Consider the following 55,843-nt stretch of genomic DNA (forward strand, 5'->3'; position numbering starts at 1 on the left):
TCCGGGTGGTCGACGGCCATCCCCGCTACCACCTCGCCTCCTGCGCGTACCTGGTCGGCCGGGACCACGAGCCGCTACCGGTCTCCGAGGCGGTGGCGCTGGGCTTCACCCCGTGCGGACGGTGCGCCCCGGACACCGCCCTGCTCGCCGACGTCTTCCCCGACTGAACCGGTGCCGATGTCCACCGACGAGACGCTCACCGTCGCGGTACGGGTCAAGCCCGGCGCGTCCCGGGCCCGGGTCGGCGGTCGCTTCGACGGCCCGCACGGTCCCGCCCTGGTGATCGCGGTGAACGCGCCGGCCGTCGACGGGCGGGCCACCGAGGCCGCCCGGCGGGCCCTGGCCGGCGCGCTGGGCGTCCGCCCGGCCGCCGTGTCGCTGCGCACCGGCGCGGCCAGTCGGGACAAGCTCTTCCTGGTCGACCACCCCACCTCGGACCTGGCCGACGTGCTCCGCCGGCTGCGCGACGGATCGGCCGGGTGACGGCGCACCGGGTCGGGCGCCCGTGACCCCCGGGCTGGACGTCGCGCTGCTGCTCGGCGCCGCCGTCCTGCTGGTCGCGGTCGGCGCGGTCCGCTTCTCCACCCGGCTCGGCGTGCCGAGCCTCCTGGTCTACCTCGCGCTCGGGGTGGCGATCGGCGAGGCCGGGCTCGGCATCCGCTTCGACGACGCCGAGCTGACCCGGGTGCTGGGCTTCTGCGCGCTGATCGTGATCATCGCCGAGGGCGGGCTGACCGCCCGGTGGAGCACGCTGCGCCCGGTGCTCGGGCTGGCCGCCGCGCTCTCCACGGCCGGCGTGCTGGTCAGCATCCTCGTCGTCGGCCTGGTCGTGCACCTGCTGCTGGGGCTGGACTGGCGGCTGGCCCTGCTCTACGGCGCGGTGCTCTCGTCCACCGACGCCGCCGCGGTCTTCGCCACGCTGCGCCGGCTGCGGCTGCCGCCCCGGCTGGTGGCCACCCTGGAGGCCGAGTCGGGCATGAACGACGCCCCGGTGGTGATCCTGGTGGTGCTGCTCTCCCGCGCCGCCCCGGCCGCCCACCCGTGGTGGTACGAGGCGCTGCTGGTCGGCTACGAGCTGGGGGTCGGGGCGGCGGTGGGGCTGGCGGCCGGGATCACCGGCCGCTTCGCGCTGCGCCGGGCCGCCCTGCCCTCGGCCGGGCTCTACCCGATCGCGGCGGTCGGTTTCACGGTGCTGGCGTACGCCGCCGGGGCGGTGCTGCACGCCTCCGGCTTCCTCGCCGTCTACGTCGCCGGGGTGCTGCTCGGCAACGCCCGGCTGCCGCACCGGCAGGCCATCCTCGGCTTCGCCGACGGGCTGGCCTGGCTGGCCCAGATCGGGCTGTTCGTGCTGCTCGGGCTCCTCGCCACGCCGGGCCGGCTGGGTGCGGCGGTGCTGCCGGCGGTGGTCACCGGGCTGGCCCTGCTGCTGGTCGCCCGACCGCTGTCGGTGGCGCTCTCCGCGCTGCCGTTCCGGGTGTCGCTGCGCGAGCAGGCCTTCCTGTCCTGGGCCGGGCTGCGCGGGGCGGTGCCGATCGTGCTGGCCACCATCCCGCTCTCCGAGCGGGTACCGGGGGCGGACCGGCTCTTCGACGCGGTCTTCGTGCTGGTGGTCATCTTCACCCTGCTCCAGGCCGGCACGCTGGCCCCGGCGGCCCGCCGGCTGGGCGTCACCGCGCCCGCCGAGCTGGCGGAGATCCGGGTGGAGACGGCGCCGCTGGAGCGGATGCGGGCGGACCTGCTCCAGCTGGAGGTGCCGCCGGGTTCCCGGTTGGCCGGTGTGCACGTGGACGAGCTGCGGCTGCCGGTGGGTGCCTCGGTGACCCTGGTGCTGCGCGACGGCGCCGGTTTCGTGCCGGGCCCGGACACCCGACTCAAGGCGGGCGACAGCCTGCTGATCGTGGCGACCGCCGGGGTGCGGGACGAGGCGGAGCGGCGGCTGCGGGCGGTCAGCCGACGGGGTCGACTGGCCAGGTGGTTTGGCGAGTACGGCGAGGATCGGGAGGGGTGATCTGCTAGCGTTCTTTTTGCCCTAATTAGGGCTTACTAGGGGCTGAATAGCGGTACGACGGTGCGCCACGTTGTCGGACGCCTGTACGTTCCGTATTCTTGCCAACCTCCGGAGTGCGCGGCCCTCATTGCCGTGCGCCCGTTTTGTTACGTGGGGGCGCCAGGCCGGTGGCCCCTGTCCGGGAACCGCCGACCGCCGCGCTACGCGGCTGAGGGAGCTGACGATGGCGAAGCCAGCCGACACCAGGACCGCCGGCCGGAAGCCGGTGGCGAAGGCCACCCGCAGCGCGGCGGAGACCGAGAAGATCCGGGCCGCCCTGGCGGCCCGACGGGACGAGCTGCGCGCCGAGTACGATCAGACGCTGAGCGAGATCACCGAGCTGCAGCGCGACCGGCTGACCGACTCGGCCGGGGACGACCAGGCCGACACCGGCACCAAGACGTTCGAGCGTGAGCAGGAGATCTCCCTCGCGAACAGCATCCGGGAACGGATCACGCAGGTCGAGCGGGCACTGGAGCGGCTCGACGAGGGTGGCTACGGGTGGTGCGAGCGGTGCGGGAACCCGATCCCGGTCGAGCGGCTCGCCGCCTTCCCGTCGGCGACCCTCTGCGTGACCTGCAAGCAGCTGGAGGAGCGGCGCTGACGTCCGCTTCCCGGCGACCGCGTGAGACGGCGAACCATCGCCGTCCGGACAGTCGATGGGGAGTCGATGACCACAGCACCGACCGGATCCGGCACCGCTGAGCCGGGCGGCGGCACGCCCCGCCGCGGAGCGGTCGTGGTCCTCGGCGGCATCGCCCTGGTGGCCCTGCTCGCCGACCTGCTCACCAAGCACCTGGCGCTGGCCGCCCTCGACGACCGGGAGCCCGTCCGGCTGCTCGGCGGCGCGGTCTACCTCACCCTGACCCGCAACAGCGGGGCGGCCTGGAGCATCGGGTCCGACCACACCTGGATCTTCCCGCTGATCACCATCGGCGTGGTCGGCTGGATCGTCTGGATGGCGGTACGGCTGCGTTCCCTGCCGTGGGCGATCTCGCTCGGGCTGGTGCTCGGCGGCGCGCTGGGCAACCTCGTCGACCGGATCTTCCGCGCCCCCGGTCACTTCGTCGGGCACGTGGTGGACATGGTCAGCCTCTTCGACCCGTACGGGCAGGTCTGGCCGGTGTTCAACCTGGCCGACAGCTGCCTGGTCTCCGGCGTGCTGCTCGCCGTGCTGCTGGAGCTGACCGGCCGGCAGCGCGACGGCAGCCGGATCGGCAAGGGCGGCGACGACACCGCGGCGGCGTCGGCCGGCGCCACCTCCGAGCAGCGGGAGCCGGCATGACCTCGGCCTTCGCCGGCGGCGGCGACCACCGTTCCCTCCCCGTCCCCGACGGGCTCGACGGGATGCGCCTGGACCAGGCGGTGTCCCGGCTCTTCGGCCTGTCCCGCACCGCCGCCGCGGCGCTGGTCGACGCCGGCGACGCACTGGTCGACGGGGTCGCCCGGCAGAACTCGCACAAGGTCAAGGCCGGCTCCTGGCTGGAGGTGACGCTGCCCGCCCCGGTCGCCCCGCCGACCGTGGTGCCGCAGGCGGTGCCCGGGCTCACCGTGGTCTACGCCGACGACGACATCGTGGTGGTGGACAAGCCGGTCGGGGTGGCCGCCCACCCCAGCCCCGGCTGGACCGGGCCGACCGTGATCGGCGGCCTCGCCGCGATCGGGCACCGCATCTCGACCAGCGGCGCGGCCGAGCGGCAGGGCGTGGTGCACCGGCTCGACGTCGGCACCACCGGCATCATGGCGGTGGCCAAGAGCGAGCAGGCGTACACCGCGTTGAAGCGGGCGTTCAAGTACCGCGAGGTGGAGAAGCGCTACCACGCCGTGGTGCAGGGCCACCCCGACCCGTCGCGCGGCACCATCGACGCGCCGATCGACCGGCACCCGCACCACGACTACCGCTGGGCGGTCGTCTCCGGCGGCAAGCCGAGCATCACCCACTACGACACCATCGAGGCGTTCCCGGCGGCGAGCCTGCTCGACGTTCGGTTGGAGACCGGCCGGACGCACCAGATCCGGGTGCACTTCTCCACCCTGCGGCATCCCTGTGTGGGCGACATCACCTACGGCGCGGATCCGACCCTCTCGGCCCGGCTGGGGCTGAGCCGGCAGTGGCTGCACGCCCGCTCGCTGAGCTTCGCGCACCCGCGCACGGGCGACGAGGTGACCTTCGTCAGCGAGTACCCCGACGACCTGGCGCAGGCGCTGGCGGTCCTGCGCGACTGACGGCACCGATCCTGTGACGACGAGGGGGCCCGCGCCGGAGGGCGCCGCCGGTCCGCCGCCGGGCGACCGGGGGCCGCTCGCCGACGCCCGCCGCCGGTCCGGCTGGCTCGGCTGGGCCGCGGCCCTCTCCGTCGGCGCGGTGCTGCTCGCCGCCGGCTGGACGGACCGGCGGGACGAACCGGTCGGGGACCGCACGGTGGGCGAGGTCACCCGGGTCGGGGTGGGTCCCGGCGACGCGATCCCGGCCTACCTGCGCGCCGCCGCCACGGAGCTCGCCGCGCTGCCCCCGGCCGACGCGTCGGCCGGGACGTACGCGCTGGTCTCCTTCGACGCCTACCTGCGGCCGGACGCGCTGCCGGTGATGCTCGCCGACGTGCCGGTCGTCGAGGTGGTGGCGCGGGTGCCGCTGCCCGACCGGCAGACCGAGGTGGTCCACCTGGCGGCGCAGCGGACGCCGCAGGACGTGCTGGCCGGGATGTCGGGGGTCGCCGACCGCAAGGACCGGGAGGCCGCCGACCAGCGCGACCGGGCGGCGACGGCCACGGAGCCGCTGCTGCGCCGGACGTACTCCACCGGGGCGGAGGTGGCCGCCCGGGAGGCCCGGGCCTACCGGGCCGGCTGCGGCTGCGTGTACGCCGCCGTGGTGCGGGCCGCGCCGGACGCGCTGCGGGAGCTGGCCACCCGGCCGGGGGTCCGGGGGGTCGACCCGGCCCCGGAGGTACGCCGGCTGGACCGCACGGTCTTCCTCCCGCCCCTGCCCGAGCAGCGGGACGTGGTGCGCCCGCCGGCCGACACCGCGCTGACGCCCGAGGTGGGCGATTCGTCGGAAGCGGCACCGGATGTGACGGGTTCCTCACCGGACCGTGCGCCCGCCGGTACCGCCCACCGGCCGCCCACCACCGCCCCGACCTCCCCGGACGTCGGTGCCGGACGGTCGTCGCCACCGTCGCGCTGAGTATGGCCGCCGGGGGATGTGCGCGGACAGGTGTGGTCCGCATAGGGTTTCGTTCGTAGCCTGTCAGGCGGAGATCGATGTGGTGCGGGGAGGGCGAGCCTTGGACGGCACCGAGACCGGCTGGGGTCGGTCGGCCGAACCGGCCCCGCGATGGCGGGCGCTGCTCGACCGCGCCCGTCTGGGCGGTCGCGCCGGCGAGCAGCCGGAGACCGACCGTCGGGCCGAGGAGCCGCCGGCGCCGGACCCGCTGCCCCGGCGCGGATCCGGCAACGGCTGGTCCGGGCGGGCCGCGGCGGCCGTGCCGCCGCCGGTCGAGCCGCCGTACGGCACGGACCCCGGGTACCGGGCCGAGGCGACCTACCGGGTCGACCCGGCCTACCGGCTGGAGCCGTCGTACCGGCCCGAGCCGTCCTACCAGCCCGAGCCGTCGTACCGGCCCGAGCCCGCCCCGCGCCCCGAGCCGGCCTACCGGCCGGAGCCGTCGGCGGAGTCGCGGTACGCGCTGCTGGACAACGGCTACCGGCACGAGCCGCCGGTCGAGTCCCGGTACGCCGCGCTCGACGGCGGTTACGGCGGGCAGCCCGGGTACGCCCCCGCCGAGCCGGTGTACCCGGCGCAGCCGACGTACCAGCCCGACCCGATCGCGTACCCGGCGCAGCCGACGTACCAGCCGGAGCCGACGGCCTACCAGCCGGACCGGACGTACCAGCCGGAGCCTCCGCGCCGCGCGGAGCCGGCCTACCCGGCCGAGCCGGCGTACCCGGCGGCGGTGACCGCCGACCGGGGCTACCCGGCGCGGATCGAGCCGGCCCGGATCGAGTGGCGCGCGCAGACCCCGCAGGACGAGCACGAGCGGGCCGCCGCGGTCCTCCGCCGCGACCTGGGCACCCCCCGGGTGCTCGCCTTCGCCAACCCCAAGGGCGGGGTGCACAAGACCACCGCGACCGTGCTCGCCGCCGCCACCGTCGGCAGCGTGCGCGGCCGGGGGGTGCTCGCCTGGGACGACAACGAGCTGCGCGGCACCCTCGGCCTGCGGGCCGGCAGCGCCCGGCACGCCCGGACCATCCGGCACCTGATCGGCGACCTGGCGCACATCGAGATCCGCGAGGGCGCCGAGCTGCTGGAGTCCCTGGACGACTACCTGCGGCACGCCTCCGACGGGTCGTACGACGTGCTGGCCGGTGAGGAGAGCCCCCGGTTCGCCCAGCGGCTGGACCAGTTCACCGTCAAGCGGGTGCTGGAGCTGCTGCGCCGCACCCACGACGTGATCTGCGTGGACACCGGCAACAACGTGGAGAGCGCCAACTGGCGGACGGTCATGCACGCCGCCGACCAGCTGGTGGTGACCACGGTGCCGCGCGAGGACGCGGCGTTCAGCGCCGACTGGATGCTGGACCTGCTGCACGAGGAGGGGATGGGGGAGCTGGCCGACAACGCGGTCACCCTGATCTCCTGCCCGACCCCGGGCCGCTCGTCGCTCCAGGACGACCTGGAGCGGCACTTCGCCACCCGCACCCGCGGAGTCGCCGTGGTGCCGTACGACCCGGCGCTGGAGACCGGCTCGTCGATCGAGTACCACCAGCTCCAGCCGGAGACCCGGCAGGCGTGGCTGCGGGCGGCCTCGATGATGCTGGAGCCGTTCGCCCGCTGAGCGGTTCGGCCTCCGCCGCCCCGTCGCACAGCTTCGCCTGAGAAGATCGTCCAGTGAGCCCGGACACCCCCGATCCGCACCGGCCCGTCGAACCTACCGACGAGCCGGGTCGTGCCGCTCCCGCGCCCGCCGGCCCCGTGCCGTCCGGGACCGGATCGCCGTCGTCGGCCGTCCCCGGCGGGGGTGCCGGCGGTGACCCGCGACCGGCCGGGCCGGCCGACGCCGGGCCGGCGCCGGTGGGCACCTGGCCACCGGCGTACGCCGGCCGCCCGGCCGAGCCCGGGGAGCGGACGCGCCCCGCCCCGGCGCTGGCGGTGGCGACGGTGCTCGCGCTCACCGCGCTGGGGGCGCCGCTCGGCCTGCTCTGGGCGGCCGTGGCCCCCGAGACCCCGGTGCTGAAGACCGCCCAGGGCGCGGTCTACGCCCAGCCACAGCCGGAGCAGCCGATCGCCGCGGACGGCTGGTTCAGCCTGCTCGGGCTCGGCTTCGGGGTGCTCGCCGCGGTCGGGCTCTGGGTGCTGCTGCGCCGCCGCCGCGGCCCGGGGGGCCTGCTCGTGGTCACCCTCGGCGGGCTCGGCGCCGCACTGGTCGCCTGGCAGGTGGGCCGCCGGATCGGACTCTCCGACTTCGAGCGGCTGCTGGCCTCCGCACCCGAGGGGACGGCGTTCGCCAAGCCGGCCGACCTGCGCGCCGGCGGCGTCGAGTGGTTGCTGGGCGTGATCCCGCTGCCCTTCGGCAACGTGCTGCTGCCGGCGTTCGCGGCGGCCGTGACGTACACCCTGCTGGCCGGCTGGTCGCGCTGGTCCTCGCTTCGCCCGGAGCCGGAGCCCGACTGGGCCGGCGGGCCCGGCGCGCTCAGTTGGGGGCCGGGGGCGATGCCAGCTCCGACAGCGGCACCGGAACCGCCCGCACCTGACGCAGCAGAGCCGCCTCGCGGTTGAGCAGCCGCAGCTCGGCCCGGAGCCGGGCCGCGGTGTCGTCGATGGCGAGCAGCCGCTGCCGGTCGGCGACGGTCAGCGCGGCGGTGGCGGCCACCAGGTGGGACAGCACCGTCGGGTCCTCCGGCAGCTGCTCGGAGATCTCCTCCGGGTCGGGCCGGATCAGCCCGAGGTACTGCCGGAAGACCGAGATCACCCGGGCGGCGAGCAGGTCGGCGACCTCGTCGGTGCCGCTCGGCTCCGGCAGCCACTCCACCCGGGCGGTCAGGTACGGCAGCGAGTTGTCGTCGACCTCGGCGATGCGGAACCGGCGGCGGCCGACGGTGACGATGTCGAAGCCCCCGTCGTCCAGCTCGGTCACCTGCCGCAGCTCGGCGGTGCAGCCCACCTCGTGCAGGGTCACCTCGCCGCTGCCGCTTGCGGTGGCCCGGCCGGGGCCCGGGGCCACCTCCCAGCCGGCCCGGATCGCCACCACGCCGAACTCGCGGGGCGCTCCCTCGGGCAGCCCGACCAGGTGCCGGACCAGGGCCCGGTAGCGCTCCTCGAAGATGTGCAGCGGCAGCACCAGCCCGGGGAAGAGCACCATCCCGAGCGGAAACACCGGCAGCCGTGCGGTCACGGGACCGAGCCTAGCCGCCCCGGGCCCGTCCGGCGTGGCCTGGCTCACGCCCACGCGGTCCCGGGCGGCGCGGTCCCACCCGGGCCGGGCCGCCTAGACTCGAAGGGTGTTGAATCGGATCGACCTGCGCGGTGCCGTCCGTGACCCCCGCCGCCTGCTGCCTCGTGCCCAGCTCGACGTCTCCGTGGCGGTCGAGAAGATCCGCCCGCTCGTCGAGGCGGTCCGGGAGCATGGCTATCCGGCGATCCGTGAGGCCAGCGAGCGCTTCGACGGGATCTCCCCGGAGGTGCTGCGGGTGCCCGCCGAGGCGATCGCCGAGGCCGAGGGGACGCTCGACCCGCAGGTGCGGGCCGCGCTGCTGGAGTCGATCAGCCGGGCCCGCAAGGTCCACGCCGACCAGCGCCGCACCGACCACACCACCCAGGTCGTCCCGGGTGGCACCGTCACCGAGCGCTGGGTGCCGGTCGACCGGGTCGGCCTCTACGTCCCCGGCGGCCTGGCGATGTACCCGTCGACCGTGGTGATGAACGTCGTGCCGGCCCAGGCGGCCGGGGTCCGCTCGCTGGTGGTGGTCAGCCCGCCGCAGCGGGACAACGGCGGCCTGCCCGACGCCCGGGTGCTCGCCGCCTGCGCGCTGCTCGGCGTCGACGAGGTGTACGCCGTCGGCGGCGCCCAGGCGGTGGCCATGCTGGCGTACGGTGCCGCGGTGGACGCCGAGGGCCGCGCGCACTGCGACCCGGTCGACATGATCACCGGTCCGGGCAACATCTGGGTCACCGCCGCCAAGCGGCTGCTGCGCGGCGTGGTCGGCATCGACGCCGAGGCCGGCCCGACCGAGATCGCCATCCTGGCCGACGACACCGCCGACCCGGCGCACGTCGCCGCCGACCTGATCAGCCAGGCCGAGCACGACCCGCTCGCGGCGAGCGTGCTCGTCACCCCCTCGGTGGAGCTGGCCGACGCGGTGGAGCGGGAGCTGGCCCGGCAGGTGCCGGCCACCAAGCACGTCGAGCGGGTCACCACCGCGCTCAGCGGCGAGCAGAGCGGCGTCGTCCTCGTCGACGACCTCGAGGCCGGGCTGCGGGTGGTCGACGCGTACGCGGCCGAGCACCTGGAGATCCAGACCGTCGACGCGCGCGAGTGGGCGCTGCGGGTGCGCAACGCCGGGGCGATCTTCGTCGGCGCGTGGTCGCCGGTGTCGCTCGGCGACTACTGCGCCGGCTCCAACCACGTGCTGCCCACCGGCGGCTGCGCCCGGCACTCCTCCGGGCTGTCGGTGCAGTCCTTCCTGCGCGGTGTGCACCTGGTGGAGTACACCCGCGACGCGCTGCGCGAGGTCGCCGGGCACGTGGTCACCCTGGCCAACGTGGAGGACCTGCCGGCGCACGGCCAGGCGGTCGCCGCGCGCTTCGCCGGGACGGACTCGTGACGACCCTCGACGACCTGCCGATCCGCGAGGATCTGCGGGGCCTGACGCCGTACGGGGCGCCGCAGCTGGACGTCGCGGTGCGGCTGAACACCAACGAGAACTCCTATCCGGTGCCCGAGCCGGTGGTGGCGGCGATCGCCGAGGCCCTCGCGGCCGAGCTGCGCGACCTCAACCGCTACCCGGACCGGGACGCCGTGGCGCTCCGCGCCGACCTGGCGGCGTACCTTGGCCACGGCCTCACCGTCGACCAGGTGTGGGCGGCCAACGGCTCCAACGAGGTCCAGCAGCAGCTGCTCCAGGTGTTCGGCGGTCCCGGGCGCACCGCGCTGGGCTTCACCCCGGCGTACTCGATGCATCCGCTGCTGGCGCTGGGCACCGGCACCCGGTGGGTGCCGGCGGCCCGGGGCGTCGACTTCGGGCTGTCCGCCGCCGACGCGGTGGCCCAGGTCCGCCAGCACCGCCCGGACGTGGTCTTCCTCTGCTCGCCGAACAACCCCACCGGCACCGCGCTGGACCCGGCGGTGGTCGCCGCGGTGCTCGACGTCGCGCCCGGCGTGGTGGTGGTCGACGAGGCGTACGCCGAGTTCGCCCGGCCCGGGACGGTCAGCGCCCTGGCGGTGCTCCCCGGCCACCCGCGGCTGGTGGTGACCCGGACGATGAGCAAGGCCTTCGGCTTCGCCGGCGGCCGGCTCGGCTACCTGGCCGCGGACCCGGCGGTGGTGGCGGCGGTGCAGCTGGTCCGGCTGCCGTACCACCTCTCCGCGCTCACCCAGGCCGCCGCCCGCGCGGCGCTGGCGCACCGCGACGCTCTGCTCGCCACGGTCGACGCGATCAAGACGCAGCGGGACCGGATCGTGACCGAGCTGCGCGCCGGGGGCCACCGGGTGGCCGACAGCGACGCCAACTTCGTGCTCTTCGAGGTCGGCGGCGACCAGGCCGCGGCCTGGCGCACCCTGCTCGACGCGGGCGTCCTGGTCCGCGACGTCGGGCTGCCCGGCTGGCTGCGGGTCACCGCCGGCACCCCCGCCGAGACCGACGCCTTCCTCGCCGCGATGGAAAAGGTCGTGGGCGCGAGGAGTGAGCCGTTCCTGCGAGCCCCGCAGTCGCGAACGAAAGGTTGCCCAGCATGAGCCGGACCGCCCGGGTGGAGCGGATCACCAAGGAGACCGAGGTCCTCGTCGAGATCGACCTCGACGGCACCGGCCGGGCCGAGATCGGCACCGGGGTCGGCTTCTACGACCACATGCTGAACCAGATCGCCCGGCACGGCGGCTTCGACCTCACCGTGCGGACCGCCGGCGACCTGGAGATCGACGCCCACCACACCATGGAGGACACCGCGCTCGCCCTGGGCGCTGCCTTCGACCAGGCGCTGGGCGACAAGGCCGGCATCCGGCGGTACGGCTCGGCCACCGTCCCCATGGACGAGGTGCTGGTCCGGGCGGCGGTGGACCTCTCCGGCCGCCCGTACGTGGTGCACGACGAGCCGGTGCTGGCCCCGTACATCGGGCCGGTCTACCCGACCAGCATGACCCGGCACATCTGGGAGTCCTTCGGCCAGGCCGCCCGGATCACCCTGCACGTCGACGTGCTGCGCGCGGCCCGCCCCGGCGGCCACCCGGACGCCCACCACGTGGTGGAGGCGCAGTTCAAGGCGGTCTCCCGGGCGCTGCGCGAGGCCACCGCGATCGACCCGCGGGCGCAGGGCGCGATCCCCAGCACCAAGGGAGCGCTCTGATGAGCGCGAGGAGTGCAGCGCAGCGGAGCCCCGCAGTCGCGAATGAGGGAGGGCTCTGATGGGGGCGGTGCTGCCGACCCTGCTGCTGATCCTGGCCGGGGTGCTGGTCGGCGGGACCTGGTCGTTGTACCGGCAGGGCGCGCCGCGCGGCACCGTGGTGATCACCGCGCTGCTCGCCGCGCTGGCCACCGTCGGCGGGGTGCTCTGGCTGCTACCCGGGGAGGGTTGATGACGAAGCGGATCGTGGTGCTGGACTACGGCTCGGGCAACCTCCGCTCGGCCGAGCGCGCGCTGGAGCACGCCGGCGCGGACGTGACCGTCACCGACGACCTGACCGCCGCCGCCGAGGCGGACGGCCTGGTGGTGCCGGGGGTCGGGGCGTTCGCCGCCTGCATGGCGGGGATCGAGGAGCTCGGCGCGGGTCCGGTGATCGCCGAGCGGGTCGCCGCCGGCCGGCCGGTGCTCGGCATCTGCGTGGGCATGCAGGTCCTCTTCGAGCACGGTGACGAGCACGGCGTGGTCACCAAGGGGCTGGGGCTGCTGCCCGGCGGGGTGACGCAGCTGGCCGCGCGGCGGCTGCCGCACATGGGCTGGAACACCGTCCGGCCGCCGGAGGGTTCGGTGCTCTTCGCCGGCCTGCCCGCCGACAGCCGGTTCTACTTCGTCCACTCCTACGGGGTCGCCGATGCCGGCGCGCTGGCCGCGACCGGTGCCCGGGTCACCACCGCGCACCACGGGACGGACTTCGTCGCGGCGGTGGAGCGGGGCCCGCTCTCCGCCGCGCAGTTCCACCCGGAGAAGTCCGCCGACACCGGCGCCGCTCTGCTGCGGAACTGGCTCGCCACGCTGCGGCCCGGTGACTGAGCCCGTCGACGCCGGCCGACCGGCGGCCCGCCGGGCCGCGGCCGGGCGTCGTCGCGTCGCCGGTGGGCCCGCCGGGCCGGTCGGGCGCGCGGTCGGCCGCCGTTCGGGTCCGCGGTGAGCAAGGAGCGGGCGCGCCGGCGCGCGGTCCGGGAGGCCGAGGCCGCCCGGGACCGGCTGGTGCGGCAGCGGAAGTTGGCCCGGCGGCATCGCCGGCGTGCGCTGGTACGCCGGTTGAACCCGCAGTGGCGACGCGGGCGTACCGGCCGGCTGGGCCGGCGCAGCCGGGGGGAGCGGGCCGCCATCGTGGGGCTGAGCCTGGCGACGCTGGGGCTGATCTGGACGTTCGTCGACGACCTGGCGCTGCGGCTGGCGTTGACCGTGTTACTGCTGCTGGTCCTGCCGGCGATCGTCGTGATCGCGCTGGACCGTCGGATCTGACCGAGGAGAAGAAGAGTTGAGCCTCACCCTGTTGCCCGCCGTGGACGTCGCCGACGGCCAGGCCGTCCGGCTCGTGCAGGGCGCCGCCGGCAGCGAGACCGCCTACGGCGACCCGCTGGAGGCCGCGCTGGCCTGGCAGTCCGACGGCGCCGAGTGGATCCACCTGGTCGACCTCGACGCCGCGTTCGGTCGGGGTTCCAACGCGCACCTGCTCGCCGAGGTGGTCCGGCAGCTCGACGTGAAGGTCGAACTCTCCGGCGGCATCCGGGACGACGAGTCGCTGCACGCCGCGCTGGGCACCGGCGCGGCGCGGGTCAACATCGGCACCGCCGCCCTGGAGGACCCGGTCTGGTGCGACCGGGTCTGCGGCGAGTACGGCGACCGGGTGGCGATCGGGCTCGACGTGCGGGGTCGTACCCTCTCGGCCCGCGGCTGGACCCGCGACGGCGGTGACCTCTGGGAGGTGCTGGAGCGGCTCGACAAGGCGGGCGCCACCCGGTACGTCGTGACCGACATCACCAAGGACGGCACCATGCGCGGGCCGAACCTCGACCTGCTCCGTGAGGTCTGCGCCCGCACGGACGCGCCGGTGATCGCCTCGGGCGGCGTCTCGACCCTCGACGACCTGCGCGCGCTGGCCACCCTCGAACCGCTCGGGGTGGAGGGTGTGATCGCCGGCAAGGCGCTCTACGCGGGCGCGTTCACGGTGGCGCAGGCCCTGGAAACGCTGGCCCGCGCGTGACCGTCACCCGGCTGGGTTCGGGCGGCCCGTGGGAGGCCGTCTACGGCTACGCGCGGGTGGTGCGCGCCGGTGACCTGGCCTGGACGGCCGGCTGCACGGCGATGGTGGACGGCCGGGTGGCGCACGTGGGGGACGCGGCGGCGCAGACCGCGCAGGCGTTGCGGATCGGCCTGGACGCCCTCGCCGAGGTGGGGGCGGAGCCGGCCGACGTGGTCCGGACCCGGATGTACGTGACCGACCGGATCCACGCCGACGAGGTGGGTCGGGCGCACAACGCGGTCCTCGGCGCGGTGCGGCCGGTGGCGACGATGGTCGTGGTGGCGGGTCTGATCGACCCGGACCTGCTGGTCGAGGTCGAGTTGGAGGCCTGGCTCGGCGACCGGTGACCCCGGGGCCGCCCCGCGCATCCTGGGGGCGGTCACGCCACACCCCGATCGGTTGTGCACAACTTAATTGCGGGCTAGGGTTCTCGGGTGACCGATGATCTGGTGCTGCGCCGTCAGGTGTGCTTCGCGCTCTATGCCGCGTCGCGCGCCGTGACCGACGTCTACCGGCCCATCCTCGACGAGTTCGACCTGACCTACCCGCAGTACCTGGTGCTGCTGGTGCTCTGGGAGCGCGGCGACGACGCCCCCACGGTCTCCGAGCTCGGCGCCGCGCTGCGGCTGGACTCCGGCACGCTCTCCCCGCTGCTCAAGCGGATGGAGGCCGCGGGTCTGGTGGTCCGCAGCCGCGCGGCGCGCGACGAACGGCGGGTGGAGGTGGGCCTGACCGCCGACGGTCGGGCCCTGCGACAGCGGATGGACGAGGTGCCGGCACGGATCGCCTGCGCCACCGGCCTCTCCGAGGCCGACCTGATCGCCCTGCGCGACACCCTCACCCGGGTCACCGAGACGATCCACCGACAGAAGGAGCAGTGATCCCCGTGCAGGTCCTCTACACCGCCTCCGCCCAGGCCACCGGCGACGGCCGGGACGGCCACGTCCGCACCTCCGACGCCACCCTCGACCTGGACCTGGCGATCCCGAAGGAGATGGGCGGCGCCGGCGGCGCGGCCAACCCGGAGCAGCTCTTCGCCGCCGGCTACGCGGCCTGCTTCCACTCGGCGCTGCGCCTGGTCGCCCGCAAGGCCAAGGCCGACGTCTCCGGTTCGGTCGTCGAGGCCGAGGTCGGCATCGGCCCGAACGGCAGCGGCGGCTTCGGCCTGACCGTCGCCCTCGTGGTCGACCTGCCCGCCGTGGAGCGCGCCGCCGCCGAGCAGCTGGTCGAGGCCGCCCACCAGGTCTGCCCGTACTCCAACGCCACCCGCGGCAACGTCGAGGTCGCCCTGACCGTGCGCGAGGCCGCGGCGGCCTGATCCCGCCCCCGCCCCTGCCTCACGTACGGAAGGACGACAGCGCATGAGCACCAACCGTGAGATCCACCTGGCCTCCCGCCCGCAGGGCTGGCCGACCGCCGAGAACTTCCGCCTGGTCTCCACCGAGGTGCCCACCCCGGGCCCGGGTCAGATCGTGGTCCGCAACCAGTTCATGTCGGTCGACCCGTACATGCGGGGCCGGATGAACGATGTGAAGTCGTACGTGCCGCCGTTCGCGCTCGACGCGCCGCTCGACGGCGGCGCGGTCGGCGAGGTGGTGGCCGGCGAGGCCGACGGGATCAAGGTCGGCGACACCGTGCTGCACGGCCTCGGCTGGCGCGAGTACGCGCTGGTCGACGCGCGGGCGGCCCGGCGGGTCGACCCGACGCTCGCCCCGGTCAGCGCCTACCTGGGCGCGCTCGGCATGACCGGCCTCACCGCGTACGCGGGGCTGCTCGACGTGGCCGCGATGAAGCCGGGGGAGACCGTCTTCGTCTCCGGCGCGGCCGGCGCGGTCGGCAGCATGGTGGGCCAGATCGCCAAGCTCAAGGGCGCCGGGCACGTGGTCGGCAGCGCGGGCTCGGCGGCCAAGGTCGAGCGGCTCAAGGCGCTCGGCTTCGACGCCGCCTTCGACTACCACGACGGTCCGGTGCGCGACTCGCTGAAGGCGGCCGCCCCCGACGGCGTCGACGTCTACTTCGACAACGTCGGTGGCGACCACCTGGAAGCCGCGATCTCGGCGATGAACCTGCACGGCCGGGCCGCCATCTGCGGCATGATCGCGCAGTACAACGCCACCGAGGCGCCGGCCGCGCCGCGCAACCTGGCGCTGGTCATCGGCAAGCGGCTCACCCTGCGCGGCTTCCTGGTCGGCGACCACGGCGGCCTCCGGGACCAGTTCGTCGCCGACGTGGCCGGCTGGCTGCGCGACGGCAGGCTGTCGTACGACGAGACGGTCGTCGACGGCATCGAGAACGCCCCGGCGGCCTTCCTCGGCCTGCTCCGCGGCGAGAACCTGGGCAAGATGCTCGTCCGGGTGTGAGTCCCGACGCGCGGCGGTGGCCGGCCTCACAGGTCGGCCGCCGCCGCGTGCCCGTTGGATAGGCTCGTGACATGACGGTGGCGGTACGGGTGATCCCGTGTCTGGACGTGGACGCCGGGCGGGTGGTCAAGGGGGTCAACTTCCTCGACCTGCGCGACGCCGGGGACCCGGTGGAACTGGCCGCGGCGTACGACCGGGCCGGCGCGGACGAGCTGACCTTCCTCGACGTCACCGCCTCCTCCAGCGACCGGGGCACCATGCTCGACGTGGTCCGCCGCACCGCCGAGTCGGTCTTCATCCCGCTGACCGTGGGCGGTGGCGTGCGGCAGGTCGCCGACGTCGACACCCTGCTGCGCGCCGGTGCGGACAAGGTCGGCGTGAACACCGCGGCGATCGCCCGTCCGGAACTGATCGCCGAGATCGCCGACCGGTTCGGCCGGCAGGTGCTGGTGCTCTCGCTGGACGTGCGCCGGGCGGCCACGGGCACCACCCCCAGCGGGTTCGAGGTGACCACCCACGGCGGTCGCCGGGGCACCGGGATCGACGCCGTCGAGTGGGCCCGCCGCGGCGCCGAGCTGGGGGCGGGGGAACTCCTGCTCAACTCGATGGACGCCGACGGCACCAAGGCCGGCTTCGACCTGGCGCTGATCGAGGCGGTCCGCGCGGTGGTGGACGTGCCGGTGGTGGCCAGTGGCGGCGCCGGCGAGGTGGCGCACTTCCCGCCGGCGATCGGCGCGGGCGCCGACGCGGTGCTCGCCGCGAGCGTCTTCCACTTCGGCGAGCTGACCGTCGGCGAGGTCAAGGCCGCGCTGCGCATCGCGGGTCACCCCACCCGCTGAGCCGCCCCGGGTCGGGGCCGTCCCGCTGGGCGGTCAGCGTCCGGTCCGGCCCTCCGGGGAGCGGCGCGGCGCCGGGATGGACCGGACCAGGTACTCCTGCACCGCCGCGGCGTGCTCCTCCTCGGCCAGGTGCCACTCCGCGCTGCCGGGGCTGTGCCGCCGGACCAGCACCCCCTGCACCGTGTCCACGGTGGTCCCCACGCCGGCGCGCGGCCGGGTGCGCCAGAGCCGCTCACCGTCCGAGGTGATCCGGAACCAGCCGTCGGTGACGCTGACCAACCCGGCGCCGGCCAACCGGCGGACCGCCGCCTCCACGTCGTGCCGTTCCGGGATCGCCTGGTTGAGGTGGTCCGCCGTGGAGATGACGTCGGCCAGTCGGACGCCTTCGGGTCGCCGGGTGTCCGCCGCGCGGCGGTGCCGTCCGGCGCCGCTCGCGATCACCAGTGACACGAAGATCCAGGCGTCCGTCCAGTGCCATCCGCTCTCCCCCATGCACGAATGATGCCCGTAGGTGTCGACGGAGAAAACACCCAGTTTTTCGCGGTCGCGGTCAGCGCAGCTCAGGCACGGTTTCCCGGGCACCGTCCGGAGTGGACGCCGGGGCCGGGACGGCGAAGATCGGGGCGAAGAACTGCGCCAGCGGCCCGATGGCGAGGGCGTAGCCGACCGTGCCGAGCCCGACCGTGCCGCCCAGGAGCCAGCCCAGCGCCAGCACGACGACCTCGATGACGGTGCGGACCAGCCGTACCGAGCGGCCGGGGCGCCGGGCGGCGAAGCCGGTCATCAGCCCGTCGCGGGGGCCGGGACCGAGGTCGGCGCCGAGGTAGAGGCCGGTCGCGGCGCCGTTGGCGACGATCCCGGTGACCAGCAGGCCGATCCGGGCGGGCAGCGGCAGGTCGCCGGGGAGCAGGGCGACGGTGGCGTCCACGGCCAGGCCGATCACCACGACGTTGCTCACCGTGCCGAGCCCCGGTCGCTGCCGCAGCGGGATCCAGAGCAGCAGCACCACCGCGCCGACCAGGATGCTCGCCGTGCCCACCGAGATGCCGGTCTGCCGGGACAGCCCCTGGTGGAAGACGTCCCACGGGTTCAGCCCGAGCCCGGAGCGGATCATCAGGGCCATGCTGACGCCGTAGAGCACGAGCCCGGCGTAGAGCTGGGTGAGCCGGCGGGCCGGCCGGTGCCGGACATTGCCAATCACTGCCATGCATGCCACTCTAGGAGCCAATCTGAGGCGGAGAAGAGCCAATTTGCGAGGGGTGGCCATGACGAGTCAGGTCAGGGGAGCCCAATTGGCTCGGCTGTTGGGGCAGTGGCACGCGCTGCCGGGCCGCCGCCGCAGCCCGGACTACGCTGCGCTCGCCGCCGCGGTCCGCGGCCTGCTCGCCGACGGCCGGCTACCCCTGGGGGTACGCCTGCCGGCCGAGCGGGAGCTGGCCGAGGCACTGCGGATCAGCCGCACCACGGTCACCGCCGCGTACCGGCAGCTGCGGGAGACCGGCCACCTGGCCAGCCGCCGCGGCGCGGGGAGCTGGACCCGGCTGCCCGGCACCCACCGGGTGGCCAGCACGGGCCTGTGGACCCCGCTCGACGACCGCGACATGATCGACCTCGGGGTCGCCGCGCTGGCCGCCCCGCCGCAGCTCGTGCCGGCCGCCCGGGCCGCCACCGAGGACCTGCCCCGCTACCTGGCCGGCGCCGGCTACCACCCGACCGGCATCATCGAGCTGCGGGAGGCGATCGCCCGGTCGTACACGGCGCGGGGGCTGCCCACCAGCGCCGAGCAGATCATGGTCACCAATGGCACCCAGCACGCCCTGGACCTGGTGCTGCGGCTCGCGCTGGCGCCCGGCGGCAACGTGCTGGTCGAGTCGCCGACCTATCCGAACGCGCTGGCCGCGCTCGCCGCCCGCCGGGCCCGGATCGCCACCCACGGGCTGGCCGTGGACGGCGCCGGCTGGGACGCCGACCTGCTGCTCGGCACGATCCGCCAGACCCGCCCCAAGCTGGCGTACCTGATCCCGGAGTTCCAGAACCCGACCGGCCACCTGATGCCCACCGCGCTGCGCGAGCGGCTCGTCGCCGCCGCGCACGCCGCCGGCACCGACCTGGTCGTGGACGAGTCCTTCGTGGACCTGCCGCTGGACGATGCCGAACCGCCCCCGCCGGTCGCCGCCTTCGACCGGCACTCCCGGGTGATCAGCATCGGCGGGATGAGCAAGCCGTACTGGGGCGGGCTGCGGATCGGCTGGGTGCGGGCCGCGACCCCGCAGGTGCAGCGGCTGGCCGCCGCCCGGGTCGGAGTGGACATGGCCAGCCCGGTGCTGGACCAGTTGGTCGCCGTGCACCTGCTCGCCGAGGCCCCGGCCATCGTCGCCGCCCGCCGGGCCCAGCTGGCCGGGCAGCGCGACGCCCTGCTCGCCGCGCTCGCCGAGCGGCTGCCCGACTGGCGGGTCACCCCGCCGCGCGGCGGAGTGACGCTCTGGGCGGAGCTGGACGGACCGATCTCCAGCGCGCTGGCCCGCGCCGCCGAGGAGGTCGGCGTACGACTGGCGCCCGGCCCCCGGTTCGGCCTGGACGGGACGCTGGAACGCTTCCTGCGGCTGCCCTTCACGCTGCCCGCCGCGGACCTGGTCGAGGCGGTCGGCCGACTCGCCGCGGTCCGCTACGACCTGGACCGGGCCAGCCGGCCGCGCTGGCGGGAGCCGTCGGTGATCGCCTGACCCGGCGGGGGAGCTTCGCCCGATCGGGCTCGCCGGCCGTTCGCCGGCTGGAACACTGCGAGGGTGGGTACGACGGCCCGGTCCGGGCTGGTCAGCTGGGGTGGACCGGGGACCCGGGTGACCCGCCTGGAACTCTTCTACGACCTGGTCTTCGTCTTCGCGTTCTTCAACGTGACCACGCTGACCTCGGCGGACCTGAGCGCGCGCCGGTTGGTCGAGGCGCTGCTGGTGCTGGCCCTGCTCTGGTGGTGCTGGACCGGGTTCGCCGCGGTCGGCAACAGCCTCCGCGCCGACCAGGGCATCATGCCGGTGGTCGGCTTCCTGATCATGGCGGCGGTCTTCGTGCTCGCGCTGACCACCGGCGTCGCCTTCCGGGACGAGCCCGGCGGGCTGTACGGGCCGGGGGTCTTCGCCCTGGCCTACCTGTCGATCTGGATGGTCAAGGGGATCGCGCTCTGGACCACCCTCGGAGCGGCCACGACCCCGCGGGCCCGCTCGCTGCTGCTGGGCGCGCCGACCATCGCCGGCGCCGCGATCATCCTGATCGCCGCGACCGTGCCGCAGCGGGTGGTGGCCGAGTCGATGGTGCTGGACGTCCGGATCGGACTCTGGGTCGTCGCGCTGCTGCTGGAGTACGCAGCGGGGCTGGCCGTGCCCCGGACGGGCTGGGAGCTGCGCTCGGTGGGGCACTGGGCGGAGCGGCACGCCCTGATCGTGCTGGTCGCCCTGGGCGAGTCGGTGATCGCCCTCGGGATCGGCACCACCTACCGGGCCGGCCGGCCGATCACGGTCACCATCATCGTCGCGGCGGTGCTCGGCATCGCCGTCATCGCCGCGCTGTGGTGGCTCTACTTCGACGTCCTCGCCTTCGCCGTCGAACAGGTCCTGCACGGCGTGCGGGGGCGGGAGCGGATCCCGCTGGCCCGGGACGTCTACACCTACCTGCACCTGCCGCTGATCGTCGGCGTCACGCTCGTCGCCCTCGGGCTCAAGGAGGTGCTGGCCGGGGTCACCAGGGCGCCGTCCTCGGCCGTCCACGCGGCGCTCGGCGGGCTGGCCGTGCCGGTGCTCTACGCCGGGGTGGTCCTCTACCTGGCGGCCCTGGTGGCGGTCCAGCTGCGGGTGTTCGGCCGGCTGGACCGGGTCCTCACGGTGGCCGCCGTCCTGCTCCTGGCGTGCCTGCCGGTGGCCGACGACCTGCCGGCGCTGGTCGCGCTGCCCCTGCTCGCCGTGGGCGTGGTGGCCCTGGTGCTGATCCAGCTACGGGCCACCCGGGAGGGTCGCCGTCGGGTCCGCGAGACCGCGCTCGACGAACAGTCCGCGCTGGAGGCGGAGGCGAACGTCTGGCGCCGCCACCACTTCTGACCCGGTCGGTGGCCGCGCCCGCTCCGACGGGCGCGGGCACGGCCACCGGGGGCCGGTCAGATCTCGGCCAGGGTGCCCTCGTACATGCTGTCGATCTCGCTGGCGAAGTTGGTCTCCACGCCACGCCGCTTGATCTTGAGAGACGGGGTCATCTCGCCGTGCTCGATGGTCAGGTCACGCGGCAGGATGGTGACCTTCTTGATCGTCTCCCACCGGTTGAGCTTGGCGTTGAGCGTGGCGACGTACTCCTCGACCATGGCCTTCGCCTCGGCGGAGGTGACAATCTCGTGGTAGGAACGCCCCTCCAACGGCCCGCCGGCCGCCCAGCCGACGATCGCGTCCGGGTCCAGGCTGACCAGCATGGTGCAGTAGTTGCGGGCCTGGCCGATCACGACGGCCTGCGAGGTGTACGGGCAGATGGCCTTGAACATGCCCTCGATGTGCGACGGGGCGATGTACTTGCCACCGGAGGTCTTGACCAGGTCCTTCTTGCGATCGGTGATGCGCAGGTAGCCGTCGGAGTCGAGAGTGCCGATGTCACCGGTGCGGAAGAAGCCGTCCTCGGTGAACGCCGCCTTCGTCTCCTCAGGCAGGTTGTGGTAGCCGCGCATCACCGGCCGGCCCCGCACCAGGATCTCCCCGTCGGTGTCGATCCGGCACTCCAGGTCACCCATCGCCTTGCCGACGGTGCCGATCCGCAGCCCCTCCGGCGGGTTGACGAAGTTGCCGGCGCTGGTCTCGGTCAGGCCGTACCCCTCGGAGATGGGCAGGTTCGCGGCGGCGAAGAAGGTGGCGATCTCCTTGCTCAGCGGGGCGGCGCCGGAGACCAGCACCCGGATCCGCCCGCCCAGGCGGGCCTGGAGCTTGCTGAAGACCAGCTTCTCGGCGAGCGCGTACTTCAGTCTCAGCCCGGTCGGGACCGGCTGGCCGGCCTGCTCCAGCGCGACCTTCTCCTTGCCGGTCCGCACCCCCCAGGCGAAGATCTTCGCCTTGGCGCCGCCCGCGCCCTGGGCGGTGGTGACCGCCTTGTTGTAGACCTTCTCGTAGACCCGCGGCGCGCCGCACATCAGCGTCGGCTTGATCACCGCCAGCATCTCGACCAGCTTGTCCACCCGGCCGTCGACGTAGGTCGGCAGGCCGACGTGGGTCGACCCGCAGAGCAGGGTCTTGCCGAACGAGTGGGACAGCGGCAGCCAGAGGTAGTGCACGTCGTCGGAGCGGAGCAGGCTCGTCTCGGCCTGCACGACCGCCTCCCAGCACCAGCCGCCGTGCAGCAGCTCGACGCCCTTGGGCCGGCCGGTGGTGCCGGAGGTGTAGATCAGGGTGGCCAGGTGGTCCGGGCCGACCGGGGCGACCATGCGCTCGATCAGGTCCGGCTCGGCGGCCAGGGCGCGAGCGCCCTGCTCCTCCAGCTCGGCGAGGGTCAGCTGGGGTACGGCCGCGGCCGGGTCGGCGGCCCCGTCGAAGAGCACCACGTGGGTCAGCGCGGGCAGCTCGGCCCCCGCGATCTTGGCCGCCTGCGCCGGGTTCTCCGCGAAGAGCACCCGCGACCCGGAGTCGGCGATGATGTAGGTCGCGTCCTCGGGCTCGGTGGTGGGGTAGACGGTGGTGGTCGCGCCGCCGGCGCACATGATGCCGAAGTCGGCGATCACCCAGTCGAGCCGGGTGTTGGCCAGGATCGCCACCGGATCCTCCAGGCCGACGCCGAGCCCGTGCAGCCCGGCGGCGACCGCCTTGGCACGGTGTCCGACCTGCTCCCACGTCAGCCAGTCCGGCCCGGAGTCGTCGGGTGCCGGGCGGGCGAACGCCGGCCGCTCAGGGGTGGCGGCGACGCGCTTGAGGAACATGTCGGGGATGGAACGGTACGGTACATCGAGAGCCATCGCGGTAGCCGCCTTCAGAGGTGGATGACGTGACCGGGGTCACGCCGGTCTGCGGTTACCGAAGGGTATTGCCTGCACCCGGCCATCGGCTAGCCCCGGTTCCGGTCGGCCCGCCGCGTCTCGCGAGGTGGAACCGCTCAGGCGTAGCGGTCCGCGCGCAGCGACCAGTCGTAGGTGGCCCGGATCCAGGCCCGGCGGGCGGCCAGGAACGGCCCGAGCGCGGGATCCCCCGCCAGCGCCGCCTCGAGGACCAGCCAGCGCTCCAACCCGTCGTTGTACCGCCCGGCCGCCGCCCGGAAGGCGGCGTCGGGGTCCTGCCCGGTCCGCGCCGCGATCACCGTGACGAGGTTGGGCGCGTCCGGTGCCGCGTGGCGTTCCTTGTGGTGGGAGAAGAGGTCGTTGCACCAGCAGACCAGGTCGGCGGTGAGGTCGTCGAGGGCGGCCACCGCCGGGTCCGCCCGCCGGCCGGATCCGGGCAGGCCGCCGTACGCCAGGTCGGTGAGGGTGAGGCTGGGGCGCACCCCGCCGGTGTGCCGGCGCATCTGGAGGTACTCGGTCAGCTCGGGCACCCGGCGCCGCTCCCGGTTGGCCGCCTCCCACAGCAGCGCCAGCAGGTACTCGCGAAGCTGGCTGACCAGTCGCAGCAGCAGGGGCGGGCGGCGGTGCTCCCGGACCCGCCGGCAGATGTCGGCCAGCGCGACGCCGAGCGGCCCGGCGGCCGGCGCGTCGGTCGACGCGCCGTGTCGGTCCAGCACGTCGAGCAGCGCCGAGACGGTCGGCGCGAGCCGGACCGGCGCCGCGCCGAGGCCGTCCTCGTCGCAGTTGTCGTCCATCACGAACAGCCAGCTGATCAGGTCGGTGAGCAGTCGCAGGCGGTCGACCGGCACCCGGGGGCAGGCCCGGCCGGCCAGCTCGGCGGCGTGCGCCGCGCGCAGCCGACGCCACCGGCGGCCGTCGTCGACCAGTCCGAGGTGGCGGGCCCAGTCGAGACTCTCCCCGGCCACCTGGTCGACGGCGGCGTGCCGCCCACCGGTGAAGGGGGGTTCGTGCAGTCCCGAGCCGGCGATGCCGCGCATGCTGCCCCCCCTGTCCGGCCACCCGCTCCGGGTCGGCGCGCAAGAGACTACGACAGCCGCGCATCAACGTCGATCGTTGGGCACCCTCCACTCCGCCCACCCCGCCGACTCTTGCTGATCAAGAAGTTCGCGTCCGGTTTCGGGGCCGCCGTGACCAGAACTCCTTGATCACCGCGGCGCGGCGGGTGCCGTGGGCCGGCGGGCGCGGTGGGGGTCAGAGGCCGAGGGGGGCGGTGCGGAGGCGGTCGGCGAGGGGTGGGGGGCCGTCGATCTGCACCCGGGTGACCCGCTGCCGGCCGGAGAGGAAGAGGGCCAGCTCGCCCGGGGCGCCGACCAGCCGCAGCCGCTCGCCGCCCCGGCCCACCGACAGCTCGCCGTACCCGGGGGCCTGGATGAGCAGATCGGCCGGGAACCGGCGCAGGGCGACCCGGGCCAGCAGCCCCGCCGGCTTCCAGAGCCGGGCCTGGAGTCCCGCCGGCAGGTCCCGGGGCGACCAGCCCGGGCGGGCCCGCCGCACGTCCTCGTGGTGGACGAAGAACTCCATGGTGTTGGCGAGCTCGTCGGTGAGCGGGTTGCCCAGCGGGCTCCACACCGGCGGGCGGCGTACCTGGCCGACCAGCTGCGGCCACGGGCGCGCGGCGGTCCGGCGGCGCACCCGCTCCGCGTACCCGCGCAGCGGCGGCAGCACGATGCCGCCGGCGGCGTCCGGGCGGCGCTCCCGCACCACCAGGTGGGCGGCGAGGTCGCGGGTCGTCCACCCCTCGTTGATCGTCGGAGCGTCCGGTCCCAGCTCGAGCATCAGATCGGCGAGCGCCTCGCGCTCCGATCGGGCGTACCGCGGCATGAGCCCGATCGTAGAGCCGCGCGCCGCCGCCGGCGCGCCCTGCGCCCGCCGGCGGTGGTGGGCAGGCGTGGCGGTACACGTGACGGCGGACATACGGGCCGGGGTCGGCGTAGCTGGCCGCGACCGGTAAGGATGAGGGGGAACGATACGGCTTACGGCGGGGGACAGCGTGGCGAGCGGGACGAGTCGGGACGTGCTCGGCCGGGGACTCTCCGTCCTCGGGGTGGCCATCCGGGAGCAGCCGCGCATCTTCGCGGTCGCGGTGGCCGGCAGTGTGCTCTTCGGTGCGATGGTGATCGCCAGCGCGTTCGTCGTGGGCGCGGTGGTCGGCGACGTGGTGGTGCCGGCGATCGCCCGGGGGGCGGTCGGCGCGGGCGCGCTGGCCCTGGCCGCGACCGCGCTGTTCGGGATCAGCGTGCTGCGGGTGGTGGGCATCTTCGGCCGCCGGCTGGGCGCCGGGTACATGCAGTACCGCCTCCAGGCCGCCTACCGGCGCCGGGTGACCCGCCGCTACCTGGACCTGCCGCTGGCCTGGCACCACCGCAACGCCACCGGCACCCTGCTCTCCAACGCCAACTCCGACGTCGAGGCGGCCTGGCACCCGATCGCCCCGCTGCCCTTCGCCGTCGGCACGCTGGTGATGCTGGTCGGCGCGATCGTCTCGCTCTTCCTCACCGACTGGGCGCTCGCCCTGGTCGGACTGGCGGTATTCCCGGCGCTGTTCGCGCTCAACGTGGTCTACTCCCGCCGGATGGCGCCCCGGCAGGCCCGCGCCCAGCGGCTGCGCGCCGAGGTCAGCGGCATCGCCCACGAGAGCTTCGACGGCGCCCTGGTGGTCAAGACCATGGGCCGGGAAGCCCAGGAGACCGCCCGGTTCGCCGCCCGCGCCGGCGAGCTGCGCGACGCGTTGATCTCCGTCGGCCGGCTGCGGGGCATCTTCGACCCGCTGCTGGAGACGCTGCCCAGCCTCGGCACCCTGGCCGTGCTGGTGGTCGGGGCGGTCCGGCTGGGGCAGGGCGCGATCAGCGTGGCCGAGCTGGTCAGCGTCGCCTTCCTCTTCACCGTGCTGGCCTTCCCGGTGCGGGCCATCGGCTGGGTGCTCGCCGAGCTGCCGCGCAGCGTCGCCGGCTGGGACCGGGTCCGCCGGGTGCTCGACGCCACCGGCGAGATGCCGTACGGACAGCGGGTGCTCGACCCGGCCGATCCGACGCCGGCCACGCTCGCCTTCGCCGACGTGCACTTCGGGTACGAGCCCGCCGAGGCGCACCTGCCCGGCACCGAGGTGCTCGGCGAGGTGAGCTTCACCGTGCCGGCCGGGAAGACGGTCGCCCTGGTCGGGCCCACCGGCGCCGGCAAGTCCACCGTCGCCTCCCTGGCGGTACGCCTGGTCGACCCGCGCTCCGGCGCGGTCACCCTGGACGGCGTCGACGTCCGCGACCTCACCGCCGCCTCGCTCGCCGCGACGGTCGCGCTGGTCGCCCAGGTGCCGTTCGTCTTCGACGACACCGTCCGGGCAAACATCTCCCTGGACCGGCCCGGCATCACCGACGCCGACGTCTGGGCGGCGCTGCGGCTGGCCGAGGCGGACGGCTTCGTCGCCGCGCTGCCCGAGGGGCTGGACACCATGGTCGGCGAGCGCGGCACCTCGCTCTCCGGCGGGCAGCGGCAGCGGCTCACCCTCGCCCGGGCGCTCGCCGGCCGGCCCCGGCTACTGGTGCTGGACGACGCGACCAGCGCCGTCGACCCCCGGGTGGAGGCGGCCATCCTGGCCGGGCTGCGCGCCCCGGCCGACGGCGGGGGCGCCGCCGCGTCGATCCTGGTGGTGGCGTACCGCCGGGCCACCATCGCGCTGGCCGACGAGGTGATCTACCTGGAGCAGGGGCGGGTGATCGCCCGCGGCACCCACCCGGAGCTGCTGGCCACCGTGCCCGGCTACGCGGACCTGGTGACCGCGTACGAGCAGGCCGAGCACGAGCGCGAGCAGACCCGCACGTACGAGGAGGTCACCCCGCTGACCTCCGGCCTGGAGGTGGACCGGTGAGCGCGACGGTGGAGGCCGAACGGCCGGCGGCGCGGGAGACGACCTGGAGCACGCTGCGGCGGGGGCTGTCGCTCTCCCCGGAGCTGCGGATCGGGCTCGCCGGGACGGTGGCCCTGGCCCTGATCTACATGGTCGGCCGGGTGGCGGTGCCGGTCGCCGTGCAGCGCGGCATCGACAACGGCATCGTCGGCGGCCCCGACCTCGACGTGATCGGCGGGGTCGTCGCCGTCACCGCGGCCGTGCTGGTGGTCACCACCACTTGCGGCTACCTGATGACCCGCCGGCTCTTCACGGTCAGCGAGACCGCGCTGGCCAACGTCCGCACCCGGGCGTTCCGGCACGTCCACGACCTGTCGATGCTGCACCAGCAGTCCGAGCGGCGCGGCTCGCTGGTCTCCCGGGTGACCAGCGACGTCGACCAGATCACCCAGTTCCTCCAGTGGGGCGGGGTGATCCTGCTGGTCAACCTGGGTCAGCTGGCGGTCACCACGGCCGTGATGTTCGCGTACTCCTGGCAGTTGACCCTGGTGGTGTTCGCCGCCTTCGCGCCGGCGGTGCTGGTGATCCGGCTGCTGCAACGCCGGCTCGGCACGGCCTACGGGGTGGTCCGGCAGCGGACCGGCACCCTGCTCGGCACCATCGGCGAGAGCGTCGTGGGGGCGCCGGTGATCCGGGCGTACGGCATCGCCGGGCGCACCGCCCGGCGGCTGGACGACGCGATCGACGCGCAGCGGCAGGCCCAGCAGCGGGCCATCCGGATCAGCATCCTGGGCAGCTCGGTCGGGGAGCTGGCCGCCGGCCTGGCCCTGGCGGGCGTGGTCGTCGTCGGGGTCAGCCTCGGCGTGGACCGGACGCTCTCCATCGGCCAGCTCACCGCCTTCCTGTTCCTGGTGACGCTCTTCATCCAGCCGGTGCAGATCGCCACCGAGGTGCTCAACGAGGCGCAGAACGCGATCGCCGGGTGGCGGCGGGTGCTCGACGTCCTCGACGTCGCCCCCGACGTCGCCGACCCGGGCGAGCAGGGCCGGGACCTGCCGGCGGGCCCGCTGGACATCCGGTTCGCCGGGGTGACCTTCGGCTATCCCGGCGGCCCGCCGGTGCTGCACGACGTGACGCTGGACATCCCGGCGAAGAGCCGGGTCGCGGTGGTCGGGGAGACCGGCAGCGGCAAGACCACCTTCGCCAAGCTGCTCACCCGGCTGATGGACCCGACGGCCGGTCAGGTGCTGCTCTCCGGGGTGCCGCTGGACGAGGTGCGCTTCTCCTCGCTGCGCTCGCGGGTGGTGATGGTGCCGCAGGACGGTTTCCTCTTCGACGCCACGGTCGGGGAGAACGTCCGCTTCGCCCGCCCCGAGCTGACCGACGCGCAGCTCACCGCGGCCTTCACCGAGCTGGGGCTGGCCGACTGGCTGGACGGGTTGCCGTCGGGGCTGGACACCCCGGTCGGCGAGCGGGGCGAGGCGTTGAGCGTGGGGGAGCGGCAGTTGGTCGCGCTGGCCCGGGCGTACGTGGCCGACCCGGACCTGCTGGTGCTCGACGAGGCGACCAGCGCCGTCGACCCGGCCACCGAGGTGCGCCTGCAGCGCACCCTGGACGCGGTGACCCGCGGCCGGACGACGCTGGCCATCGCCCACCGGCTCTCCACCGCGCAGTCGGCCGACGAGGTGATCGTGGTGGACCGGGGCCGGATCGTGCAGCGTGGGCCGCACGAGGAGCTGGTCCGCGACCCCGAGTCGATCTACGGGCTGCTCTACGCCTCCTGGCTGGAGCAGACCCGCTGAGCCGGGTCCGGCGGGTCGGCCGCCGGACCCGGGTGGCTCAGCGCGAGTAGTACTCCACCACCAGCTGCTCGTCGCAGTGCACCGGCACCTCGTCGCGGGCCGGCACGCGCAGCAGCGTGGCCCGCAGCCCGGCCAGGTCGACCGAGAGGTACGGCTGGCCGGGCCCGTCGGCGTTGGCGCCGGTGGCGGCGAGCTGGAACGGCGGGAGCTGCCGGCTGCGCTGCCGGACGGCCACCACCTGGCCCGGCCGCAGCCGGTACGAGGGCCGGTCGACCTTGCGGCCGTCGACGGTGAAGTGCCCGTGCGCGACGAGCTGCCGGGCCTGGTAGACGCTGCGGGCCAGGCCGGACCGGTGCACCACCGCGTCGAGGCGGCGTTCCAGGAGCGCGACGAGGGTCTCGCCGGTCTTGCCGGCGTCCCGCGCGGCCTCGTCGAAGGCCCGGCGCAGCTGCGCCTCGCTGACGTTGTACTGGTGCCGCAGCCGCTGCTTCTCCAGCAGCCGGACCTGGTAGTCGGAGGTGCGCCGGCGGGACCGGCCGTGCACGCCCGGCGGGTAGGGGCGGCGCTCGAAATAGCGGACGCACTTGCGGGTCAACGGGATGCCGAGGGCCCGGGACAGCCGGGCCTTGGGACGGGGGTGGTTCACGGTTGGACGTCTCCGCTCGGGTGTTCTAGGGTTACTTAGGTAAGCCTAACCTATGTCGGAGGTGTTCCCGTGGGACCCAGCCCCGCCGAGATCGTCCGGACCCTGGTGGCCGGCCGGCTCCCCGGTCTCGTGCACCTCGCCCACCGTCCCGGTCCCCACCACGTGCGGCACGTCACCGACGCCGAGGGGCGGGTGCTGATGCTGGTGCCGGTGAGCAGCGACCTCGCCGCCGGGCTGAGCCCGGACGACGGCGACGACGTGGCCGTGGTGCTGGACGTGCTCGACCTGCCCCCGGCCGCCGGCGCGCCGGCGCTCGGCCGCGCCTGGGTCTCCGGTTGGGCCACGCCGCTGGCCGGCGCGGAGGCCCGGCAGGCGGCCGTCGACTTCGCGGCGACGGAGCCCACCGGGGACCTGCTCGACGTCGGCACCCGGTTCCGGCTGCACCGCTTCGAGGTGGTCGAGGCCCGCCTGGAGGGCGCCGGCCCGGTGACCAGGATCGACCCCGCCGAGTACGCCGCCGCGCAGCCCGATCCGCTGCACCCGATCGAGTCCGCGCTCCTGGCCGACCTCGCCGACCACCACGGGCCGGAGCTGACCGGATACCTGCGGCGGCGGCTCGACCTCACCGACGGCGAACCGCGGGTGGTCCGGCTGGACCGCTACGGCCTGGTGGTCGCGTACGGCCGGCCCGGCGACCGGCGGCGGGCCCGGCTGGCGTTCCCGCGTCCCGTCGCCGACCAGGCGGAGCTGTCCCGCCTGCTGCACCCAGTGCTCTGCCCGCGCGGCGGCCACCCGCCCGGTGGCGGACGACCGGTGACCGCCTAGCCCAGGTCGCCGGTGAGGTAGCGCTGCACGGTCGGGCCGATCGCCCGGACCAGCGTCTCCGGGTCGGCGGAGGCGACCGGCTCCAGCCGGATGACGTACCGCATCATGGCCAGGCCGATCATCTGGGTGGCCACCAGCGAGCCGCGCAGCGGCAGCTCCGCCGACGGCATGTCCAGGTGGTCCAGGACCCGGCGCAGCACCTGGGTGACCAGGAACTCCCGCATCAGCCGGGCGGTCCACTCGTTGTTGGTCGCCGAACGGAGCAGGGCCACCGCCCCCGCCCCGGCCGGCGAGTCCCAGACCGTGAGGAACGTCCGGACGAGCCGCTCGCCCACCCCGTCCGTCCCGCCCGCCAGCACGCCGGGGAGCAGCTCGGCCGGGTCCAGCGGGACGTTCACGGTGGCCCGGAAGAGCTGCTCCTTGGTGCCGAAGTAGTGGTGCACCAGCGCCGGGTCGACCCCGGCGGCGGTGGCGATGCCCCGGATGGAGGCGGCGTCGAAACCGCGCTCGGCGAATGCCGTCCGGGCGGCGTCGAGGATCGCCTCCCGGGTGTCCGGATTGCCGGGCCGCCGGCCGGTGCGTCGGGCCATCACCCGCTGCGCCGCCGCAGTGTCGCCGCCGCGAGCACCAGGGCCAGCACCGCGGCGCCGGCCACGATCGCCACGTCCCGCCACATCGTGCCGGTCGGTTCGGCGTGCGCCCCGACCTCCTGCAACGCCTCGACCACGTACGACAGGGGCAGCACGTCGCTGACGGCCTGGAGCCAGCCGGCCATCTCGCCGCGCGGCACGAAGAGCCCGCAGAGCAGCAGTTGCGGCAGCGCCACCACCGGCATGAACTGCACCGCCTGGAACTCGGTACGGGCGAAGGCGCTGCAGAGCAGCCCGAGCGCGACCGCCAGCACGGCGTTCACCGCCGCGATCATGATCACTAGCCAGATGCTACCGGCGGTGTCCAGGTCGAGCAGCCAGTACGCCGCCGCCGAGGCGACCGTGGCCTGCACCGCGCCGGCCAGCCCGAACGCGATGCCGTAGCCGAAGAGCAGGTCCAACTTGCCCAGCGGGGTGGTGAGCAGCCGTTCCAGGGTGCCGGTGGTGCGTTCCCGGAGCATCGCGATGCTGGTCACCAGGAACATGATGATGAAGGGGAAGAGGCCCAGCATCACCAGCGCCACCCGGTCGAACAGCGACGGCTGCCCGGGCGGGGTGGGCTGGTCGACGTACATGAAGTAGACCAGGGCCAGCAGCACCGTCGGCACCACCACCAGCAGGGCGACCGTGCGCCGGTCGTGTCGCAGCTGGCGCAGGATGCGGCCGGTGGTGGCGGTCAGGATCCTCGGGTTCATGACACCTCCTCACGGGTCGGGCCGTCCTGGCCCGCCTCACTGGTCCGGATCAACCGCAGGAACGCCTCCTCGAGGTCGTCGGCGCCGGTGCGCGCGCGGACCGCGTCGGGGGTGTCGTCGGCGATCAGCCGGCCCTCCCGGATGAGCAGCAGCCGGTCGCAGCGGGCCGCCTCGTCCATCACGTGACTGGAGACCAGCAGGGTCGTCCCGGTGGCCGCCATGGCGTGGAACCGGGCCCAGAGGTCGGCCCGCAGCACCGGGTCCTGCCCGACCGTCGGCTCGTCGAGGATGACCAGCTCCGGCTCCCCGACCAGGGCGCAGGCCAGCGACGCGCGGCTGCGCTGGCCACCGGAGAGGGTGCCGACCAGTTGGGTGGCCGCGCCGGCCAGGCCGACGTCGGCGACCGCCCGGTCGGCGTCTGCCGCGTCGCGTCCGTACAGCGCCGCGAAGTAGCGGGCGTTCTCCCGGACGGTCAGGTCGGCGTAGACGCTGGGCGCCTGGGTGAGGTAGCCGACCCGGTGTCGCAGCGCGGGCGCCCCGGCCGGCGCGCCCAGCACGGTGACCGAGCCGGAGTCGACCACCTGGACCCCCACCACCGCCCGCATCAGGGTGGTCTTGCCGCTGCCGCTCGGCCCGAGCAGACCGGTCACCGTGCCACGGGGCACCGCGCAGCTGACGCCGTGCAGCACCCGTCGTCGGCCCCGGTCGACGACCAGGTCGCGGATCGTGATCGCGTCCTCCACCGTCCACCTCCCTAGAAACTCATCACGTGTTGAACTCAACGGTAGATGAGTTGTCCGCCCGCGCGCAACGGTTGGAGGCCGCGTCCCCATTTGCGGCGTGTCGGGGCGTCCCTGCCGCCGGACACCCCGACATGCCGCACTTGGTGTCGATCAACGCGACGTCCGGGGTATGCCGAGCGGCCAGACCCGGCTCCGGATGACGGTCCCCGCTGGAGCGGTCGCCCGCCTGAGGTGCCCGGAGAGGGCGAGGAGGACGCCGGGCACCAGCCCGGCGGACCGGACACCACGTCCGTCATCGGGCATTGCGCGCTGATGGGGCGTACGGCACGATGGCGCGGTGGATCACGCTCCGTTGCCGGAGGGCGGTTTCCTCGACGACTGGGCTATCCGGCTGCGCGAGGGCGCCGACCATCCGGTCGTCGGCATCCTGCTGCGCGGCAGTCACGCCCGACGCGGCGCCACCGCGCACAGCGACGTCGACCTCGACGTGCTCGTCGACGCCCCGGCCCGCCCGCCGCACCCCGTCGGCGCGGAACCCGGCGCCGGGTACGCCGCCCGCCGGGCGTACCTCGCCGAGGTGGACGGGCGGATCGTGCACGTCTCGGTGGCCGCCCGGGACGTGCGGTCCTGGGTCGACCGGCTCGGCGAACCCGCCGAGTGGGCGTTCGGCCTGCCGGTCACCGCGCCCGCCCGGCTGCTCTGGGCCGACCCCCGCTGGCGCCCCCGGATCGACCTGCCGGTGCTCTGCCAGCCGGCGGACGAGCCCCGGCTGGAGGATCTCGTCGCCACCCTCGGGAAGGTCGCCGGCGCCCGGTCGCGCGGCGACCACCTCGGGGTCCGGCTGGCCGCCGCCGACCTGGCCCGACTCTGTCCCTCGGTGCTGCGCCTGGCCAACCCGGGCGTGCGGGTCTCCTCCCGCCGGGCCGCCTTCGCCGCCGCCCTGCACCTGCCGGTCGCCCCGGCCGGCTACCGCGACGACATGCTGCGCTGCCTCGGGCTGCGCCCCGCCTCCACCGGGCAGCTCGGCGCCGCCGCCGCCCGCCTGGTCGCCGGGGTCGTCCCGCTGGTCCGCCCGTACGCCGACCGGATCGCCGAGGTGGCCGGCCCGGACCTGGCCGACGCGCTGGCCGACGGACGGCTGGACCGCTACGTCGACCAGCTCGCCCGGGCGGCCCGGCGGGGCGGGGACGCGCCGCAGGTCCCCGCTCCCCGTGCGGGACAATGGGGAACTGTGCCCGTACCTGACTCCGCCCTGAGCGACGCCGACGCCGAGACCGGCGCGGTCCGCCCGTCCCGCCTCGACCCGGCCGTCGCCGCGCAGCTGCGCCGCGACCCCGACGGGCTGGTGGCCGCCGTCGTCCGTCAGCACGACACCGGCGAGGTGCTGATGGTCGCCTGGATGGACGACGAGGCGCTGCACCGCACGCTGACCACCGGCCGGGCCACGTACTGGTCGCGCAGCCGTCGGGAGTACTGGGTCAAGGGCCAAACCTCCGGTCACCACCAGTACGTCCGTTCGGTGTCGCTGGACTGCGACGGCGACGCCCTGCTGGTCGACGTCGACCAGGTCGGGGCGGCCTGCCACACCGGGCACCGCACCTGTTTCTTCACCGCACTGCCCGTCACCGGGAGTGACCCCCGGTGAGCGCGAGGAGTGCGGCGCGGCGGAGCCCCGCAGTCGCGAACGAAAGGCAGGCTCCGGTGAGCGCGAGGAGTGCAGCGCAGCGGAGCCCCGCAGTCGCGAACGAAAGGCAGGCTCCGGTGAGCGCGAGGAGTGCAGCGCAGCGGAGCCCCGCAGTCGCGAACGAAAGGCAGGCTCCGGTGAGCGCGAGGAGTGCAGCGCAGCGGAGCCCCGCAGTCGCGAACGAAAGGCAGGCTCCGGTGAGCGCGAGGAGTGCAGCGCAGCGGAGCCCCGCAGTCGCGAACGAAAGGCAGGCACGGCCATGACCGACGGCGCGCTCAGCCCCGACCTGGGCACTTTCACCGAGCTGGCCGGGCGCTGGCGGGTCGTCCCGGTGACCCGGCGGCTGCTCGCCGACGCGGAGACCCCGGTCGGGGTCTACCGCAAGCTGGCCGGCGGCCCCGGCACGTTCCTGCTGGAGTCCGCCGAGCAGGGCGTCGGCTCGGCCGGCATGGCCTGGTCCCGGTATTCGTTCATCGGCGTGCGCAGCGGCGCCACGCTGGTCGAGCGGGACGGCGTCGCGGTCTGGACCGGCAGCCCGCCGGCGGGGGTGCCGTCCACCGGCGACCCGGTCCGGGTGCTGCGCGAGACCGTCGCGGCGCTGGCCGGACCGGTGTGGGACCCGGCCAGCGGCATGCCCCCGCTGACCGGTGGCATGGTCGGTTACCTCGGCTACGACCTGATCCGGCGCTTCGAGCGGCTGCCCGACCTGACCGAGGACGACCTGGGCCTGCCCGAGCTGGGCATGATGCTCGCCACCGACCTGGTGGTGCTCGACCACTACGACGGCTCGGCGCTCCTGGTCGCCAACGCGGTGCTGCCGCCGCTGGACGCGCCCGACCGGGCGCCGCTGGTCACCGCGGCGTACCACCACGCGGTGGGGCGGCTGGACGCGATGACGACGGCGCTGTCCCGGCCGATTCCGCCCATGATCTCGACCGTGGACCGGCCCCCGGCCGGTGAGGTGGTCAGCCGGACCGTCGAGGGCGGCTACCCGAAGGCCGTCGAGGCGGCCAAGGAGGCCATCCGGGCCGGCGAGTGCTTCCAGATCGTCCTCTCCCAGCGCTTCGAGCGGGACACCCACGCCGACCCGCTGGACGTCTACCGGGTGCTGCGCACCAGCAACCCCAGCCCGTACATGTACCTGCTGCGCTTCGACGGGTTCGACATCGTCGGCTCGTCCCCGGAGGCGCACCTCAAGGTCAGCGCCGGGGCGGACGGGCAGCGGCGGGCGCTGCTGCACCCGATCGCCGGCACCCGGCCGCGCGGCGCCACCCCGGCGGCGGACGCCCGGCTCGCCGCCGAACTGCTCGCCGACCCCAAGGAACGCTCCGAACACGTGATGCTGGTCGACCTCGGCCGCAACGACCTGGGCCGGGTCTGCCGGCCGGGCACCGTCCAGGTGCCCGAGTTCGCCACCATCGAGCGGTACAGCCACGTCATGCACATCGTCTCCACCGTGGTGGGGACGCTGCGCGAGGACCGCACGGCCTTCGACGCCCTCGCCGCCACCTTCCCGGCCGGCACCCTCTCCGGCGCCCCGAAGGTGCGCGCCATGGAGATCATCGAAGAGCTGGAGCCGGTCCGCCGCGGTCTCTACGGCGGCACCGTGGGCTACTTCGGCTTCGGCGGTGATCTCGACATGGCGATCGCCATCCGTACCGCGCTGCTGCGCGACGGTCGGGCGTACGTGCAGGCCGGGGCGGGTGTGGTGGCCGATTCCGATCCCCTCGCCGAGGAGCGGGAGACCCGCGACAAGGCCGCCGCCGTGCTCGCCGCGATCGCCGCCGCCGAGACCCTCCGGCCGGCGCGATGAGCCGGCCGGGCATCCCCGCCGAGCCGTCCCCGGCGGCCCCGTCGGACGTCGCGCCCGCCGGGCGGGGCCGGCGCGAGCTGACGTACGCCGTGCTGCTCTGCCTGGCCGGCGCCGGCCTGGCGCTCTGGGCCGCGACCCGGACCTGGTCGGTCGAGGTGACCGCCCGCGGCGGGCTGCCGGCGATCCGGGCGGACCGCTCCGGCGCGGACCTGCTGCCCTGGGTGTCCGCGCTGGCGCTGGTGGGTCTCGCCGGTGGGGGCGCGGTGCTGGCCACCCGCGGCCGCGCGCGGCGGGTGCTGGGCGGACTGCTCGCCCTGCTCGGCGGCGCCGTCGCCGCCGGTGGCGGCTACGGCCTGGTCGCGGCGTTCGGCGGCGAGGTGAGCCGCCACTGGCCGGCCCTCTGCCTGGTCGGCGGGCTGCTCGCCGCCGCCGGCGGGGCGTTCACCGCGCTGCGGGGTGGAGCCTGGCCGGCGATGGGGGCCCGCTACGAGCGGGGCGACCGGGCCGGGGCGGCGCCCACGGCGGGCGGGGGCCCGGTGGGTGGGCACCGCACCCGGGAGGCGTGGGACGCGCTGGACCGGGGTGACGACCCGACGGTCAGCTGACCGGCTGGCGGTCCCGGACGTCGCGGCGGTCCCGGGCCGCAGCGCGGGCGGCGGCGAGCTCGGCCACCAGGCGGTCCAGTTCGGCGCGCTGGTCGGCGCGGGCCCGGTCGGCGCAGACGGCCTCCCAGGCGTTGCCCCGCGCGGTACGCACCCGAGCCTCGCCGACCACGGCGCGTTCGAGGGTGTGCACCACGCCGACCGCGAGTGACGCGACGGTCCGGGAGAGGGTGGTCAGTCCGATGCTGGAGTTCGGCTCCGAATTGGTCATGGTCACCCCGCACGATGAAGTCCGACGGTGGGCAGGCGCGTCATCGAGTCTGCCCGAGCAAGATGCTGCCCGGCTCACGTTTCGCATCGGTGACGAGCCGGTCAACTGTCCCTCGGGGGGAACGAACTGCACAGGGCCGTTCGTCCTTGAGCTTCGTCACAGCATCGAGAGGCGTCGTCGCGATGCGCCGGCCGGGCCGGCGTGCTCTCATGGCTCATGGGTGACGATCCCTGGCCGGCGGCGCCGGCGACCGGCGGGGTGACGCCGGTCGGTGCGGCGACAGCGCTGCGTGACGCGGCGTTCACCGGAAGTCGGCCATCATGCCACAGCCCATTTCGTGAGGAGCGCCATACCCCCGGCACCCGGAGCCAGGTGGCGCCACCTAGCATCGGGCCATGACACCCGGAGAGGGGAGTCCGTTGGTGACTGCTGAGCATGCGCACGCGGAGGGGGACGAGGCCGGTCCGGCAGCGTCCGCAAGCGTGCTCGACGAGATCCTGGCCGGCGTCCGCGAGGACGTGGCGCGGCGACAGGAGCAGGTTCCGCTGGAGCGGATCCGCGAGCTGGCCGTTGCCGCGCCGCCGCCACTGGACGCGTACGCGGCCCTGCGCAAGCCCGGCGTGGCGGTGATCGCCGAGGTCAAGCGCTCCTCGCCGAGCCGGGGCCGGCTGGCCGAGATCGCCGACCCGGCCGACCTGGCCGGGCAGTACGCCTCCGGCGGCGCCCGGGCGATCAGCGTGCTGACCGAGGGCCGCTGGTTCGGCGGGTCGCTCGACGACCTGGCCGCCGTCCGGGCCGCCGTGCGGGTGCCGGTGCTGCGCAAGGACTTCGTGGTCTCCAGCTACCAGGTGCACGAGGCCCGGGCGCACGGCGCCGACCTGGTGCTGCTGATCGTCGCCGCGCTGGAGCAGAACGTGCTGATGGGCCTCCTGGAGCGGATCGAGTCGCTCGGCATGTGCGCGCTGGTCGAGGTGCACACCGAGGAGGAGGCCGACCGGGCCCTGGAGGCCGGCGCGCAGGTCATCGGGGTCAACGCCCGCGACCTGCGTACCCTGGAGGTCGACCGCTCGGTGTTCGAGCGGATCGCGCCCGGGCTGCCCAGCAGCGTCGTCAAGATCGCCGAGTCGGGCGTACGCGGTCCGCACGACCTCATCCGGTACGCCTCGGCCGGCGCCGACGCGGTGCTGGTGGGCGAGGGCCTGGTGACCCAGAAGAGCCCGCGCGAGGCGGTCGCCGAGCTGGTCAACGCCGGTAACCACCCGGCCACGCCCCGCCCGGTGCGCTGAGGCGCGCCGGGCACCCGCTGCTGCGAGAGGACATCGCGATGAGCGCCAACGCCCCGGCCCCGACCGGCCAGCTTCCCGACGCCGCCGGTCACTTCGGCCGGTTCGGCGGCCGGTTCGTCCCGGAGGCCCTCGTCGCGGCGCTGGACGAGCTGGACGCGGCGTACCGCAAGGCGATGACCGACCAGAGCTTCCTCGCCGAGTTCGACGCCCTGCTGCGCGACTACGCCGGCGCTCCCTCGCTGCTCTACTCCGCCGAGCGGTTCTCCGCCGAGGTCGGCGCGCGGGTGCTGCTCAAGCGGGAGGACCTGAACCACACCGGCGCGCACAAGGTGCGCAACGTGCTCGGCCAGGCGCTGCTCACCCGGCGGATGGGCAAGCGCCGGGTGATCGCCGAGACCGGCGCCGGTCAGCACGGGGTGGCCACCGCCACCGCCGCCGCCCTGTTCGACCTCGAGTGCGTGGTCTACATGGGCGAGGTGGACACCGAGCGGCAGGCGCTGAACGTGGCCCGGATGCGGATGCTCGGCGCCACCGTCGTCCCGGTCACCGCCGGCTCGCGCACCCTCAAGGACGCGATGAACGAGGCGATGCGGGACTGGGTCGCCAACGTCGACGACACCCACTACCTGATCGGCACCGCCGCCGGCCCGCACCCGTTCCCGGAGATGGTCCGGGACTTCGTGCGCGGCATCGGTGACGAGGCCCGCCGGCAGTGCCTCGACCTGACCGGCGCGCTGCCGGACGCGGTCCTCGCCTGCGTCGGCGGCGGCTCCAACGCGCTCGGCATCTTCCACGCCTTCGTCGGCGACCCCGACGTCCGGCTGTACGGCTTCGAGGCCGGCGGTGAAGGGGTGGAGACCGGCCGGCACGCGGCCAGCATCACCGGCGGCAGCTCCGGCGTGCTGCACGGCACCCGGACGTACGTGCTGCAGAACGCCGACGGCCAGACGATCGAGTCGCACTCCATCTCGGCCGGCCTCGACTACCCGGGCGTCGGGCCGGAGCACGCCTGGCTGCACGACAGCGGCCGGGCCACCTACGCGCCGGTGACCGACCGGGAGGCGATGGCGGCGTTCGAGCTGCTCTGCCGCACCGAGGGGATCATCCCGGCGATCGAGAGCTCCCACGCGCTCGCCGGCGCGCTGAAGGTCGGTCCGCGGCTCGCCGCCGAGCTGGGCCGGGAGCCGGTGATCGTGGTCAACCTCTCCGGGCGGGGCGACAAGGACGTGCACACCGCCGGCGAGTACTTCGGCATCCTCGACAAGGAGTGAACAGATGAGCCGGATCGGGGTGGCCTTCGACAAGGCCCGCGCCGACGGGCGGGCCGTGCTGGTCGGCTGCATGCCGGCCGGCTTCCCGACCGTCGAGGGCAGCATCGCCGCGATGACCGCCATGGTCGAGGCCGGGGTGGACGTCATCGAGTTGGAGATCCCCTACTCCGACCCCGTGATGGACGGCCCGGTGATCCAGAAGGCCAGCGACATCGCCCTGGCCGGGGGCGTGCGCACCGCGGACGCGCTGCGCATCGTCGAGGCGGTCGCCGCCACCGGCGCGCCGGTGGTCACCATGACCTACTGGAACCCGATCGAGCAGTACGGCGTGGACGCCTTCGCCCGCGACCTGGCCGCCGCCGGCGGCACCGGCCTGATCACCCCGGACCTGATCCCCGACGAGGCGGACGAGTGGCTGGCCGCCTCGGACGCGCACGGCCTGGACCGGACGTTCCTGGTCTCCCCGTCCTCCACCGACGCCCGGCTGAAGATGACCGCCGCGCACTGCCGCGGCTTCGTCTACGCGACCGCCCTCATGGGCGTCACCGGTGCCCGGGCGAAGACCTCCGACGCCGCGCCGATCCTGGTCTCCCGGCTGCGGGAGGTCACCGACCTGCCGGTCGGGGTCGGCCTCGGCGTGGGCACCGGCGCGCAGGCCGGCACGGTGGCCGGGTACGCCGACGGCGTGATCGTCGGCAGCGCGCTGGTCCGTTGCGTCCTGGACGCTCCGGACCAGGCCGCCGGGCTCGCCGCCCTGCGCACGCTCGGCGCCGAACTCGCCGAGGGCGTCCGCAACGCCGCCCGCTGACCCGCGCGGCGTCGTCGCTCCGCGACCATGATCGACCCGGATTTGCGGGGTGTCGGGGTGTCCGCGAGCCGGAACACCCCGACACGCCGCAAACGGGAGTGCGGCCGGAGGCGCAGGGTGGCCGCTGCGGTCAGGGGCCGGGCCGGACGTCCGACCCGGCGCGCGGCGCGGGCCGCACGGCATCGACCGCTCGGACCGGCGGGGCCGGGTCCGGGCGCAGGTCGCGCAGCACCCCTGAGCGCCCGACCCGGGCGTCGGCGACCGCCGCCCGGGTGACCGGGGTGACCTCCGCCGGCAGCCGGTCCGGCAGGTGCCAGGAGAGCGTGCACCCGGCCGGTGGCGCGAGGGCCGCGTCCGGGTGGGCACGAGCCCGGAAGACGTGCACCACCACGTCCGGCAGGGAGTCCGACGCCGGCGGCCCGCCGCAGGTGGAGCCGCTGAGGTGGTAGAGGCCGACCAGGTCGACCACCTCGACGGCGTACCCGGTCTCCTGCCGGACCTCGCCCGCCACCGCGCCGGTCGGGCACTGCGGGCGGCGCAACCGCCCGCCGGGCAGTCCCCAGCGACCACCCGGCTCGCGGCGGCAGAGCAGCACGCGACCGGCGTCGTCGGTGACGACCGCGGCGACCGCCCAGGTGAGCGTGCTCATGGACAAAGAGCCTACGACCGTGCAAACCAGAAGTCATCCGACGCCCCGACCGCGCCGACCGGGGTGCCGCGACAGCGGTCCGCAGCGGTAGCGTGTGCACCCGTGACCCTCGCCTCGATGACCCCTCAGGCGGCTCTGCCGAGCCCCACCACCGCTGTCTGGCAGCTCGGGCCGGTGCCGATCCGGGCGTACGCGCTCTGCATCATCCTCGGCATCGTGGTGGCCTGCTGGCTCACCGAGCGGCGGCTGCGCCGGCGCGGCGTCGCCCCCGGCGCGGTGCTCGACATCGCCGTCTGGGCCGTCCCGGCCGGCATCGTCGGCGCCCGGATCTACCACGTGATCACCTCGCCGGAGAAGTACTTCGGCACCGGCGGGGACCCGATGAAGGCGTTCGCCATCTGGGAGGGCGGCCTCGGCATCTGGGGCGCGGTGGCCGGTGGCGCGCTGGGCGCCTGGATCGCCGCCCGCCAGCTCGGCATCCCGCTCGTGGTGGTCGCCGACGCCCTCGCGCCCGGCCTGCCGCTGGCCCAGGCGATCGGCCGCCTCGGCAACTGGTTCAACAACGAGCTGTACGGCGGCCGGACCACCCTGCCCTGGGGTCTGGAGATCCACCGGATGGACCCGGACAACCCCGGGCGGGCGCTGCGCGACGACGCCGGTGAGGCGATCCGGGAGCCGGGTCTCTACCACCCGGCCTTCGCCTACGAGGCGCTGTGGAACCTCGGCGTCGTCGCCCTGGTGCTCGTCCTGGACCGCAAGCTCAAGCTGGGCCGGGGCCGCGCCTTCGCGCTCTACGTGATGGGCTACACCGTCGGCCGGTTCTGGATCGAGCTGGTCCGCACCGACGAGGCGAACCAGATTCTCGGCCTGCGCCTCAACGTCTGGACCGCCGGGCTGGTTTTCCTCGGCGCCCTCGTCTACTTCCTGCGGGTCCGCGGCCCCCGCGAGTACCTGGTCCCGGTGGGCGTCCCGGCGGCCCCGGCGCCGCCGGCCGGCGACGTCTCCCAGGTCGACCTCTCCCGCACCGAGCAGGGTCCCAAGGCGGCCGCGCCGGAGGGCTACCGGGTCGTCAGCGAGGAACAGTTCGAGGCGTACCGGGAGACCGGTGAGCTCCCCGACGAGCACGCCGCCGCGCCGGCCGCCGGGACCGGCGACGAGCCGGCCGCCGACGACGCCGCCGCGAAGGCCGACGGCGCGGACGACCGGGGCGACGCCGCGGGTGACGCCCCGGAGCGGGACGACCGGGCCGGCGCCGCGGGTGCCCGTCCCGCCGACCGGGACAGCTGAGCGCGCGGCATGCGTACCGCGGTGGTGGTCGGCGCCGGGCTCGGCGGACTGGCGGCGGCCGGCGCGCTGGCCCGCTCCGGCTGGCGGGTGACCCTGCTGGAGCGGGCCGACCGGGTCCGCCCGGAACCCACCGCCGTGGTGCTCTGGCCCAACGGGGTACGCGCCCTGCACGCCCTCGGCCTCGGCGCCGGCCTGGACGCCATCGCCACCCCGCTGCCCGACGGCGGGGTGCGCCGCCCCGACGGGCACTGGCTGGTGCAGGCCCGGCCCACCCCGGCGGAGCGGATGCCGGTGGTGGTGCACCGGGAGGACCTGCACGACGCCCTGATCGCCGGCCTCGGCGACCGGGTGGAGCTGCGCACCGGCGTGGCCGTGGACACCGTTAGGGTCGGCCCCGGCGAGCGGCCGGCGGTCGGCGCCGGCCGGCAGCTGGTGGAGGCGGACCTGCTGGTGGCCGCCGACGGCACCGACAGCCAGGTGCGCCGGCAGCTCGCCCCGGAGGCGGCCGTGGTCAGCTCCGGCTGCGCGGCCTGGCGGGCGGTGATCCCCTGGTACCGGGCGCCCCGGCTCGCCACCGACCGGCCGGTCGGTGGCGAGGTGCTGGGCGCCGGCTACCGCTTCGTGGCCGCCTCGCTGGGCGAGCGCGGTTCCTCCGGCGCCTCCCGCCGGGGTGGCATCTACTGGGTGGCGACGGCGGTCGGGGCGTCCCGCCCCGAGCCGCCGGAGACCCAGCTCGCCCTGCTCAAGCGCTGGTACGCCGGCTGGCCCGCTCCGATCGGCGAGCTGCTCGACGCCACCGACCCGGCCGACCTCGTGCAGCAGGAGGTCCGGGAGCTGCGCCCGCTGCCCCGGGCGTACGGCTTCCCGGCCGGCCCCGGTGGGGCGGTGCTGCTGGGGGACGCCGCGCACGCCATGCCGCCGCATCTCGGCCAGGGCGCCTGCCTGGCCTTCGAGGACGCCGCGACGCTGTCGTCGTTGCTGCGCGAGTCCCGGCTGCCCGACGCCGTGCGGGCGTACGACCGGCTGCGCCGCCCCCGCGCGGCCACCGTGGTCCGGCAGACCCGCCGGATGTCCGCGGTCCTCCAGGCCCGGGGCCGGCTGGCCCTGCGCGCCCGCGACGCCGCCCTCGGCACGATCAGCCCGCGCCTGCTCTCCACCGCCGCCACCGCCGCCGCCCAATGGCGCCCCCCAACCCCCTGACCCCGCCCCCCGCCCCCCCCAATTCGCGTTGATCATGAAGTTGTCGGCACGACACGCCGAGGTGAGCGCCGCCAACTTCATGATCGACCCGTGGGTGGGGGCGGGGGAGGGGGAGGTCAGATGAGGGCGGTGGGTTCGGCTATGCAGGCGGTGGCGATGCGGCGGAAGCCCACCCGCAGGTAGACGCGGGCGATCTCCTCGCTGCCGGCCGAGAGGAAGATCAGGTCGGTGCCGGCGGCGAGCAGTTCGTGGGCCAGCGTGGCGGTGACCGCGGCGCCGAGGCCACGACGGCGGGCCGACGGCAGGGTGGCGACTCCGGCGATCTCCGCGACGTCGTCGACCCGCATCGCCATCCCGCTGGCCAGCGCGCCCTCCTCGGCGGAGCCGGCCAGGGCCGACACCCGCCGGCCGTCGGCGATCCGGGTCCGCTCCTCGTCCAGCGCCGCCACGTCCAGCTCGGTGACGGCGGCGTCCCGCTCCGCCGGACCGGCGTCGCCGATCGCGGTGCCGGCGGCGGAGAAACCCACCGCGGCGACCGCGCGCCGGGCCGCCACGTCGGCGGCGAAGCCGGGCGCGTCGGGGTCCAGCATCCGCAGGGGTACGTCGGTGAGCGTCGCCGGGTCGGGCAGCGCGGCCGGGTCGAGCACCATCAGCGGCGCCTCCAGCACGCCCAGCCCCGCCGAGCGGGCCACCGCCAGCAGGTCCGGGGTGTTCTCGTGCACCCACTCGAAGGCCTCCGGCAGGCCCAGTTCGCGCTGCCGCTCGCGGACGGACTGGATGTCGGCGAGGGAGGGCGGCTCGGTGGCGTCCAGCCGGGGACGGGCGTAGAACGGCCAGCCGGCCCCGTCCCGGACGAAGAGCACCAGCGCGCCGTGCTCCTCCGCGCGTGCGACGTCCCGGGGGACGGCGTCGTAGAAGCGTTCCAGGCGGGCGAGGAGGTCGCCGTGCAGGGGATCCACCGCGCGAGACTACACGTCCCAGAGTCTGGAAGGTGTGATCAATCCGCACTGGCCTTGTGGGGGTCGCCCTAACGTAGACTCAATAAACCGCAAGGGCCGACGTCGTCCCGACCATGTACGAACCTGAGTGACGACAGGAGGCCCGGTGGCCTTTCCGTACCCTCTCAGCCCGCAGTCGGCCCCGCCCGCGGCCGGTCTCTACGACCCGGCCAACGAGCACGACGCGTGCGGCGTGGCCTTCGTGGCGGATCTGCACGGCCGGCGCTCCCACGCGGTGGTGGCCCGCGGCCTCGGCGCGCTCTGTCGCCTGGACCATCGGGGCGCCCGGGGCGCGGAACACAACACCGGCGACGGCGCGGGGATCATGATCCAGGTGCCGGACGCGTTCCTGCGCGCCGTGGTGGACTTCCCGCTCCCGCCGGCCGGCCAGTACGCCACCGGCCTGGTCTTCCTCCCCGACGACGACGCCGCCGAGGCCCGCGCCCGGCAGGTGGTGGAGAAGTACGCCCTGGTCGAGGGGGCCGACCTGCTCGGCTGGCGGGACGTCCCGGTCGACCCGAGCGGGCTGGGGGAGACCGCGCTCGCCGCGATGCCCCGGATCCGCCAGCTCTTCCTGGCCGCGCACCGGCTCACCGACACCCCGGCCGGCCCGGCCGGCTCCCCGCTGACCGGGCTCGACCTGGACCGGGTGGCGTTCTGCGTGCGTAAGCAGGCCGAGCGGGAGAGCGCGGAGCGGGGCGTGCCGGCGTACTTCCCGTCGCTGTCGGCGCGGACCATGACCTGGAAGGGGATGCTCACCCCCGACCAGCTGCCGGCGTACTTCCCGGAGCTGACCGACGAGCGGGTGTCCAGCGCGATCGCGCTGGTGCACTCCCGCTTCTCCACCAACACCTTCCCGTCCTGGCCGCTGGCGCACCCGTACCGGTTCATCGCGCACAACGGCGAGATCAACACGATCCGCGGCAACCGGAACTGGATGCAGGCCCGGGAGGCCCTGCTCCGCAGCCCGGACCTGCCCGGCAACATCCGGCGGATCTTCCCGGTCTGCACGCCGGGCGCCTCCGACTCGGCGAACTTCGACGAGGTCCTGGAGCTGCTGCACCTGGCCGGGCGGAGCCTGCCGCACGCGGTGCTGATGATGATCCCGGAGGCGTGGGAGAACGATCCGGCCATGCGGGCGGACAAGCGGGCCTTCTACCGCTTCCACGCCAGCCTGATGGAGCCGTGGGACGGCCCCGCCTCGGTCGCCTTCACCGACGGCGAGATCGTCGGCGCGGTGCTGGACCGCAACGGCCTGCGCCCGGGCCGCTGGTGGCGCACCTCCGACGGCCTGGTCGTGCTCGGCAGCGAGGCGGGGGTGCTCGACCTCGACCCGGCCGACGTGGTCGCCAAGGGCCGCCTCCAGCCGGGAAAGATGTTCCTGGTCGACACGGTCAACGGGCGGATCGTGCAGGACGACGAGATCAAGTCCGAGCTGGCCGCCGCCCAGCCGTACGGCGAGTGGCTGCACGCCGGGCTGATCGACCTGACCGACCTGCCGCCGCGCGAGCACACCGTCTACACCCACGACTCGGTGCGCCGCCGGCAGCAGACCTTCGGCTACACCGAGGAGGAGCTGAAGATCCTGCTCGCGCCGATGGCCCGCCTCGGCGCGGAGCCGCTCGGCTCGATGGGCACGGACACCCCGATCGCTCCGCTGTCGACCCGGCCCCGGCTGCTCTACGACTACTTCCACCAGCTCTTCGCCCAGGTCACCAACCCGCCGCTGGACGCCATCCGGGAGGAGTTGGTGACCAGCCTGTCGTCGACCATCGGCCCGGAGGGCAACCTGCTCGACCCGGGCGCGGCCAGCTGCCGGCAGATCGTGCTGCCGTACCCGGTGATCGACAACGACGAGTTGGCCAAGATCCTCTCCATCGACGAGGACGGCGACCTGCCCGGCTTCAAGGCGGTCCGGGTCTCCGGGCTCTACCGGGTCCGCGACGGCGGCGCCGGGATCAAGGCCCGGCTGACCGAGATCTGCCGGCACGTCTCCGAGGCGATCGAGGACGGCGTGCGGATCCTGGTCCTTTCCGACCGGGATTCCAACGCCGACCTCGCCCCGATCCCGTCCCTGCTGCTCACCGCCGCGGTGCACCAGCACCTGGTCCGCGAGCAGACCCGTACCCAGGTGGCGCTGATCGTCGAGTCCGGCGACTGCCGCGAGGTGCACCACGCGGCGGTGCTCATCGGCTACGGCGCGGCGGCGGTCAACCCGTACCTGGCCTTCGAGTCGGTCGAGGACATGATCTCCACCGGGGCGCTGGTCGGCGTGGATCCGGGTAAGGCCGTGCGCAACTACGTCAAGGCGCTCGGCAAGGGCGTTCTGAAGATCATGTCCAAGATGGGCATCTCGACGGTGTCGTCGTACTGCGGCGCGCAGGTCTTCGAGGCGGTCGGGCTGGACACCCGCCTGGTCGAGCGCTACTTCCGGGGCACCCCGAGCACCATCAGCGGCATCGGACTCAACGAGATCCACGCCGAGGTGGCCGCCCGGCACTCGCTGGCCTGGCCGCCGTCCGGCGTCGAGGCGTCCGACCGGCTGGAGGTCGGCGGCGAGTACCAGTGGCGCCGCGAGGGCGAGCTGCACCTGTTCAACCCGGAGACGGTCTTCCTGCTCCAGCACGCCACCCGCAGCCGCCAGTACGACGTCTTCCGGCAGTACACCGCCAAGGTCGACGAGCTGGCCGCGAAGGCCGGCTCGCTGCGCGGGCTGTTCACCCTGCGCACCGGCCTGCGCCCGCCGGTGCCACTGGACGAGGTCGAGCCGGCCACCGAGATCGTCAAGCGGTTCGCCACCGGCGCCATGTCGTACGGGTCGATCTCGGCGGAGGCGCACGAGACCCTGGCCATCGCGATGAACCGGCTCGGCGGGAAGTCCAACACCGGCGAGGGCGGCGAGGACGTCGACCGGCTGCACGACCCGGCCCGCCGCTCCGCGGTCAAGCAGATCGCCAGCGGCCGGTTCGGCGTGACCAGCGAATACCTGGTCAACGCCGACGACCTCCAGATCAAGATGGCCCAGGGCGCCAAGCCCGGCGAGGGCGGGCAGCTGCCCGGCAACAAGGTCTGGCCGTGGATCGCCCGGACCCGGCACGCCACGCCGGGCGTCGGCCTGATCTCCCCGCCGCCGCACCACGACATCTACTCCATCGAGGACCTCGCCCAGCTGGTGCACGACCTCAAGTGCGTCAACCCGTCCGCCCGGGTGCACGTCAAGCTGGTCAGCGAGGTCGGCGTCGGCACGGTCGCGGCCGGCGTCGCCAAGCTCAAGGCCGACGTCATCCTGATCTCCGGGCACGACGGCGGCACCGGGGCGTCCCCGCTGAACTCGCTCAAGCACGCCGGCACGCCGTGGGAGCTGGGCCTGGCCGAGGCGCAGCAGACGCTGCTGCTCAACAAGCTGCGCGACCGGGTCACCGTGCAGGTCGACGGTCAGCTCAAGACCGGCCGGGACGTGCTGGTCGCGGCGCTGCTCGGCGCCGAGGAGTTCGGCTTCGCCACCGCCCCGCTGATCGTCGAGGGTTGCGTGATGATGCGGGTCTGCCACCTGGACACCTGTCCGGTCGGCATCGCCACCCAGAACCCGGTGCTGCGCGAGCGGTTCACCGGCCAGCCGGAGTTCGTGGAGAACTTCTTCCTCTTCCTCGCCGAGGAGGTCCGCGGCTACCTCGCCGAGCTGGGCCTGCGCAGCATCGAAGAGGCGATCGGGCAGACCGAGCTGCTCGACGTCGTCCCGGCGATCGAGCACTGGAAGGGGCACGGGCTGGACCTGGGGCGCGTACTGCACCTGCCGGAGCTGCCCGCGGACGCCGCCCGGCGCGGCGTGCGGGCCCAGGACCACGGCCTGGAGCTGGCCCTGGACAACGAGCTGCTCGCCCTGGCCCAGCCGGCGCTGCGCGACGGCAGCCCGGTCCGGGTCGAGGTCGCGGTGCGCAACGAGCACCGCAGCGTCGGCGCGATGCTCGGCGGCGAGGTGACCCGCCGCTTCGGCGGCGCCGGCCTGCCCGACGACACCATCGAGTTCCTGCTGCGCGGCACCGCCGGGCAGTCCTTCGGCGCGTTCCTGCCGCGCGGGGTGACCCTGCGGCTGCACGGCGACGCCAACGACTACGTCGGCAAGGGCCTCTCCGGTGGCCGGATCGTCGTCCGACCGGACGCCGCCGCCCCGTTCGTCGACCCGGAGGCCGCGGTCGGGCAGCGGGCCGAGGATCAGATCATCGCCGGCAACACCATCCTGTACGGGGCCACCGGCGGCGAGCTGTTCCTGCGTGGCCGGGTGGGGGAGCGGTTCGCGGTGCGCAACTCCGGCGCGGTGGCCGTCGTCGAGGGCGTCGGCGACCACGGCTGCGAGTACATGACCGGCGGCACCGTGGTGGTGCTCGGCGAGACCGGCCGCAACTTCGCCGCCGGCATGTCCGGCGGCACCGCCTACGTGCACCGGCTGGACCGGGGGAGGGTCAACGCCGAACTGGTCGACCTGTCCCCGCTGCGCGACTCCGAGCGGGAACTGCTGCACGAACTCGTGCAGCGGCACGTCGCGGAGACCGACTCGGCGATCGGCGCGGAGCTGCTCAAGCGCTGGCCGGAGGCGGTGGAGGAGTTCACCGCGGTGGTGCCCCGGGACTACCGCCGGGTGATGGAGATCATGCGGGCCGCCGAAGCCGCCGGCCACGACGTCGACGACGCGGTCATGTCTGCGCTGACCGCGCCGGTGCCGCCCGCCCCGCGGGCGGCGGCCCAGGAGGTGGCCCGTGCCTGACCCGAACGGTTTCCTGCGCTACAACCGGCGGCTGCCGGCCCGCCGTCCGGTGCCGGTGCGGATCACCGACTGGCGGGAGGTCTACCCACCGGCCGGTGAGGAGCTGATCCGCGAGCAGGCCACCCGGTGCATGGACTGCGGCATCCCGTTCTGCCACGACGGCTGCCCGTTGGGCAACCGCATCCCGGACTGGAACGACTGGGTCCGCACCGGCAACTGGGACGCGGCGGTGGAGTCGCTGCACGCCACCAACAACTTCCCGGAGTTCACCGGCCGGCTCTGCCCGGCGCCCTGCGAGGCCGCCTGCGTGCTCGGCATCGGCGGCGGGGACCCGGTCACCATCAAGCAGGTCGAGGTGGAGATCGCCGACGCGGCGGTGGCCCGGGGCGGGCTGCGTCCCCGCCCGGTGCCGGCGCCGACCGGCCGGTCGGTGGCGGTGGTCGGCTCCGGCCCGGCCGGCCTGGCCGCCGCCCAGCAGCTGGCCCGCGCCGGGCACGCCGTCACGGTGTACGAGCGCGACGACGCGCTCGGTGGCCTGCTCCGGTACGGCATTCCGGACTTCAAGCTGGAGAAGCAGCACATCGACCGGCGGCTGGCCCAGCTCGCCGCCGAGGGCGTCCGGTTCCGCACCGGGGTGGACGTCGGCGTCGACGTGACCGCCGAGCAGTTGCGCGCCGAGTACGACGCGGTGCTGCTGGCCTGCGGCGCGCTGCAGGGCCGGGACACCCCGGAGACGCCGGGACGGCAGCTGCGCGGCGTACACCAGGCGATGACCCACCTGGTCGCCGCGAACCGGGTGGTCGCCGCGGCGGCCGGCGGGGCGCCCGGCCCGGCGGTGCTGCCCGACGGCACGCCGATCGACGCCGCCGGCCGGCACGTCGTGATCATCGGTGGCGGCGACACCGCCGCGGACTGCCTCGGGGTGGCGCACCGGCAGGGCGCGGCCGGCGTACACCAGCTCGACCTCTACCCGGAGCCGCCGCAGGCCCGCGACGAGGCCCGCGACCCGTGGCCGACCTGGCCGTGGGTGCTGCGCAGCTACCCGGCGCACGAGGAGGGCGGCGAGCGGGTCTTCGCCGTCGCCGTGCAGGAGTTCGTCGACGACGGCACCGGCCAGGTCAAGGGTGTCCGGATCGCCGAGGTCACGGTGGAGAAGCGGGACGGCCGGCGGATCGTCACCCCGCTGCCCGGCTCCGAGCGGGAGCTCCCCGCGGACCTGGTGCTGCTCGCGATCGGCTTCGAGGGCACCGAGGAGCAGCCGCTGCTCGACCAGCTCGGGGTCGGCCGCAACGCCCGGGGCGCGGTCGACGCCCGGTCGGACTGGCAGACCGCGGCCGACGGCGTCTTCGTCGCGGGTGACATGCACCGGGGCGCCTCGCTGATCGTCTGGGCGATCGCCGAGGGGCGCGCGGCGGCCGCGGCGATCCACGCGTACCTCGGCGGGGTCGGGACGCTCGCGGCCCCGGTGACCTCGTCGGCGCAGCCCCTCGCCGCCCGCTAGCTCGTCATCCACGCCCGAGGGCCGCTGACCTGACCTGTCGGTCAGCGGCCCGGGTCAACCGTGCCGCTGTCGATCGGCGACCGCGGCGGGCTCCCGCTTTACATTGATGTTCTTGCATGTAGATGTTCAGCGATGAATACTACCGATTGGCGGCAGCCGGCGCATCGCCCGCACATCGGTGGTGACGTGTCCTGCCGCTCATGACCGGCGCTGATCGGTCAGCGCCTGAGCCTGGCGGGAGGCCACGTGCACGTCCTACGAGTCGGACTGATCACCCTGGTGGGGGTGGCGTCCGTGATGGTGGGGGCCACCCCGGCGACGGCCGAGGCCGACCCCCGGGTCACGACAAACGAGGCGCTGAGGGCCGGCGTCGTCACCCACCGTGCTGCCGACGACGCGGCGGAACAACGCAGGATCACCGACTACTGGACTCCGGCCCGGATGCGGGCCGCCCGGTCCGCCGACTCCGTCGCCCCCGGCGCGGTCGGCAGGTCCAACTCCGCCCCGCAGCCCGTGGGCGAACGGAAGTCCGTCGCCCCGATCCCCGCCCCCGATTCGGCCGCCGTGCGCGCCGTGGCGTCGTCGATCGAGTGGACCGGTGGGGGCACCGTGGCGTGGACCACCGGCAAGGTCTTCTTCACCCGCCTGGGTTATGAATGGGTGTGCTCGGGCAGCGTCGTGTCCAGCGCGAACAGGGACATGGTCGTCACCGCCGGGCACTGCGTGCACGGCGTCATCGACTGGCAGGGAAACACGGGCTTCTTCGAGAACTTCGTCTTCGTGCCGGCCTACCACAACGGCGCCCGGCCGGTCGGGACGTTCACGGCGCGCTCGCTGCACGCCCTCAACAAGTGGACCAGCAGGAGCGACTTCAACTACGACGTGGGCGTCGCGCTGATGAACCCGCTCAATGGGCGCGACGTCGCCGACACCGTCGGCGCCCAGGGCATCACCTTCAACGAACCGCGCAACACCTTCATGTACGCCTTCGGTTACCCGAGCGGCCCCCCGTTCGACGGGGAGCGCCTCATCGCCTGTGCGAGCACGGTCTTCCCGGACACCATCGGAGGCACGCAGTCGCAGGGGATGACGTGCGACATGACCCCCGGATCCAGCGGCGGCCCGTGGTTCTTCCAGTTCGACGCCGCCCGCGGCCTCGGGTACGTGAACTCGGTGAACAGCTTCCTCTACACCAACCACCCCAACATGATGTGGGGACCGTACTTCGGTAGTGCCATCGAGTCGCTCTACCAGCGCACCCAGGCAGCCTGACGCGAGTTCACCCGGGAGTGCCCACCCGCCGCGGGTCGGCGGGTGGGCACTCGGCTGACCCGGCGGCTCCGCCGCCCGGACACCCCGGTCCGTCCCGGACCGGGGTGTCCGTCGTCGGCGTCCGGTCCGTGCCGGACGCCGACGACCTGGTAGGGCGTGCCCCGCGCCGGCCCCGCGGAGCCGGTGAGACCCCTCACGAAAGCCGCAAAAAGGTTTAGCGCGCGGCAGACTTGGCCGCTGCCGAACCCGCCGTGGGTTCGGCTTCGTCATGTCGTCGTCTGGACGGGGAGGCCCTCGTGGCCCTCGGAAGCACGTTCGCCGCACTGCGTCACCGGAACTACCGGATCTGGGCCGGTGCCGGGTTCCTGTCGGTGATCGGGACCTGGATGCAGGTGCTCGGCGTCAACTGGTACGTGCTCGAGCAGACCCGCTCGGCGACCTCGATGGGCCTGGCCGTCCTGCTCCAGGCCCTGCCGACGCTGCTGCTCAGCGTCTGGGGCGGGGCGCTGGCCGACCGGGTGCCGGCGAAGCCGCTGCTGATCGCCGCCCAGGCGCTGCACGCCCTGCTCGCCGCGGGACTCGCCGTGGTCGCCGTCACCGGTGCCGGTGGGCTCCCGGCGATCTACGTGATCGCCCTGGTCACCGGGGCGGTGTCGGCGATCGAGGGGCCGGTGTCGGGCCGCTGGTCCTCGACCCTGGTCGACCGGGAGGACCTCGGCAACGCCCTCGCGCTCGGCTCGCTGACCAACTCCGCCGGCCGCATCCTCGGCATGAGCGCCGGCGCCGTCGTGGTCGCCGCCGTCGGCCCCGCGCTGCTCTTCGCCGTCAACGCGGCCAGCTTCGTCGCGGTGGTCGCCGCCCTGTTCGCCGTACGCGAGGGGGAGCGCTACCGGGGCGGGGACGCGGTGCTGGCCGACGCGCCGGTGGCCGACGGCGGCATCCGGGCCGGCTTCCGCTACCTGCTGCGCCAGCCGGTGGTGCTGGTCGCGCTGGGGCTGTCGTTCGTGCTGGGGAGCCTGGGGCGCAACTACCAGGTGACCATGGCGGCGATGAGCGACGGCCCGCTGGGCGGCGGCGCGTCCGGCTACGGCGTGCTCTCCACCGTCTTCGCGGTCGGCACGGTGCTCGGCGCGCTGGTGGCGGCCCGCCGCCGGGAGCTGGGCTACGGGATGCTGATCGGCGCGGGCCTGCTGGCCAGCGTGCTGCAGATCGTCGCCGGGCTGGCCCCCGGCACGCCCAGCTTCGCCGCGGTGATCCTCCCGGTGGCGGCGGCGGCGGTGGTCATCGACACCACGGTCGGCGCCCGCGCCCAGCTCGACACCGACTACGCCATGCGCGGTCGGGTGCTGGCCGCCCTGGCGGTCACTGGGTCGGTCTCCGCCGCGGTCGGCGCGCCCCTGCTCGGGTGGCTCTCCGAGCACGCCGGCCCCCGGCAGACCCTGGTGCTGGCCGGGGCGGTGACCGCCATCGCCACCGCCGCCGCGGGTGTGGCCCTCGACGGGCTGCGCGAGCGCCGGCTGCGCCACCGGGTCACCCGGGTGCTGACCGCGCCCGCGGTGCGCCGCCCGGCCCGCCGGGTCGCCGCCGTGGCCGCCCGCGTGGCCCGGCCGGCGACCCCGGCTGTCGCGGTCGCCGGACTCGCCCCGGCTGTCGGGGTCGGCCTGGCCCCGGCGATCGGCCCGGCTGCGGCGCCCCGGCCGGCGGGGAGTCCGCCGCCCGGCCCGTACCTGGCCGGGCGCCGTCCCGGCGCGGGACGGCTGCCGTCCAGCCGGCTGGTGCGGGCCGCCCACGGCTGCCCGGGCGGCGGGCCGGCCCGGCCCCGCCGTCGCCCCCGGCTGGCCGGCGCTGCCCCGGTCGACGTACCCCCGTCCGACTACCTGCCCTGAGCAGATCCCTTCCGTGGCCGCGTCGCCGTTCCTCGTGGCGTCACCCGGGGGTCGCGGGGACCGGCCGCGGGTGAGCGAGGTCATGAGGTTCGGCGCGGGATGCGGCGTCCACGGGGCCGGGCGGCGGGAAGATCATCGCTACGCTCCGGGCATGGATACCGAGGAGCGGCTGCGGCGCATCCGCCGGTGGCTGTGGGTCGTGCTGGTCGGTCTCTTCCTCAGTGGAGTGACCGCGTTCCCGCTCGAGATCGAGGTGCGCTGGCTGCTGCGCGCGCTGGACCCGCTCGCCGACGACCTGCCGGCGTTGGTCGCCTGGGTCGAGCGGGTGCACACCGGGCTGGTGGAGACCGGCGACCGCCATCCCTTCATGCTCTACGGCACCGACTGGCTCGCCTTCGCCCACCTGGTGCTGGCGGTGGCCTTCTGGGGGCCGCTGCGGGACCCGGTGCGCAACGTCTGGGTGGTGCAGCTGGGCATGATCGCGTGCGCGGGCATCGTGCCGCTGGCGCTGATCTGCGGGCCGATCCGGGACATCCCGTGGTTCTGGACGTTGGTCGACCTCTCCTTCGCCGTCGGTGCCTTCCCGCCGCTCTGGTTCGCCTACCGGCACATCCGGGCGATCGAGGCCGACACCGGCGCCCCGACCGGGCCGCCGGTGTCGACGCCGAGGGCCTGACCCCCGCCCGGGCGACGTGCCCGCGGCGGAGGTGGACGTCGTACCGGCCGGGTGCCCGGCCCGGAGTCGGGGACGGGCACCCGGCCGGAGCGGGGTCAGCGCTGCAGGAGCTGGTGCGCCTCGCGGATCTTCGTCCACGACTTCGGCTGCTGGGGAGCGGCCTCGGCCGTCGCGCGGGCCGCCGTGGCCACCGTCGGCCGGCCGGCGGTGAACAGCCAGGTGGTGAAGAGCGTGTCCAGGTCCAGGCCGGAGATCCGCTCGGCGAGGGCCTGGAACTGGGCGACGGAGGCGTTGCCGTACCGGTGCTCGGCCGTCCAGGCCGGCAGGATCCGCCGGAACGCCTCGTCGCCCACGGCGAGGCGGAGCTGGTGCAGCGCCATCGCGCCCCGGTCGTAGACCGCGCCGTCGAAGAGCCGGTCCGCGCCCGGGTCGCCCGGCGGCACCTGCCAGAACGGCGACTCCGCCGGGTAGCTGGCGTAGGTGAAGTCGAAGAGCTCCTGCGCGGTGCCCTCGCCCTGCTCCTCCGACCAGAGCCACTCGGCGTACGAGGCGAAGCCCTCGTTGAGCCAGATGTCCCGCCACTGCGCGACCGAGACCGAGTTGCCGAACCACTGGTGGGCCTGCTCGTGCACCACCACGTAGGTGTTCGCGCCGCGCCGCCAGAAGCCGGGGCCGTACACCGGGCGGGTCTGCGTCTCCAGGGCGAAGCCGATCCCGTCCACCGGTCCGGCGACGCCGCCCTGCGCCTCGAACGGGTACGGCCCGAAGAGCCCGCTCGCCCAGTCGACGACCTCGGCGGTCCGCTCGATGCTGGCCCGCGCGGCCGGCCCGCGCTCGCCCAGCGTGGTGCTGTACGCGTTGATCACCGGCTGCCCGCTCGGCGCGGTGCCGGCGACGATGTCGTACTGGCCGATCGCCAGGAACGCCAGGTAGGTGGCTGTCGATTTCGTGGTGCGCCAGCTCCACCGGGTCCGGTCGCCGGCCTCGGCGACCGGGCTGCCCGGCTGCACGCCGTTGCTGACCACCTCGACGCCGGTGGGCACCGAGACCGAGATGTCGAAGGTGGCCTTGTCCCGCGGGTGGTCGTTCGCCGGGAACCACCACCAGGCGGACTCGGGTTCGTTGACGGCCAGCGCGCCGTCGGCGGTGCGGGTCCAGCCGGTGTAGCCGTTGACCAGGGTCTCCGACGGCACGCCGGAGTACTTCACCACGATGGTGAGCAGTTGGCCCCGGGCGATGGGGCGCGGCGTGGCGACCACGAGTTCGTGGACGCCCTCCCGGGTGACGGTGGCGGACCAGCCGTTGACCCGTACGGACTCCACGTCGAGCAGGAAGTCCAGGTTGAACCGGGACAGGTCCTGGGTGGACCGCGCCAGGATGGTGGTGGTGCCGGTGAGCCGGTCGGTGGCCGGGTCGTAGCGCAGGCGTACGTCGTAGTGGTCGACGTCGTACCCGCCGTTGCCGTAGTCGGGATAGTAGGTGTCGCCGAGGCCCGGGCTACCGGGCGCCGGTGCGGCGGCGACCGGGACCGGTCGGTCGCCCGGTAGGGCGGCCTGGCCGGGGACGCCGGACACCAGGGTGCCGGCGGTGGTGACGGTCAGGGCGGCGATGGCCGCCGTGAAGACACGTCGCACGAGGTGGACTCCCTCCGTCGGGGTGTTCGCACCCGCCAACCTAATCGACGTTTGTGAACGTGTCAGCCTCATCCGTCCTGGCCAGG

Annotated in this window: 53 protein-coding genes and 1 pseudogene (1 of these 54 running past the window's edge); 40 read left to right on the plus strand and 14 right to left on the minus strand. The window is 74.8% G+C overall.

Annotated features, from left to right (window positions below; translation table 11 throughout):
- The 9 genes from AC5L3Z_RS08425 to AC5L3Z_RS08465 form a co-directional block, all read left to right on the plus strand.
- Positions 1–167, plus strand: partial view of a hypothetical protein gene (locus AC5L3Z_RS08425; protein WP_494840847.1) — the final stretch only. 535 nt of this gene lie to the left of the window's left edge; only the last 167 of its 702 coding nucleotides appear in the window; its start codon lies off the left edge, out of view; its stop codon occupies positions 165–167.
- Positions 168–177: 10 nt separating this feature from the next.
- Positions 178–483: a DUF167 domain-containing protein gene (locus tag AC5L3Z_RS08430; protein ID WP_494841275.1), complete on the plus strand. Its 306-nt coding sequence runs from the start codon at positions 178–180 to the stop codon at positions 481–483.
- A gap of 22 nt (positions 484–505) precedes the next feature.
- Positions 506–2,008, plus strand: coding sequence for a potassium/proton antiporter (locus AC5L3Z_RS08435; protein WP_494840848.1), 1,503 nt, complete (start codon positions 506–508; stop codon positions 2,006–2,008).
- A 223-nt stretch (positions 2,009–2,231) separates the two neighbouring features.
- Positions 2,232–2,651 carry a TraR/DksA family transcriptional regulator gene (locus tag AC5L3Z_RS08440; RefSeq protein WP_334486313.1) on the plus strand — a complete coding sequence of 140 codons (420 nt, stop codon included), beginning with the start codon at positions 2,232–2,234 and terminating at the stop codon, positions 2,649–2,651.
- A gap of 66 nt (positions 2,652–2,717) precedes the next feature.
- A complete protein-coding gene (lspA, locus tag AC5L3Z_RS08445) occupies positions 2,718–3,332 on the plus strand; it encodes a signal peptidase II (RefSeq protein WP_494840850.1) in 615 nt (204 codons plus the stop codon).
- Positions 3,329–4,273, plus strand: coding sequence for an RluA family pseudouridine synthase (locus tag AC5L3Z_RS08450; RefSeq protein WP_494840852.1), 945 nt, complete (start codon positions 3,329–3,331; stop codon positions 4,271–4,273). The genes lspA and AC5L3Z_RS08450 overlap by 4 nt, the downstream gene beginning before the upstream one ends.
- Positions 4,274–4,286: 13 nt before the next feature.
- Entirely contained in the window at positions 4,287–5,228 is a 942-nt protein-coding gene (locus AC5L3Z_RS08455; protein WP_494840853.1) for a hypothetical protein, read from the plus strand.
- 100 nt (positions 5,229–5,328) lie between these two features.
- Positions 5,329–6,879 carry a MinD/ParA family ATP-binding protein gene (locus AC5L3Z_RS08460; protein WP_494840854.1) on the plus strand — a complete coding sequence of 517 codons (1,551 nt, stop codon included), beginning with the start codon at positions 5,329–5,331 and terminating at the stop codon, positions 6,877–6,879.
- A gap of 53 nt (positions 6,880–6,932) precedes the next feature.
- Entirely contained in the window at positions 6,933–7,820 is an 888-nt protein-coding gene (locus AC5L3Z_RS08465; protein ID WP_494840856.1) for a DUF2567 domain-containing protein, read from the plus strand.
- Here the strand turns inward: AC5L3Z_RS08465 and AC5L3Z_RS08470 are convergent.
- Positions 7,735–8,436, minus strand: coding sequence for an LON peptidase substrate-binding domain-containing protein (locus tag AC5L3Z_RS08470; protein ID WP_494840858.1), 702 nt, complete (start codon positions 8,434–8,436; stop codon positions 7,735–7,737). The genes AC5L3Z_RS08465 and AC5L3Z_RS08470 overlap by 86 nt on opposite strands.
- A gap of 106 nt (positions 8,437–8,542) precedes the next feature.
- On the opposite strand from AC5L3Z_RS08470, the gene hisD reads away from it, so the two are divergent.
- From hisD to hisF, 12 genes are all read left to right on the plus strand, one after another.
- Positions 8,543–9,865 carry a histidinol dehydrogenase gene (hisD, locus tag AC5L3Z_RS08475; protein WP_494840860.1) on the plus strand — a complete coding sequence of 441 codons (1,323 nt, stop codon included), beginning with the start codon at positions 8,543–8,545 and terminating at the stop codon, positions 9,863–9,865.
- The gene (locus tag AC5L3Z_RS08480) at positions 9,862–10,995 is read left to right on the plus strand and encodes a histidinol-phosphate transaminase (RefSeq protein WP_494840862.1); all 1,134 of its coding nucleotides are present in this window, start codon (positions 9,862–9,864) and stop codon (positions 10,993–10,995) included. Before hisD ends, AC5L3Z_RS08480 begins: the two co-directional genes overlap by 4 nt.
- Positions 10,992–11,603: an imidazoleglycerol-phosphate dehydratase HisB gene (hisB, locus tag AC5L3Z_RS08485; protein ID WP_494840864.1), complete on the plus strand. Its 612-nt coding sequence runs from the start codon at positions 10,992–10,994 to the stop codon at positions 11,601–11,603. Before AC5L3Z_RS08480 ends, hisB begins: the two co-directional genes overlap by 4 nt.
- 58 nt (positions 11,604–11,661) lie before the next feature.
- Positions 11,662–11,832 carry a CG2302 family histidine operon protein gene (locus AC5L3Z_RS08490; protein WP_425749509.1) on the plus strand — a complete coding sequence of 57 codons (171 nt, stop codon included), beginning with the start codon at positions 11,662–11,664 and terminating at the stop codon, positions 11,830–11,832.
- Positions 11,832–12,467 (plus strand): imidazole glycerol phosphate synthase subunit HisH, encoded by a 636-nt coding sequence (hisH, locus tag AC5L3Z_RS08495; protein ID WP_494840866.1) that lies wholly within the window; start codon positions 11,832–11,834, stop codon positions 12,465–12,467. Before AC5L3Z_RS08490 ends, hisH begins: the two co-directional genes overlap by 1 nt.
- Before the next feature lie 114 nt (positions 12,468–12,581).
- Positions 12,582–12,905, plus strand: coding sequence for a hypothetical protein (locus tag AC5L3Z_RS08500; protein ID WP_494840868.1), 324 nt, complete (start codon positions 12,582–12,584; stop codon positions 12,903–12,905).
- A gap of 16 nt (positions 12,906–12,921) precedes the next feature.
- A complete protein-coding gene (gene priA, locus AC5L3Z_RS08505; protein WP_334522505.1) occupies positions 12,922–13,647 on the plus strand; it encodes a bifunctional 1-(5-phosphoribosyl)-5-((5-phosphoribosylamino)methylideneamino)imidazole-4-carboxamide isomerase/phosphoribosylanthranilate isomerase PriA in 726 nt (241 codons plus the stop codon).
- Positions 13,644–14,033, plus strand: a complete 390-nt coding sequence (locus AC5L3Z_RS08510; protein ID WP_334522507.1) for a RidA family protein — start codon at positions 13,644–13,646, stop codon at positions 14,031–14,033. The genes priA and AC5L3Z_RS08510 overlap by 4 nt, the downstream gene beginning before the upstream one ends.
- 87 nt (positions 14,034–14,120) lie before the next feature.
- A complete protein-coding gene (locus AC5L3Z_RS08515) occupies positions 14,121–14,567 on the plus strand; it encodes a MarR family winged helix-turn-helix transcriptional regulator (RefSeq protein WP_334522510.1) in 447 nt (148 codons plus the stop codon).
- A gap of 5 nt (positions 14,568–14,572) precedes the next feature.
- Positions 14,573–15,004 (plus strand): organic hydroperoxide resistance protein, encoded by a 432-nt coding sequence (locus AC5L3Z_RS08520; RefSeq protein WP_494841276.1) that lies wholly within the window; start codon positions 14,573–14,575, stop codon positions 15,002–15,004.
- 43 nt (positions 15,005–15,047) lie between these two features.
- Positions 15,048–16,046, plus strand: coding sequence for an NADP-dependent oxidoreductase (locus AC5L3Z_RS08525; protein WP_494840871.1), 999 nt, complete (start codon positions 15,048–15,050; stop codon positions 16,044–16,046).
- Between the two features lie 71 nt (positions 16,047–16,117).
- A complete protein-coding gene (hisF, locus tag AC5L3Z_RS08530; RefSeq protein WP_494840873.1) occupies positions 16,118–16,885 on the plus strand; it encodes an imidazole glycerol phosphate synthase subunit HisF in 768 nt (255 codons plus the stop codon).
- A gap of 33 nt (positions 16,886–16,918) precedes the next feature.
- Here the strand turns inward: hisF and AC5L3Z_RS08535 are convergent, their stop codons facing one another.
- Together AC5L3Z_RS08535 and yczE are read right to left on the minus strand one after the other, a co-directional pair.
- On the minus strand, positions 16,919–17,377 hold the full coding sequence (locus AC5L3Z_RS08535) for a hypothetical protein (protein WP_494840875.1): 459 nt from the start codon (positions 17,375–17,377) through the stop codon (positions 16,919–16,921).
- A gap of 58 nt (positions 17,378–17,435) precedes the next feature.
- Entirely contained in the window at positions 17,436–18,092 is a 657-nt protein-coding gene (gene yczE / locus AC5L3Z_RS08540; RefSeq protein ID WP_494840877.1) for a membrane protein YczE, read from the minus strand.
- Between the two features lie 58 nt (positions 18,093–18,150).
- Between yczE and yczR the strand changes: the two genes are divergently transcribed.
- Together yczR and AC5L3Z_RS08550 are read left to right on the plus strand one after the other, a co-directional pair.
- A complete protein-coding gene (gene yczR / locus AC5L3Z_RS08545) occupies positions 18,151–19,608 on the plus strand; it encodes a MocR-like transcription factor YczR (protein ID WP_494840878.1) in 1,458 nt (485 codons plus the stop codon).
- Positions 19,609–19,671: 63 nt separating this feature from the next.
- Complete coding sequence (locus AC5L3Z_RS08550) at positions 19,672–20,973, plus strand: low temperature requirement protein A (RefSeq protein WP_494840880.1); 1,302 nt, start codon at positions 19,672–19,674, stop codon at positions 20,971–20,973.
- Positions 20,974–21,029: 56 nt separating this feature from the next.
- On the opposite strand, the gene AC5L3Z_RS08555 is transcribed toward AC5L3Z_RS08550, so the two are convergent.
- The 3 genes from AC5L3Z_RS08555 to AC5L3Z_RS08565 all read right to left on the minus strand — a co-directional run bounded on the left by AC5L3Z_RS08555 (position 21,030) and on the right by AC5L3Z_RS08565 (position 24,776).
- Entirely contained in the window at positions 21,030–22,856 is a 1,827-nt protein-coding gene (locus tag AC5L3Z_RS08555) for an AMP-dependent synthetase/ligase (protein ID WP_494840882.1), read from the minus strand.
- A 137-nt stretch (positions 22,857–22,993) separates the two neighbouring features.
- Positions 22,994–23,932, minus strand: a complete 939-nt coding sequence (locus AC5L3Z_RS08560) for a terpene synthase family protein (protein WP_494840884.1) — start codon at positions 23,930–23,932, stop codon at positions 22,994–22,996.
- A gap of 214 nt (positions 23,933–24,146) precedes the next feature.
- Positions 24,147–24,776: a TIGR03085 family metal-binding protein gene (locus AC5L3Z_RS08565; protein ID WP_494840885.1), complete on the minus strand. Its 630-nt coding sequence runs from the start codon at positions 24,774–24,776 to the stop codon at positions 24,147–24,149.
- A gap of 169 nt (positions 24,777–24,945) precedes the next feature.
- Between AC5L3Z_RS08565 and AC5L3Z_RS08570 the strand changes: the two genes are divergently transcribed.
- Both AC5L3Z_RS08570 and AC5L3Z_RS08575 read left to right on the plus strand, forming a co-directional pair.
- On the plus strand, positions 24,946–26,817 hold the full coding sequence (locus AC5L3Z_RS08570) for an ABC transporter ATP-binding protein (RefSeq protein WP_494840887.1): 1,872 nt from the start codon (positions 24,946–24,948) through the stop codon (positions 26,815–26,817).
- Positions 26,814–28,598, plus strand: a complete 1,785-nt coding sequence (locus tag AC5L3Z_RS08575; protein WP_494840888.1) for an ABC transporter ATP-binding protein — start codon at positions 26,814–26,816, stop codon at positions 28,596–28,598. Before AC5L3Z_RS08570 ends, AC5L3Z_RS08575 begins: the two co-directional genes overlap by 4 nt.
- Positions 28,599–28,635: 37 nt before the next feature.
- On the opposite strand, the gene rpsD is transcribed toward AC5L3Z_RS08575, so the two are convergent.
- Positions 28,636–29,244 (minus strand): 30S ribosomal protein S4, encoded by a 609-nt coding sequence (rpsD, locus tag AC5L3Z_RS08580; RefSeq protein ID WP_494840890.1) that lies wholly within the window; start codon positions 29,242–29,244, stop codon positions 28,636–28,638.
- A 69-nt stretch (positions 29,245–29,313) separates the two neighbouring features.
- Here rpsD and AC5L3Z_RS08585 point away from each other — a divergent pair, with 69 nt between their 5' ends.
- On the plus strand, positions 29,314–30,069 hold the full coding sequence (locus AC5L3Z_RS08585; RefSeq protein WP_494840892.1) for a DUF2470 domain-containing protein: 756 nt from the start codon (positions 29,314–29,316) through the stop codon (positions 30,067–30,069).
- Here AC5L3Z_RS08585 and AC5L3Z_RS08590 read toward each other — a convergent pair.
- Genes AC5L3Z_RS08590 through AC5L3Z_RS08600 form a run of 3 tightly spaced genes read right to left on the minus strand, consistent with a single transcriptional unit; the run spans position 30,066 to position 32,157 of the window.
- On the minus strand, positions 30,066–30,659 hold the full coding sequence (locus AC5L3Z_RS08590; protein ID WP_494840894.1) for a TetR/AcrR family transcriptional regulator: 594 nt from the start codon (positions 30,657–30,659) through the stop codon (positions 30,066–30,068). The genes AC5L3Z_RS08585 and AC5L3Z_RS08590 overlap by 4 nt on opposite strands.
- The gene (locus AC5L3Z_RS08595; protein WP_494840896.1) at positions 30,659–31,414 is read right to left on the minus strand and encodes an ABC transporter permease; all 756 of its coding nucleotides are present in this window, start codon (positions 31,412–31,414) and stop codon (positions 30,659–30,661) included. Before AC5L3Z_RS08595 ends, AC5L3Z_RS08590 begins: the two co-directional genes overlap by 1 nt.
- A complete protein-coding gene (locus AC5L3Z_RS08600; RefSeq protein WP_494840898.1) occupies positions 31,411–32,157 on the minus strand; it encodes an ABC transporter ATP-binding protein in 747 nt (248 codons plus the stop codon). Before AC5L3Z_RS08600 ends, AC5L3Z_RS08595 begins: the two co-directional genes overlap by 4 nt.
- Positions 32,158–32,896: 739 nt before the next feature.
- On the opposite strand from AC5L3Z_RS08600, the pseudogene AC5L3Z_RS08605 reads away from it, so the two are divergent.
- From AC5L3Z_RS08605 to AC5L3Z_RS08620, 4 genes and pseudogenes are all read left to right on the plus strand, one after another.
- A pseudogene (locus AC5L3Z_RS08605) lies at positions 32,897–33,211 on the plus strand (phosphoribosyl-AMP cyclohydrolase); the annotation flags it as partial.
- Positions 33,212–33,388: 177 nt separating this feature from the next.
- A complete protein-coding gene (gene hisI / locus AC5L3Z_RS08610) occupies positions 33,389–33,802 on the plus strand; it encodes a phosphoribosyl-AMP cyclohydrolase (protein ID WP_494841277.1) in 414 nt (137 codons plus the stop codon).
- Positions 33,803–34,100: 298 nt separating this feature from the next.
- Positions 34,101–35,654: an anthranilate synthase component I gene (locus tag AC5L3Z_RS08615; protein WP_494840900.1), complete on the plus strand. Its 1,554-nt coding sequence runs from the start codon at positions 34,101–34,103 to the stop codon at positions 35,652–35,654.
- The gene (locus AC5L3Z_RS08620; RefSeq protein ID WP_494840902.1) at positions 35,651–36,259 is read left to right on the plus strand and encodes a Trp biosynthesis-associated membrane protein; all 609 of its coding nucleotides are present in this window, start codon (positions 35,651–35,653) and stop codon (positions 36,257–36,259) included. Before AC5L3Z_RS08615 ends, AC5L3Z_RS08620 begins: the two co-directional genes overlap by 4 nt.
- Here AC5L3Z_RS08620 and AC5L3Z_RS08625 read toward each other — a convergent pair.
- Entirely contained in the window at positions 36,252–36,527 is a 276-nt protein-coding gene (locus tag AC5L3Z_RS08625; RefSeq protein ID WP_334522558.1) for a hypothetical protein, read from the minus strand. The genes AC5L3Z_RS08620 and AC5L3Z_RS08625 overlap by 8 nt on opposite strands.
- A gap of 482 nt (positions 36,528–37,009) precedes the next feature.
- Here AC5L3Z_RS08625 and trpC point away from each other — a divergent pair, with 482 nt between their 5' ends.
- Genes trpC through trpA form a run of 3 tightly spaced genes read left to right on the plus strand, consistent with a single transcriptional unit; the run spans position 37,010 to position 39,892 of the window.
- Positions 37,010–37,813, plus strand: coding sequence for an indole-3-glycerol phosphate synthase TrpC (trpC, locus tag AC5L3Z_RS08630; protein WP_494841278.1), 804 nt, complete (start codon positions 37,010–37,012; stop codon positions 37,811–37,813).
- 38 nt (positions 37,814–37,851) lie between these two features.
- Positions 37,852–39,084 (plus strand): tryptophan synthase subunit beta, encoded by a 1,233-nt coding sequence (gene trpB, locus AC5L3Z_RS08635; protein ID WP_494840904.1) that lies wholly within the window; start codon positions 37,852–37,854, stop codon positions 39,082–39,084.
- Between the two features lie 4 nt (positions 39,085–39,088).
- Positions 39,089–39,892 (plus strand): tryptophan synthase subunit alpha, encoded by an 804-nt coding sequence (gene trpA, locus AC5L3Z_RS08640; protein WP_494840906.1) that lies wholly within the window; start codon positions 39,089–39,091, stop codon positions 39,890–39,892.
- 130 nt (positions 39,893–40,022) lie between these two features.
- Here the strand turns inward: trpA and AC5L3Z_RS08645 are convergent, their stop codons facing one another.
- Positions 40,023–40,541, minus strand: a complete 519-nt coding sequence (locus tag AC5L3Z_RS08645; protein ID WP_494840908.1) for an NUDIX hydrolase — start codon at positions 40,539–40,541, stop codon at positions 40,023–40,025.
- 102 nt (positions 40,542–40,643) lie between these two features.
- On the opposite strand from AC5L3Z_RS08645, the gene lgt reads away from it, so the two are divergent.
- Together lgt and AC5L3Z_RS08655 are read left to right on the plus strand one after the other, a co-directional pair.
- Positions 40,644–41,828 (plus strand): prolipoprotein diacylglyceryl transferase, encoded by a 1,185-nt coding sequence (lgt, locus tag AC5L3Z_RS08650; protein WP_494840910.1) that lies wholly within the window; start codon positions 40,644–40,646, stop codon positions 41,826–41,828.
- A gap of 9 nt (positions 41,829–41,837) precedes the next feature.
- A complete protein-coding gene (locus tag AC5L3Z_RS08655; protein WP_494840912.1) occupies positions 41,838–43,028 on the plus strand; it encodes an FAD-dependent oxidoreductase in 1,191 nt (396 codons plus the stop codon).
- 116 nt (positions 43,029–43,144) lie between these two features.
- On the opposite strand, the gene AC5L3Z_RS08660 is transcribed toward AC5L3Z_RS08655, so the two are convergent.
- Positions 43,145–43,987 carry a GNAT family N-acetyltransferase gene (locus AC5L3Z_RS08660; RefSeq protein WP_494840914.1) on the minus strand — a complete coding sequence of 281 codons (843 nt, stop codon included), beginning with the start codon at positions 43,985–43,987 and terminating at the stop codon, positions 43,145–43,147.
- A gap of 145 nt (positions 43,988–44,132) precedes the next feature.
- Between AC5L3Z_RS08660 and gltB the strand changes: the two genes are divergently transcribed.
- From gltB to AC5L3Z_RS08685, 5 genes are all read left to right on the plus strand, one after another.
- A complete protein-coding gene (gltB, locus tag AC5L3Z_RS08665) occupies positions 44,133–48,788 on the plus strand; it encodes a glutamate synthase large subunit (protein ID WP_494840916.1) in 4,656 nt (1,551 codons plus the stop codon).
- Complete coding sequence (locus AC5L3Z_RS08670; RefSeq protein ID WP_494840917.1) at positions 48,781–50,289, plus strand: glutamate synthase subunit beta; 1,509 nt, start codon at positions 48,781–48,783, stop codon at positions 50,287–50,289. The genes gltB and AC5L3Z_RS08670 overlap by 8 nt, the downstream gene beginning before the upstream one ends.
- A gap of 246 nt (positions 50,290–50,535) precedes the next feature.
- Positions 50,536–51,561 (plus strand): trypsin-like serine peptidase, encoded by a 1,026-nt coding sequence (locus AC5L3Z_RS08675; RefSeq protein ID WP_494840919.1) that lies wholly within the window; start codon positions 50,536–50,538, stop codon positions 51,559–51,561.
- Positions 51,562–51,857: 296 nt separating this feature from the next.
- Positions 51,858–53,447: an MFS transporter gene (locus AC5L3Z_RS08680; protein ID WP_494840920.1), complete on the plus strand. Its 1,590-nt coding sequence runs from the start codon at positions 51,858–51,860 to the stop codon at positions 53,445–53,447.
- A gap of 151 nt (positions 53,448–53,598) precedes the next feature.
- Positions 53,599–54,123 carry a hypothetical protein gene (locus AC5L3Z_RS08685; RefSeq protein ID WP_494840921.1) on the plus strand — a complete coding sequence of 175 codons (525 nt, stop codon included), beginning with the start codon at positions 53,599–53,601 and terminating at the stop codon, positions 54,121–54,123.
- 95 nt (positions 54,124–54,218) lie between these two features.
- Here AC5L3Z_RS08685 and AC5L3Z_RS08690 read toward each other — a convergent pair whose 3' ends face one another.
- Positions 54,219–55,757 (minus strand): M1 family metallopeptidase, encoded by a 1,539-nt coding sequence (locus AC5L3Z_RS08690; RefSeq protein ID WP_494840922.1) that lies wholly within the window; start codon positions 55,755–55,757, stop codon positions 54,219–54,221.
- Positions 55,758–55,843 lie beyond the last annotated feature (86 nt).

Source organism: Micromonospora sp. LZ37, from assembly GCF_059359015.1.

What these genes read in the sequence shown, in the direction of transcription:
- AC5L3Z_RS08450 (WP_494840852.1), top strand. Translation starts at nt 3,329, where the DNA reads ATGACCTCGGCCTTCGCCGGCGGCGGCGACCACCGTTCCCTCCCCGTC.
- hisF (WP_494840873.1), top strand. Translation starts at nt 16,118, where the DNA reads ATGACGGTGGCGGTACGGGTGATCCCGTGTCTGGACGTGGACGCCGGG.
- hisB (WP_494840864.1), top strand. Translation starts at nt 10,992, where the DNA reads ATGAGCCGGACCGCCCGGGTGGAGCGGATCACCAAGGAGACCGAGGTC.
- AC5L3Z_RS08430 (WP_494841275.1), top strand. Translation starts at nt 178, where the DNA reads ATGTCCACCGACGAGACGCTCACCGTCGCGGTACGGGTCAAGCCCGGC.
- AC5L3Z_RS08440 (WP_334486313.1), top strand. Translation starts at nt 2,232, where the DNA reads ATGGCGAAGCCAGCCGACACCAGGACCGCCGGCCGGAAGCCGGTGGCG.
- lspA (WP_494840850.1), top strand. Translation starts at nt 2,718, where the DNA reads ATGACCACAGCACCGACCGGATCCGGCACCGCTGAGCCGGGCGGCGGC.
- AC5L3Z_RS08615 (WP_494840900.1), top strand. Translation starts at nt 34,101, where the DNA reads ATGACCGACGGCGCGCTCAGCCCCGACCTGGGCACTTTCACCGAGCTG.
- AC5L3Z_RS08535 (WP_494840875.1), bottom strand. Translation starts at nt 17,377, where the DNA reads ATGGGGGAGAGCGGATGGCACTGGACGGACGCCTGGATCTTCGTGTCA.
- hisH (WP_494840866.1), top strand. Translation starts at nt 11,832, where the DNA reads ATGACGAAGCGGATCGTGGTGCTGGACTACGGCTCGGGCAACCTCCGC.
- AC5L3Z_RS08620 (WP_494840902.1), top strand. Translation starts at nt 35,651, where the DNA reads ATGAGCCGGCCGGGCATCCCCGCCGAGCCGTCCCCGGCGGCCCCGTCG.
- AC5L3Z_RS08685 (WP_494840921.1), top strand. Translation starts at nt 53,599, where the DNA reads ATGGATACCGAGGAGCGGCTGCGGCGCATCCGCCGGTGGCTGTGGGTC.
- AC5L3Z_RS08645 (WP_494840908.1), bottom strand. Translation starts at nt 40,541, where the DNA reads ATGAGCACGCTCACCTGGGCGGTCGCCGCGGTCGTCACCGACGACGCC.
- AC5L3Z_RS08525 (WP_494840871.1), top strand. Translation starts at nt 15,048, where the DNA reads ATGAGCACCAACCGTGAGATCCACCTGGCCTCCCGCCCGCAGGGCTGG.
- trpB (WP_494840904.1), top strand. Translation starts at nt 37,852, where the DNA reads ATGAGCGCCAACGCCCCGGCCCCGACCGGCCAGCTTCCCGACGCCGCC.
- yczR (WP_494840878.1), top strand. Translation starts at nt 18,151, where the DNA reads ATGACGAGTCAGGTCAGGGGAGCCCAATTGGCTCGGCTGTTGGGGCAG.
- AC5L3Z_RS08595 (WP_494840896.1), bottom strand. Translation starts at nt 31,414, where the DNA reads ATGAACCCGAGGATCCTGACCGCCACCACCGGCCGCATCCTGCGCCAG.
- AC5L3Z_RS08655 (WP_494840912.1), top strand. Translation starts at nt 41,838, where the DNA reads ATGCGTACCGCGGTGGTGGTCGGCGCCGGGCTCGGCGGACTGGCGGCG.
- AC5L3Z_RS08565 (WP_494840885.1), bottom strand. Translation starts at nt 24,776, where the DNA reads ATGCCGCGGTACGCCCGATCGGAGCGCGAGGCGCTCGCCGATCTGATG.
- AC5L3Z_RS08490 (WP_425749509.1), top strand. Translation starts at nt 11,662, where the DNA reads ATGGGGGCGGTGCTGCCGACCCTGCTGCTGATCCTGGCCGGGGTGCTG.
- AC5L3Z_RS08590 (WP_494840894.1), bottom strand. Translation starts at nt 30,659, where the DNA reads ATGGCCCGACGCACCGGCCGGCGGCCCGGCAATCCGGACACCCGGGAG.
- trpA (WP_494840906.1), top strand. Translation starts at nt 39,089, where the DNA reads ATGAGCCGGATCGGGGTGGCCTTCGACAAGGCCCGCGCCGACGGGCGG.
- yczE (WP_494840877.1), bottom strand. Translation starts at nt 18,092, where the DNA reads ATGGCAGTGATTGGCAATGTCCGGCACCGGCCGGCCCGCCGGCTCACC.
- AC5L3Z_RS08560 (WP_494840884.1), bottom strand. Translation starts at nt 23,932, where the DNA reads ATGCGCGGCATCGCCGGCTCGGGACTGCACGAACCCCCCTTCACCGGT.
- AC5L3Z_RS08625 (WP_334522558.1), bottom strand. Translation starts at nt 36,527, where the DNA reads ATGACCAATTCGGAGCCGAACTCCAGCATCGGACTGACCACCCTCTCC.
- AC5L3Z_RS08555 (WP_494840882.1), bottom strand. Translation starts at nt 22,856, where the DNA reads ATGGCTCTCGATGTACCGTACCGTTCCATCCCCGACATGTTCCTCAAG.